This window comes from Pelagimonas sp. KU-00592-HH (assembly GCF_040369695.1).
GTDB lineage: Bacteria > Pseudomonadota > Alphaproteobacteria > Rhodobacterales > Rhodobacteraceae > Shimia.
In genome coordinates this window covers 1-55397 of the sequence record NZ_BAABWM010000001.1, presented here as the reverse complement: position 1 = coordinate 55397, position 55397 = coordinate 1, and the positions used below count along the sequence as shown (strand labels likewise).

Genomic DNA, 55397 nt, shown 5'->3' with positions numbered 1-55397 from the left:
GGCAATTCTGGGGGCGTGAGTTCAAGGTGACGCCGGATGTTCTTGACCCGCGTCCCGAGACGGAAACCCTGATCGTGGCGGCGCTGGAGCATCGTTTTGAACGGCTATTGGATCTGGGGACGGGGACAGGGTGTATCCCGATCACCCTTCTTGCAGAGCGCCCTCTCGCGCAGGGCCTTGCCGTAGATGTTTCCCAAGCCGCGCTTCAGGTCGCACAAGAAAACGCGAAGGTCCATCAAGTAGACGAGAGATTGGCCTTTGGCGTTTCCGACTGGTTTTCGGCTGTTGAGGGGCGTTTCGATCTGATCGTTTCCAATCCGCCCTATATCACGGACGACGAGATGGAAGAGCTTTCCAGAGAAGTGCGTGAACACGACCCTCACCTTGCTCTGACACCGGGCGGCGATGGCCTCGATCCCTATCGGACTATCGCGCGGGATGTGTCCGCGTTTCTGGAACCCAGAGGACGCCTTCTGGTTGAGATTGGCTGGAAGCAAGGCCCGGATGTGAAAGCCATTTTCGAAGCGGCGGGCCTTTGTGATTGTGCGGTTTTGCCCGATCTTGATGGGCGCGATCGTGTCGTGAGTGCACGAAGCCCCGTGTGAAGTGCCCAATAGACACGGTTTTTCAAGGTTTTTTCATAGAACCCCTTGTATACGAAGCGTGACCGGATTACTCAGGAGGTGTCCTTGCAGAGACCGAACGCGAATTCTGTCACGAAGGACATCAAGCCCAAATGTCGGAACCCGGGTTCTTTTGAGCGCAAGAGGCGCGAAACGGGTTCATCGACCGACAACGGTTCAAGGCTGGATTACTGAAGATATGAGATCGTCCAAATCCCGTTCGCGGAACAAGAATAATAGAAATCGTCCTTCCGGGAACGTCGTCAACCGCGTGTTCGACAGCTCCGGTCCCGAGGGCAAGGTGCGTGGCACGCCGCAGCAGATCATCGACAAGTACAACCAGCTGGCGCGGGACGCACAGTTGGCTAATGATCGTGTTGCGACCGAGAATTTCCAACAGCATGCAGAACATTATCAGCGCATGCTTTCCGAGGCACAGCGCGAGATGGACGCCCGCCGCGAAGAGCAGGAGCGTCAGAACCGCGAACGCCAAGCAGAGCGTGACCGCGAGCGTCAGGAACGTATGGACCGTCAGGAGCGCGAGGCCAACGCGTCGGCACCCGCAGCCGATCCCGGCAGCGCGGCGCAGCCTGATGTGATTGACGTGAACGAAAGCGGCGACACCGGTCTGGTTGAGACCCCCGAGGCCAAGGCCGAGGAAAAACCAAAATCGGCACGCAAGCCGCGTCGTTCCTCTCCGCGCAAAAAGCCCGAGCCGAAAAAGGCCGAGGACGCGCCCGAGAGCAGCGCCAAGCCCGCAGAAGGCGACAAGCCCGAAGCCGCAGAATAAGAACAAAGCCCGGGCATTGACCCGGGCTTTTCTTTAGATCGCGTCCACCTGTCGGGCGAGGGCGCAGAACTCTTCGAGAGATACCTGCTCTGCACGTTCCGTTGGCTTGATGCCCGCGGCCAAGAGGCGATCTTCGATATCTGGCGCCACGCCCTTGAGCGAGGCGCGCAGCATTTTGCGACGCTGGTTGAAGGCGGCGGCAACAACGCGGCTCAGCGTGGCTGCCTCGGCCTCGAAGCGGGGCTTTTCAAGGGATTTGAGATGCACGACGGCGCTGTTGACCTTTGGCGGCGGCGTGAAGGCGCCGGGCGGAAGGCTCAGCACGATCTTGGCCTCGGCCCGCCATTGTGCGAGGATTGCCAAGCGACCATATGCCTTTGATCCCGGCTGCGCGACGATACGCTCGGCGACTTCGCGTTGGAACATCAGCGTCAGGCTTTGCCAGAAGGGCGGCCATTCCTTGGGTGTCAGCCAGCGCACGAGAAGCTCGGTCCCGACGTTGTAGGGAAGGTTGGCAGCGATACGGATCGGCGGGGTGAGATGCGAGAGCGGGTCGATTTCAAGCGCATCTCCGTTGATGACCTCAAGGCGTCCGGGATAGGCCACGGCGATTTCGGACAGTGCCGGAATGCAGCGGGTGTCCTTCTCGATGGCAAGCACCTTGCGTGCGCCTTCGGACAAGAGTCCGCGTGTCAAACCGCCGGGGCCCGGACCGATTTCAAGAACGTCACATTCGCTCAGATCGCCCGCCTGCCGCGCGATCTTGGCTGTCAGGTTGAGGTCGAGAAGAAAGTTCTGCCCAAGGGACTTGCGTGCAGAGAGGCCGTGATCGGCGATGACTTGCCGCAATGGTGGAAGATCGTCAATTGCGCTCATCAGGCAGTGTTTCCTTGGTTCATTGAACGTTCAGTGGCCATTTCAAATGCCATCCGCAAGGCTTCGATCATGCTTGAGGGATTGGCGATACCTTGTCCCGCGATGTCAAAGGCGGTGCCGTGATCGGGCGACGTGCGGATAAAGGGAAGGCCCAAGGTCACGTTTACCCCCTTGTCGAAGTCCAGAGTCTTGATCGGGATGAGCGCCTGATCGTGATACATGCAAATCGCTGTGTCATACTTGCTGCGGGCAGCGGCGTGAAACATGGTGTCAGCCGGCAGTGGGCCAAGCAGATTGTAGCCTTCGGCACGCAGTTCATCGACCAAGGGCGCAATCATGGTGATCTCTTCGTCTCCCATCGCGCCGCCTTCGCCAGCGTGCGGGTTCAGACCTGCAATGGCGATGCGCGGTTTCGGGATGCCGAACTGATCCTGTAGGGCGCTGTGGGTGATTTCGATCGTTTCCCGAAGGAGTTCCGGCGTCAGGGCATCGGGAACGTCAGAAACGGCAATGTGAATGGTCGTGGGGACCACGCGGAGTTGAGTACTGGCCAGCATCATCACAACCCGATCGACTCCGGCTAGATCGGCAAGATACTCGGTATGGCCGGGGAAGGGGAAATCAGCGCCATCCTTCAGCGCCTTCTTGTGGATCGGTGCCGTGCAAAGTGCCGAGGCTTCACCGTCCATGGCCATTTGCGCCCCCATCGCGATGGCATCCATGACGCCGGAGGCATTGTCGGGGTCCGCGGTGCCTGGCGTCGCGACACCGTCAAAGGCCAACGGCATAACGGGAAGGGCCGTCGCCATTGTTTGGGCGGCTTCGGAGGGATCAGTGATGACCTGTGCAGGAACCGAACCGGGAAGGTGAGAAGGATCGCAGATCACGAAAAAGGCAAGCTCGTCTTTCAGAGCTTGCCAGGATTTCTCCACCAGTTCCAATCCGATCCCGGCGGGTTCGCCACAGCTTAGGGCAATTGGGGCAGGGTTCATTTCACGACGATCGTGTTTTCTGCGCGCAGTTGCTCGAGGTAGCTTTCTGCATAAGACTGCAAGCGCTGGTTTCGCAAGCGGGCCGCAATGTCTTCACGCTCGATTTCTTCCCGCAGTTCCGCAGAACGCCCACACAGCATGAGAACTGCCAGCGCAGGTTGCCCATCCGACATCGTTGTCGTGAGGGTTGTCGAGATCTCGTTGTCGTCCAGCTTGGCCAACTCAAGAGCGATGTCGCGTGGTACCGCTGCGGGTTCAACGGCCTGGCGAAGCAGACGGTCTTCTGGCAGGTCAACTGCTTCGCCATAAAGGTCATCGCAGGTATCGACACGTGCCTTCAGCTCTTCCGCATCTTCCAGTGCTTCCGGTGTACGTCCGCCCGGAATCTTGAACATGGCGTAGTCGATGGCCGAGTAGCGCGGCGCCGGAACATCGGTCTCGCGCTTGCCGCGCATCATGAAAATGGCCACTGCATTGGGAAGGGCGACGGGTTCGCTGACATCCCCGGGGCCAAGGGCCAAAACAAGGGGGCGAATTTGAACAGGGAGCCGCGTGATCGACAGCCAGTTCAGTCGGCCACCTTTGTCTTTCGTTGCCGATTGCGAATAGCGGCGCGCGGCCTCTTCGAAGTCTGCTTGAGTCTGGACTTGGGCAATCTGGTCGGCGATCGTCTGGACCTGCTCCGCAGTTTGAGGTGTTACCGGAATGACAATCTCGGACAAAAGGACGTTGATGCCGCTGCTTCCAACATTTGATGCGATTGCGCGGTCGATTTCAGCTTCAGAGACTTGCACAGCGCCGCCGTATAAGGCCTGAACAACGGCACCCCACTCAATTCCAGCGCGAACGAACGCCTGAAGTGTTTCCTTGTGAACGCCGGCTTGTGCCAGAACCTTGTACAGTTGCTCGGGATCTTCGATGTTCCCACGTTTGCCAAAGTCGATGACGCCCCTTTCAATCCCCTCTTGATTGGCTTCGATGCCAATAGTGTCGGCTGCCTGTTTTTGCAGGCGCTCGTTGATCAACTGCTCTTGGGCGAGTTTGTAGGTGTCTCCGGGCGCATTCATCAGAGCAAGCAGCAAAGCGCGTTGTTCAACCTCGTAGTAAGTCACCACTTTGTCACCCACGACAACCGCCGGAGAAAACGCACTTTGGGCGCTTAGCTGGGTGGTTGTCAGACCTAGACAAAGTGCTGCTGCGGCTGCCAGATGGGTAAGAACACGATGCGGTTTCATTTGTTGTTTATCCTGCGCTCTGTTTGCACGTGCGGCTGTAACTCTTATCACCAGAGTTGACGCTGAAGCCCAAGAGGGCGACCGTCAATCCGATTGATGTACTGGGCTGAACTGTATTGGAGGTTGTGAAGTTTCGCGAGAGAGAAAGGCCAACTTTCACACATTCGTTTCGGTACTCAAGACCGACGCCCGCTTCGGCAGTTTGGTTCGAGCCGGTATCATACCGCCAGTCAGCCAGTGCGGTCCAATGGCGATCTAGCCGGTAGCGGCCATCGATGTTCCATTCCGAAAGCGTGCCTGACCGGTTTTCAGCAGTATCAGACCCCAACCAGATATAGCTTGCGTCCAACCAAACCTTGTCATTGCTCCATGCGATCCGGGTTGCTGCCTTGTCAACGCCAGTGTTCCAATCGAACAACCCACGGGCCATGAAAGAAAATCCGTTTTGCATCGCGATCTGGCCAGCCACCAAAAGATCCGAGCGCTTGCCCGAGAGGCCGGAGCTCTGCGTGAAATCCGGTTGCGTTTCCCAATGGTAGACCTGCCCCAGAGAAAAATGTGCGTTCCAACTGTCTTCGGCAAACCGGGACCAGTTGAGGCCTACGGCCGCTGTTGCACCGCGTTCGCGCCGATCACTTGATGGAAACCGAGACAGTGCCAGAAGGTTGCCCTCATCGAATTCTACAAAAGTGCTTTCTTCGTTCTCAACGTTGAGCGTGTTTCCACCAACCCAACCAATCTGGGCAAGGGGTTCAAGAACGTAGGCTTCACCGTTCGGGCCAACTTTGCTCATCGGATACCGAAGGTGCGCCGAAATTGCAGGTGTAACCTGCGTTTCAGTTCCGACAAAGTTGGCATCCTGATGGGTGTCGATAGCATCAAACGCCAACGATGAACTCAGGCCCGGACGCAGACCGTTTGCCAGGGTCCAGTTGCGTTGCCAGGACAGCGACGCGGTCGCCCGTGCGATATCGCGGCCGATCACGTCAGCATCAGCTTCTCGGTAGTGCCCGTGAAGTTGCAGGCCGAGGCGGGCTTCGCCGCCAATAACGGTGGGGAAGAAGCGCTTTTCGGTCTCCGCGACACTGACAAATGAGGGAATCGTATTGTTGTTCTCGTTTGCGCGCAGTGATTCAAAGTGAATGAGCGCAAAACGGGTGTTTTCATCCCGTTCGATGCGGCGCGCAGTTATATCGCTCTTCAAACGATCGAGGTCTGAATAGTCGTAGTCAAGAAGATAGGCGTCATCTGATACAGCGCGGAGATTATACGTGAGCGTATAGTTGCGTGGGAGCAGCTGCCAGCCGTGGATGAAGCCATAGAACCTTGGCTGGTTGGAAAATATCGAATCGTCGGAAATCGCACCATTGATTTCGACACCGCCACTCCTGAATGCTTGGCGATACCGGAATTCGAGTGTGTTGGTATGTTCGGCCAGATAGGGGGTTAGCGTCAGGTCCCGGTGATCTCCAAGAGTGGTGAAATACGGAACCTTGAAGCCGAAACCGAGGTCACTGTTCTGATTGATCTCCGGGATAAGGAAACCCGTTGCACGTTTCAGAGTAGGGTCGGGCAGTCGCAATTGCGGGAAGTACGCCACTGGCATGTCCATAATACGGAACTGCGCGTGATCGAAGTAGATCTGCTGCTCTTCTTGATCGTGTACAACGCGTTGTGCGCGAATCTGCCAGATTGGCGGGCGGCCATCGTCACAAACTTTGCACGAGCTGACAGTTGTTTTGTGCAAAATGTTGTAACGACCATCGACGCGGTTCATCTGTGCGGATGCCATTTGAAGCTGCTGATTGAGAACGACACGCGCGCTTTTCAAGAGGGCTGTGCGGAACCCGTCGCTTAGTTCCGCGTAGGAAGCAAGCACGTGAACGGTGTCGCCTTGCTCCAGTCGGATTGGGCCCGTAACCCGAACAATGTCTGACTGGCCGTTATATTCGATCCGATTGGCGCGGATGCGAACATCGCCTTGTAGGGCTTCAACATGCCCTTCGGCAACGAGAAGGTTTGACCGGGTCATGTAAACCCGATCCGCAATCAAGACCATGTTCCCACCATTTGGCAGGGATTGGGCAGTTGCTGGTGTGGTGCCGGCGACGAGCAGAGCCAACGACACCGATGTAATGGCAGCTTTCATCCATCCTCCATATGCAACAACAAGCCCAGTGCCAACATGACACTTGCGATGGGGGGTGCCCATGCGGCGAGATATACCGGAATTTCGCCATTTTCCCCCAGGATCTGTGCGAAATTCCGAACGTAATACAATGCAAAACCCGTCATCACAGCCGTCAATACGGCCAAGCCAGTGCGTCCAAATCGGGTATGACGCATGGTGAAGGCCGCTGCAATCAATACCATCGCTGCAAGGAAAATTGGTTGTGCAAGTTCCATCTGTAACCAGACGCTGTGACGGCGCGCAGAAAAGCCGGCCTCTTCAAGTTCGCGAATGAACTGAGGAAGATCCCAGACGGAGACGACCGACGGCGTGCCAAACCGGTCTCGAATTCGATCTCGTGTCAGGCTTGTTTCAATTAACAGAGTTTCGTGGTCCTTTTTTCCGGCTTCCGGGTTGATACCCGGTATCAGCGGCCAGACCCGCGCATTCTTTAATTCCCAGCCTCCGTCGACAAGTGTTGCCGAGTCGGCGACGATGCGGTGAGACGGGGCGCCTCCCGTGGCATAGGAAAGGATCGTCACATCAAAGAATGTGCTGGCATCAGGGTTTGTTGACTCCGCGTGAATGACGGCTTGGCCGCCCACGCCCCCCTGACGCAACCAAAGACCCTCGCTGCTGATGGACAATGTGCTGCCGCCTCCGGAACGGAAGCGATCTGCGAGCGCGTGATACTGATCGGACGTTGCCGCAACGATAGGGTTGAACGTTGAAACCGCGAGCAGCCCCAGGATAAGCGCCACCGAAACCGGCGACAGAAGGGATACCAGAGCGGACCTTCCTGTCGCGCGGACAACAACAAGCTCGCTGCTGCGTGCAAGGCCGATGAAAAGGGTGACCGTGGACAGGATGACCAGGAGTGGCAGGATTTGGTAGAGGCCCTCTGGTGCGCGCAACAAAGTCAGACGCAGGATTTGAGCAAAGCCGATCTCATCCACGTTAAAGCGCCTCAACTGCTCCATAAGGTCGATGAGGGCCAGCAGTGCAAAGAACACGGCAGTCATCCCGAGAAGGATCAAAAGAAACCGCCGCGCGAAATAGAGATGAATGGTCATGCCGCGGCCCTCCGACGGAGTGCGTTCGGGTGGGACGCCAGCCACAACAACACGAAGCTGAGGGTGAAACCAAGCATCGCCGGTACGTACATAAGCGCCCACAGGGAGGCATCGGATCGCACGGGGTCAATTGTGGCGCTGCGGACGATTTCCATGAAGATCAACAGCACGAAAGCCACGATGATCTGTCTCCAGACGCCGAAGCGGCTGTAGCTGCCAAGCAGCAGGGTTGCGAAACCGATGATGGCGGCGGAAATAACCATGAGCGGGCGATTGATGCGCCCATGCGCTTCTTCGGCGATCCAGCCAAGAGGGATATTCAAACGCTGGGAAATGGCACCGGCGTCGCTGAGAAGAGCTGCCGTGCCTATGAATTTGATGTCTTCACGCTGCTTCGTGCTGGCGTCGATCAAACCGCTGATGTCATAGGTAAAGTCCGAGAAGTTGGTCGTGAAGAGGCGTTCGTCGCCGGACACTTCAATTTGCGAAAGTCCGTCAACCATAACCAGCTTGGGGCCGGTCTCGGTTCGCAGAAGGTATGCTTCGGACGCTGTATAGGTCCAGACTTCGCTATCGCGGCGTCGATCCGACAAATAAACATCCCTCAAAATCCCCTCGGGTGAAATTTCACGGATGTAGAACGTAACCCCTTCGGTTGGATGGAGGAATGTGCCTTCGGTCAAAAGACGCGCTGTGATGTTCTCGGTGATCTCACGCTGCCGCTGGTCCAGCTGTGCCGAACTGCTTGGGACAAGTACGTGCGTGAGCATGCTCATCATAAAGGCGACAAGCACGCCAAAGAACATGACAGGCCGCGCCAGTCGCCACGGGCTGAACCCGGTGGCTTGCATCACGGTCAATTCGCTTTCGCTGCTCAACCTGTTGGTCACGTAGACTGTGGCCGCGAAAACGGACATTGGCAGCACGAGCCGGATCACGTTGGGCAGGCTGAGCAGGGTGAACTCGAGGAACACCACGGCGGATTGGCCGTTTGCGAGAATTTGGTCGAACAGCGCAACCGCCCGGTTGATCCAGTAGACTGAGACCAACACGAGGGCAAAAAAGCTGAACAGAACCAAAAGCTGCGACAGCAGGTATCTGTCGAATCTGCTCACGTTTCCAGAATCCCCCACGGTTTCTTTTCTTTTGCCGGACCTTAGAGGAAATGCCCGACCTGGAAAACTGCTATCTGGTCATCCAGCGGACAGCGCGGTAGGACTCGTTGTAACAAACAGGGGAGTAGTCCATTGCTTAAGCCGGCATCCATTCAGTTCAAGGAAACAGATATTGATCTCTTGGCAGAGGTGGAGGGGCGCGTGGCATTACTTGTCGCACCAGACGGATCGCTGGACAAAGCCGCGCGACGCGTGAACCGGTTAACGAAAGGGGCCGTTGCCCGCCTGGTCGAGGTAAAAGCAGAAGCGGCGTCGACAGGTCAGACCTTTTCACTGGCCTTTCCGGTCGGGATGAAAGCCGAGAGTGTTGACGTGGTTTTCCTGCCCCGCCGTTGCACGGACGTCGAAGCGCGCAAGGCGGGTGCCGCCTTGGGAAAAATCCGTTCGGGGGCCGCCCTTACAATCTGCGCTGGTAGCCAAAAACGTGCTTCACAACTGGCTTTGGGGGTCGCTCTTAGGGATTATTCCTTCAATGCACACAAGGCAGGCGAGCAGGAAGAAACGCGCGCGGACGTCACGCTTTTGGTCTCCAAGCCGGAAGAGTTCAACCACGCTGCCGTCACGACCCAAGCCATTGCCGAAGGTGTTTTCTTCACCCGCGACCTGGTGAATGAGCCGGCGAACGTGCTGACCACGACCGAGTTTGCCAAGCGCATCCAAGACATGTCGTCCCTCGGCTTAGAGGTAGAGGTGCTCGAGGAGGCGGACCTCAAGAAGCTCGGGATGGGCGCTCTTCTGTCAGTTGGCGAAGGATCTGAAAGCCCCTCCAAGGTGGCGATCATGCAATGGAATGGCGGCGAAAAGGGAGAGGCGCCTTTGGCGTTGGTGGGCAAAGGCGTTGTCTTTGATACCGGCGGCATTTCGCTCAAACCGGCGGCCGGCATGGAAGACATGACCATGGACATGGGCGGTGCCGGGGTTGTGGCGGGCGTGATGCGCACGCTTGCCATGCGCAAGGCCAAAGCCAATGTCGTGGGTCTTGTCGGGCTGGTTGAAAACATGCCATCGGGTCGGGCGACACGTCCGGGGGACGTTGTTACCTCGATGAAGGGCGACACCATCGAAGTTATCAACACGGACGCCGAGGGCCGTTTGGTGCTTTGTGATGTGATGCACTATGCGCAGGAGCGGTTCAAACCGCAGGGGATGATTGATCTGGCGACTTTGACAGGTGCGATCATTATTGGTCTTGGTCATGAAAAGGCGGGTGTGTTCTCGAATAACGACAAACTCTGCGCCCAGTTTCTGAAGGCGGCCGAAGCAGAAGGCGAAGGGGCATGGCGCATGCCGCTCGGCAAGGCCTATGCCGACCAGCTCAAATCGCGGATTGCCGATCTGAAGAACACCGGCGGTCGTCCGGCCGGTTCCGTTACCGCTGCCGAATTCCTCCATCGTTTCGTTCAGGAAGACACGCCCTGGATTCACCTCGATATTGCAGGTGTGGCCAGCGTGAAGGCCGACACCGACTATGCGCCCAAGGGTGCAACGGGTTGGGGTGTCATGGCTTTGAACCGTCTTGTTCAGGATATGTGTGAAAAGGCCGAGTGATCGTGGGGGCGGTCTATTTCTATCACCTGACGCGACAGCCCGTGGACGTGACGCTTGCCACCCTTATCGGCAAGGCGCGCGGGCAGGGCTGGCGCATTCTGGTGCGCGGGACCGCCACGGATCGACTGGAGTGGCTGGATCAGAAGCTGTGGCTGGGCGGTGATGAGAGTTTTCTGCCGCATGGCGTGTCTGGTGGCCCCTATGACAAGGACCAGCCGGTGTTACTCACGACCTCTGCGGAAAACGCGAACGAGGCCAATTGCGTCATGAGCATTGACGGTGCCGAACTTACCGCGGAAGAGATCAATGCCGCAGACCGGTGCTGCATTCTGTTTGACGGGTTTGACGAGGGTGCGGTGCAGCACGCACGCGTCCAATGGAAAACTCTGACGGATGCCGGCTGTGCGGCGCAATACTGGTCGGAAGAAAGCGGTAATTGGCAGAAGAAGGCCGAAAAGGCGGCCAGCTAACCTATTGCACGAGAATGAGTTTCCCGCTTGTAATGGTGATCTGGCTGTACCGTCCTAGGTAACTCATCCCCAAAAGAGATTCATCCAATTCGCCTCCGTTCACCGCGGCGACAACATTCCTTTCTGTTACCCCCTGCAGGCTGAGCGTGTCGATCGTGATGGGGGCCGTGCGAACTTCGCCATTTGCGGTTCGTGCGCGGCCAAAGAAGGGGAGGGTGTCCGGATCAAATCCTGCGCGTTCGGCATCTCGTTTGCTCAACACGACATTGCTTGCGCCGGTGTCGACAATGAAATTCACTGGCGTGCCATTCACATCCAGCGAGAGGCGGTAGTGACCGTCAGGACTTTGCGGGATTTCGATCCGGCCTTCCGCAGAATGCACCGTTGCAGTTGGGATGACCGTTGAACGTATATCTCCCCACATGCCGTAGGCGGCAATGATCCCGACAAAAATCAGGACCCAGACGAGAATTTGCTGAACCGTCTTCGAGAGGCTTTGGCGGTTGCTGGCCACGAACCAGAACACGATAGCAGCCCCGAGGACCGCAAAATAACTTAGTTGTGCAATCTGGTCGCCGCTCATGACACCCTCAATCGTTTCCCTTGATATAGTGTCGGGCAGGGGAGCACAGAAGGGCCTAGCCCATAAATCCGAAGTCGCGAAGACCTTCGAGAACGAATTGAACAGCGAGTGCCGCCAGCAGCATCCCCAGCAATCGTGTGGCGACATTGATGCCGGTCTTGCCCAGAGCACGTGCCAGAAGCCCACTTGCCATGAAGAGAATGAACACGACCGCCAGCACCGCAAGCGCAACCGCAAGAACAAGCACCGTGTTCTCGATACCCGAGTGCTGACCAGACAAGAGAATGACGGTAGCGATTGAACCGGGCCCGGCAATCAGCGGAATCGCCAGTGGGAAAACCGACGGGTCAGGGCGCTCGTCCGCCTGATCCTCACGACGTTTCGTGCGCCGCTCGAACAACATGTCTAAAGCTGTAAGGAACAACAGGATCCCGCCAGCGATCCGGAATGCCGGCATTGAAATACCGATGAAGCCGAGAACCGCTTCGCCAAAGAACGCGAAGACCGACAGGATGATGAACGCGATGACACAGGCGCGAATGGCAATACCACGACGATGGGCCGCGTCCATGTCGTGCGTCATGGTCACATAGAGCGGGGCAAGCCCAAGGGGGTCGATGATCACGAAGAGCGTGACAAAGGCCGTGATGAGCGCGGGTGTATCCATGAGACTAGGCTACCGTTCAAGCTTCGGCGGTTTCAAGCTTTTCGAGGGCGTCCATCCAAAGCGCTTCGGCGCGTTCGAGACCGTCCAGAACTTCGGCATGTTTCTTCTGCCACTTGGCAATGTCATCGGTCTTGCCCGCCTCGTAGAGAGTCGGATCGGCGAGTTTCTCATCCAGCTTCTCGCGCATCTCGGTCAGTTTTTCGACCCGCGCTTCGCACTTGCGCACATCTGAGCGCAGGGCAAGGATCGTGTCACGCGACGCTTTCTTGGGGGCTTGTACTTCGGCCTTGGGCTTTTGCGCAGGTTTGTCCGAAGCAAGCAGTTCGGTGCGGTAGGTTTCGAGATCGCCCTCGTAGGGTTTTACAGTTCCGTCTGACACCAGCCAAAGACGATCGGCGGTCATGCTCAGCAGGTGCATGTCGTGGCTGACGAGGATCACCGCGCCCGAGTAATCGGTCAGCGCCTCGACAAGCGCCTCGCGGCTTTCGATGTCGAGGTGGTTGGTGGGTTCGTCGAGGATCAGAAGGTGTGGCGCATCCAGTGTTGCAAGCAGCAGCGATAGCCGCGCCTTTTGTCCGCCGGAGAGCTGAGCCACCACGGTTTCCGCCTGATCCGCGCCCAGGCCAAAACCCGCGAGGATGGCGCGGAGTTTCGCCGGAAGATGATCGGGACGTTCCCGGCGCAAGTGATCAAGAGGCGTTTCGTCGAGATGCAACTCGTCCACCTGATGCTGCGCAAAGTACCCGATGCGCAACTTGTTCGAGCGCACCATCTGTCCGTCCATCAGCACAAGGCGGTCGGACAGGAGTTTTGATAGGGTGGATTTGCCTTGCCCGTTCTTACCGAGAAGCGCGATGCGGTCGTCCTGATCGATCCGCAGGTTCAGACGTTTGAGGACAGGAGTATCGGTGTACCCAACGGCACCACTCTCGACACGGATGATCGGCGGAGAAAGCTCTTCCGGCTTGGGAAAGGCAAAACTGCGCAGGGCGGCTTCTTGCGGAGAAGAAATCGGTTCCATTCGGGCAAGCGCCTTCAGGCGGGATTGCGCCTGTTTCGCCTTGTCCGCCTTGTAGCGGAAGCGGTCGACGTAAGACTGAAGGTGCGCGCGTCTGGCTTCCTGTTTCTTCGACATCGCCTCGGCCTGCGCCAGTTTCTCTGCGCGTTGCTTGGCGAACTGGTCGTAAGGCCCCTGATAGAAGGTGAGCTTCTTGTCTTCGAGGTGCAGGATCGAGCCCACGGCGCGGTTCAACAGGCCACGGTCGTGGCTGATGATGATGACGGTATGCGGATACTTGGCGAGATAGCTCTCAAGCCAAAGCGCGCCTTCAAGGTCGAGATAGTTGGTCGGTTCGTCGAGTAAAAGCAGGTCGGGCTGTGAAAACAGAACCGCGGCCAGTGCAACGCGCATACGCCAACCTCCCGAGAAATCGGAACAGGGACGAGACTGATCCTCGAATTCGAAACCGAGCCCCTTGAGGATCGAGGACGCCCGCGCCTCGGCGCTCCAGGCGTCGATATCGGCAAGTCGGGTCTGGATTTCCGCAATACGGGCAGGGTCTTGGGCGGTGTCCGCCTCGGCCATTAGGGCAGAGCGTTCGGTATCAGCGGCCAGGACCGTATTCAGCAGTGACACATTGGACGACGGAACCTCTTGGGCGACGCCACCAATACGGGCGCGTTGCGGTATCGACAGCGATCCGGTTTCAAGGGCCAGCTCGCCCCGGATCAAACGGAAGAGGGTGGTTTTACCCGTGCCATTGCGCCCAACGAGGCCAACCTTGTGACCTGTCGGAATGGTCGCCGAAGCGTTCACGATGAGCGGCCTGCCGGCCACCGAATAGGAGATATCTTCAATCCGCAACATGGCTGAGACAAGTCTATCAGGGGATAGGGCTTGTCAATGACGGATCGGCCTTGTCACAGCGGCAAATCAAGTTGATTTCGGCGCTTGGCCTCTTCGGCTTTGCGAAGGTCCTCTTCGCCCCAGGCTTTCATGGCCTTGACCAGCGGCATGATGCTGCGGCCGCGTTTGGTAAGCGAATACTCAACACGTGGCGGAATTTCCGCAAAAACCTTGCGGTTCAGGATGCCGTCAGCCTCCAACTCGCGCAGTTGCTGCGTCAGCATCTGTTTGGTGATGCCGGGGATTGCGCGGTGCAGGGCACCGAAACGGTTCAATTTACCCGAAATCCTGAACAGGATGATCAGCTTCCATTTGCCCCCGACAAGGCGAGAGCAATGTGTGACGGCGCATAGTGCATCCTGTGTTTCTTCTATTTGTTCCAAAATTAGACCAAGTTAGGTTTTCAGTATTAGCTTGTTTTTTTTAGTTAGAGAGAAATTTCGAATTAAGTCAATTATCTGCATTTTCACATTCGAAGGCTGTTGCTGTGCTTTGGGTGGCGCCTGGTCGTAAGAGGGCTGTCGGGAAGTTGGGGAACACTTTGGTTGCAAGGGTCTTCCCAAAGCAGCGCCTGCATGTTAATGCCCGCGCAATTTCAACTTTCAAGCCGAGGGAAAATCATGGCTCTGGAACGCACCTTCTCGATCATCAAACCCGATGCAACCCGCCGCAACCTGACCGGTAAAATCAACGCCAAGTTCGAAGAAGCGGGCCTGCGCATCGTTGCTCAGAAACGTATTCACCTGACCAAAGCGCAAGCGGGCGAGTTCTACGCTGTTCACAAAGAGCGCCCCTTCTACGACGAACTGTGCGAGTTCATGGCTTCGGCTCCGATCGTTGCACAGGTTCTGGAGGGCGAAGGTGCCATCGCGAAGAACCGCGAAGTCATGGGCGCAACGAACCCGGCCGATGCCGCCGAAGGTACCATCCGCGCAGAGTTCGCTGAATCGGTTGGCGAAAACTCGGTTCACGGTTCCGACGCTCCGGAAACCGCAGCTGTCGAGATCGCCTACTTCTTCTCGGGCCTCGAGCTGGTTGGCTAAGACAGAATAAACTAGAGTTTCCGGGGGATTACCCCGATCTCATCAAGGATCGCTTCGAGTTCGGGGCGATCCTTTTTCTTTTTGGCGGTGTGTTCGGATTTGAGGGCATCAAAGCGAATGCGCAAATCGTCTTTTTCCTTGCCCTGACAATCATTCCAGGGCCGTCCTTGAAGTGCCATCACAAGGACGTAGTAGCCAATGAAATGCGGCTTGGTGCCGTTTGCGAGCAAACGCCGATATGTCTCATCCGCACCAAGGGCAATGAGATCTTCGGCAGAGTGGATGCCGGCCCTTGCGCAGGCGGCCTCTACGGCGGGGCCGAGATTGCGGAGTGACGAAACGGGACGGGACATTCGCGGACAATACGAAGCCCAAACGACCGTGTCACCGATTCAGATAGAGGCCCAATCCGAAAATGTCGGCTTGCGCGGCTCATCCTTGGGCGCCTGCGGTTTTTGCTGCGCCGGTTGCTTGGGCGGGGTTTCCTGGCCTGTGAATGGCATGAGACTGCTCCTGTTTTGTGCAGGCCAGCCGGTATGCGCCGACTGGCGCGCGAGGGATTGTTGTCCCTAAAGTAAAGCAGATCAATGTGGCCCAAATTTGCCGGGAATCGGGAATTCGAGTTCTTGGTCACACGAGACCTCGGATGACCGATACAGTCTGGAATTATGCGAGGAGAGGGAGAAGATTGGCTCCGGCGGTAGGGATCGAACCTACGACCAATTGATTAACAGTCAACTGCTCTACCGCTGAGCTACGCCGGAACATCAATCTTGTAGCACCTTCCGAGGAAGGTCTGGCTCCGGCGGTAGGGATCGAACCTACGACCAATTGATTAACAGTCAACTGCTCTACCGCTGAGCTACGCCGGAACACGAGGCACCGTATAGCCAACGATATTTGCGGCGTCCAGAGGGGGCGTCATATTTTTTTCGTTTTCGTTTCAAAAAGTCAGGTGAGTTCGAAAATGGCTTCTGATTCAAGGGTTTGCTGTGGTCTAACAATGCCTCTTCCTGTCAGGTCAACGAGGTGCGCAAAGACATTTCGCGTCGCGGCCCCCATCAGCGCCGTCGGGGTTTCCGTGTAAATCTGGCAGGCGAGGTCATAGGCTCTGGCCGCGCCTGTCTTGCCAAGGGTCTCCAAAATTTCGCGTTCACGCCCCTCGCGGTGGGCAATCAGCCAGTCCAACCGGTCGTTCGGCGCTTCGATCGGTGCGCCGTGTCCGGCGTGAAAGACGCGCCACTTTCTTTGGTTGAGGCGTCGACAAGAGGTCATGAAGTCGGTCAAATCCCCGTCGGGGGGCGAAACAAGCGAGCTTGCCCATCCCATGACAAGATCCCCTGTGAAACAGGCATCGCCCCAGGCAAATGCGAGGTGATTACCAAAGTGGCCCGGTGTGTGGATGGCCTCGACTTCCCAGCCGTCGGCCGAGATGATCTCGCCTTCGCGGACAATCTGGTCGGGAACGAACTCTGCATCAACGCCTTCGCCGCCCCCTGCAAGGCCACGCGCCGCGAGATCGGCCATGACAGGGCTACGGCCGGCGAAAACGTCACCAAAGGCCAGCACCGGCGCGCCGGTTGCTTTTGCGAGTTTTCGCGACAGGGGGGAGTGATCCACATGTGCGTGGGTGACAAGGATATGTGAAATCCGCTGATCGCCCGTGATGGACGCGAGGATGGCGTCGAGATGGTCATCAAGGTCAGGGCCGGGATCGATGACGGCGATCTCCTTGGTGCCAAGAAGATAGGTATTGGTACCACGGAAGGTCATCGGCGATGGATTTGGTGCAAGAAGGCGGCGCAGACCGAGTTCCAGATCTTGTGCTACGCCCGCAGGGGGATCGAATTTCAGGATTTCCGCGTCCATAGTCTTTCCTTCCAGTACTGCTCACGGCATGGTTTAGCTCATGAACTTCAGGTGGCTCAAACTTTATTTACCCAGAGGGCTTTATGGTCGCGCGGCGATGATTCTCATCCTGCCGGTCGTGACGCTGCAATTGGTGGTGTCCTTCGTATTCATCCAGCGACATTTCGAGGACGTGACGGAACAGATGACGCGTACTGTTTCGCGTGAACTGGTTCTGCTTATCGATACCCTTGCGCAGTCCGACAAGGGGGGCGACATGGCGGGGTTTATGCGTCTTGCCGATTCTCTAGAGTACACGGTGGTGCTTGGGGAGCGGCCGCCCCAGGAGGACTTTCGGCGTTGGTACGATTTCTCGGGCCTCGTTGTCATAAGAACCTTGGAACAACTGGTGCCGTCGGTACGTGGGGTCGAGCTTCCGGACAACAGGAAAATTCTCGTTTATGCCGCGACCGCTCAAGGTTTGGCGACGTTCGAGTTTGACCGCCTGCGCGTTTCTGCGACCAATCCTCACCAGCTTTTGGTGAACATGGTGTTTTTTGGCGGATTGATGACCTTGATTGCATATGTCTACCTGCGCAATCAGTTGCGCCCGATCACCCGTCTCGCCGCTGCGGCCGAGGCCTTCGGACGCGGGCGGCATGTTGCCTATACACCTGGCGGTGCGATTGAGGTCAGGTCTGCGGGCAATGCCTTTCTTGATATGCGTGCGCGGATTGAGCGGCAGATTGAACAGCGCACCCTGATGCTTTCCGGAGTGAGCCACGACCTGCGCACCCCCCTGACGCGCCTGAAACTAGGCCTTAGCCTTTTGGATCACGACGATGCCGAACCCCTTGAGCGGGATGTAGAAGACATGCAGCGTTTGCTGGACGAGTTCCTGAGCTTTGCCCGCGGCGCGCACGAAGGGGAGCCGGAACTTACGGATCCGATCCAGTTCGTCAAAAGTGCCGTAGAAGATGCCGCGCGAGGCGGCACGAATGTGACCTTGGGATCGGTCGAAGGCGAGGGCACGATTCCGCTTCGTGTGGTCGGTATCAAGCGGGCGCTGGAAAATCTGATTGGCAACGGCGTACGCTATGGGAATGCCGTGCGTGTTTCGGTGCGTCTTTCAGATAAGTCACTTCGTATTCGTGTGGAAGATGACGGCCCGGGCATCCCGGCGGAAGCCCGCAGCGAGGCGATCAAGCCCTTTGCCCGCCTTGATCCCGCGCGGAACCAGAACAAGGGAACGGGTGTCGGTCTTGGGCTGTCCATCGCGGCCGATGTCGCGCGTGCCCATGGCGGTGTTCTGCGCCTTGGTGAAAGCGAGGAAATGGGCGGGCTTTGCGCCGACATCGTCATTGCACGGTAATTTCGATTCGGGAAATTTTGGTAGGCCCGGCAGGACTTGAACCCGCAACCAAAGCGTTATGAGCGCTCTGCTCTAACCAATTGAGCTACAGGCCCTACCTTGAGGCCCTTTTGCTACCAGAAGCCGCGCCCGCGTCAAGGCTTACCGTTGCCTCTGGTGCAGCTATGGTCTAGTGCCTGCGCAAGCGAAATACGGAGTGGACCATGAGCGACGGCAAGAACGGCATCACCTATGCAGACGCGGGCGTGGATATTGACGCGGGCAACGCCCTTGTGGATCGGATCAAACCGGCAGCGAAGCGCACCATGCGTTCGGGTGTCATGGCGGGCCTTGGCGGGTTCGGGGCATTGTTTGACCTGAAAGATGCGGGCTATGTCGATCCGATCCTCGTTGGTGCGACAGACGGCGTTGGTACCAAGCTGCGCATTGCCATCGATACGGGCAACGTCGATGGCGTGGGTATCGATCTGGTCGCCATGTGTGTCAACGATCTGGTCTGTCAGGGCGCCGAGCCGCTGTTCTTCCTCGACTACTTTGCCACTGGCAAGCTGGAGACCGAAAAGGCCGCGCGCATTATCGAAGGCATTGCCGAGGGCTGTTATCAGTCGGGCTGCGCGCTGATCGGTGGTGAAACCGCGGAAATGCCCGGCATGTATGAAGCGGGCGATTTTGACCTCGCGGGGTTTGCCGTTGGCGCAATGGAGCGTGGCGCGGATCTGCCGGCTGGCGTCAAGGCGGGCGATGTCCTGCTGGGCCTGGGGTCGAATGGTGTTCACTCGAACGGCTATAGCTTGGTGCGTAAGCTGGTTGAAATCTCCGGACTGGGCTGGGATGCCGACTGTCCTTGGGGCGAAGGTACCCTGGGCGAAGCGCTGCTGGCACCGACGCGTCTCTATGTGAAGCAGTCGCTAAATGCCGTGCGGGCAGGGGGCGTGCATGCTCTGGCCCACATCACCGGCGGTGGCCTGACCGAGAACCTGCCGCGCGTGCTGCCTGATGATCTGGGGGCAGATATCGATCTTGGCGCTTGGGATCTGCCGGCGGTTTTCCAATGGCTGGCGAAGACCGGTGGCATGGAAGAAGCAGAAATGCTCAAGACCTTCAACTGTGGCATCGGCATGATCCTTGTCGTGGACGCCGAGCAGGCAGATGCGCTTGCGGCTGGCCTCGAAGAGCAGGGCGAAAGTGTGTTCCGTCTCGGGACCGTCACCGAAGGCGCGGGCATGCGCTACTCGGGCAAGCTCCTGTGAAGAAACGCGTAGCGATCTTCATCTCCGGGGGCGGTTCCAACATGGTCCGCCTCGTCGAAGATATGCAAAGCGGCGACCATCCGGCAGAGCCCGTTCTTGTGCTTGCCAATGATGCAGAGGCAGGCGGTCTGAAAAAAGCGGCGGACATGGGTGTTGCAACCGCGGTTGTCGACCACCGCCCCTTCAAGGGAGACCGGGAAGCCTTTCAGAAGGCGCTGCAGGCAGAGTTGGACAGGGTTCAGCCCGATATCCTCTGCCTTGCCGGTTTCATGCGTGTCCTGACCGAGAGCTTTGTGGCGCCCTGGGAAGGTCGGATGCTCAATATCCATCCTTCTTTGCTGCCCAAGTACAAGGGGCTTCACACACATGCGCGTGCACTTGAGGCAGGGGATGCCGAGCATGGCTGCACGGTGCACCTGGTGACGCCCGCGCTTGACGATGGACCGATGCTTGGTCAGGCCCGTGTGCCGGTTCTCGACGGGGATACCCCTGACGCCTTGGCCGCGCGGGTTTTGACGCAGGAGCACAAGCTTTATCCTGCAGTGTTGCGAAGATTCGCGGCAGGCGACACGAGCTTTCTCGAGCTTTGATGCGACCTTCCGGGGGCGCATTTGCAATTCACCTGTTTTCCCCGTAAGGCTTGCTTCAGGGAATACAGAACAACAAATGAAGACGCCCCGAGTATGAAAACTCTGACCACGACCGAGGAACTGGCCCAGTTTTGTGAACTGGCGCGGACCAAGCCTTATGTAACGATCGACACCGAGTTCCTGCGAGAGCGGACATACTATTCGAAGTTGTGTCTGATCCAGCTTGCGGTGCCCGATCACGACGGCGATGATGCCGTTCTGGTTGACCCTCTGGTGGGCGACCTGTCGCTGGAGCCCCTCTACGAACTGTTTCGGGATACATCTGTCGTCAAGGTGTTCCACGCCGCGCGGCAGGACCTGGAAATATTCTTTGTTGAGGCCAAGGTTTTCCCTGAGCCGCTGTTTGACACGCAGGTCGCTGCGATGGTCTGCGGCTTTGGTGAGCAGGTTGGCTATGAAACCCTTGTTCGCAAGATCGCCAAGCAGGGTCTTGATAAATCCAGCAGATTTACGGATTGGTCGCGCCGTCCCCTTACCGAAGCACAGCAGAAGTACGCGATTGCCGACGTGACACACCTGCGCAAGATCTATGAGTTCCTTGCTGCCAAGATTGCTGAAAATGGCCGTACGCATTGGGTGGCCGAGGAAATCCAGATCCTCACCAATCCCGAAACCTACACAATCCGTCCGTCGGAAGCGTGGAAGCGGGTAAAGACACGTACGACGACACCAAAGTTTCTTGCGGTCGTCAGAGAGCTTGCGCGCTTCCGTGAAGGCTATGCGCAAAGCCGGAATATTCCCCGCAATCGCGTGTTCAAGGATGATGCGCTCATCGAGCTTGCGTCGACGAAGCCTCGCAGCATGCAAGACCTGGGGCGCTCGCGCCTTCTGCTGCGTGAAGCCCGAAAGGGCGAAATCGCAGACGGTATTCTGGCGGCGATCAAGGTTGGCACCGAATGCAAGCCGGAAGAGATGCCTCGTGTAGATACCTCGCGTGAAAAGCTTCAGGTTAATCAGGCCTTGGCTGATCTTCTTCGCGTTTTGCTTAAGGCGAAAACCGAGAGTTCCGGTGTGGCGTCCAAGTTGATTGCAACAGCGTCGGACCTGGATCTTATTGCCGCTGGCGAGAGAGATGTGCCGGCACTCAGCGGTTGGCGTCACGAAGTGTTTGGTGAGGAAGCCCTTCGCCTGTGCGAAGGGAAAATTGCCCTCGCGGCCAAGGGCAATTCGGTAAAGACCATTCGCTTGAACTGATCAACGGCGGCGCGTTTGGCGCGCGTTGCTTTCTCCAACCACCTGAATTGTACGAACGCCCTCAAGCTGCTGATCGGTCATCTGGATAGCACCGGTGAGCAAGCGCGTGGCTTCTGGCCCGCCCTGTGGGGATCTTGGGTTCTGAACTGCGAGGAAATCGAAAGTCAGAACACCTTTTTGAGGTACGCCATCGTTGCGCGCCTGCAAGGCAACATCATAGGCACCCTGTACGTTGGCCAAACCCACCGCGCGGATGATGGCTCCTCCGGGGACGCGTTCAACGGCAAGTTCCTTGATCTGAGATACTGGTGTGCCCGCGTAGGCTGCTTCTGGTCTACTGAACAATCCGCCTTCACGTTTTGCAGGGATTAGAGGGTTTACTTCTTTTGTCTCGGTGGTAGACGCTGCAACCTCTTCGCTACGGCCAAACCAGTTGAACGGGTTCAGCCGCGTCGAGCAGGCGCTGAGACCTGTCGTTGCAATCAAAATGGCAAAGAGCAGTTTCTTGTTCATCGGCTCGACCTCGTCAACTTTTGCAGGAACAATTATCGTATCCCGAGCCAGTTGAAAAGCATCCATCGGGGGCTGGACCTTTTCCTTTTTGCGGCCTAGTTGAAAAGAAAGCCAAGAGGGAGCAGAACATGGCCACTGCCGCATTCGAAGAGATCGTCGAGGACTTCGAGTTCATCGAGGATTGGGAAGACCGATATCGCCATGTCATCGAGTTGGGCAAGGCGATGGATCCGTTGGATGATGCGCTGAAAGTTCCGGCGACCAAGGTGGATGGCTGTGCCTCCCAGGTCTGGCTGCATCCCAAGATCGAAGGGGGGGTGTTTTCCTTTGATGGTGATAGCGACGCGATGATCGTAAGAGGTTTGATCGCGGTCCTTCGTGCTCTCTATAACGAGTTGCCCGTTACAGAGGTGGGCAAGGTTGATGCGCGTGCCGAGATGGAACGGCTTGGCATGAATGAACACCTGTCATCGCAACGGTCAAATGGCCTGCGTGCGATGATCGAACGCATCCGGCTTGTGGCGAGCGAGGCCGCCTGAGACTTCAGCTTTCAGATTTGCGTTTGTAGTGATCGAGAACGAAGAGCCGGATGGCAGTGGCTAGTCCGGTTTCCAGTTCGCGTTCGGCATCAATATCAGCCGCCAAGGCGTTGATTGGTTGTTTCTTTTCTTCAGCGATATCTTTGAAGGCATTCCAGAAGGCATCTTCAAGCGAAACGCTGGTGCGGTGGCCGCGAAGAGTAAGCGAGCGTTTGACAGGGCGCGCGCTCATGGCTCTTCACGCTTGTGATCGTCAATGTGCCGGATGGATTTTTCGCGCTCTGCCGTTTCGCGTTGTTTCTCTGCCTTCGTCCGGCCGAATTTCACCGCGTTTTCGTCAGCACGGGCCTTTTTCTCGGCCCGCGCTTTTTGTTTTCTGAACCGGTTCAGATTGACCGGCTCTGACATCAGTCTTTCGGCCCGATCATCTGCTCGGGGCGCACAACTGCGTCGAAGGTGGCTTCGTCAACAAAGCCAAGCGCGATGGCTTCTTCCTTGAGCGTGGTGCCGTTCTTGTGGGCGGTCTTCGCAACGGTGGTTGCGTTGTCATAGCCGATGGTCGGTGCCAGGGCGGTAACCAGCATCAGCGACTCTTTCATCAGCTTGTCGATGCGCGGCTCGTTGGCCTTGATGCCCAGCAGCATGCGTTCGGTAAAGCTATCTGCGACGTCGCCCAGCAACTGCATGGATTGCAGCAGGTTGTAGGACATCATCGGGTTGTAGACGTTCAGCTCGAAGTGGCCCTGCGAACCGGCGAAGGTCATCGCGGCGTTGTTGCCCATGACGTGCGCGGCAACCTGCGTCATCGCTTCGGCCTGGGTCGGGTTGACCTTGCCCGGCATGATCGACGAGCCGGGTTCGTTCTCAGGCAGGATCAGTTCGCCAAGGCCCGAACGGGGGCCCGAGCCGAGGAAGCGGATGTCGTTGGCGATCTTGTACATCGCACCGGCAACGGTTACCAGAGCGCCGGACATGAAGACCATCGCATCATGTGCTGCCAGAGCTTCGAACTTGTTGGGGGCCGTCACGAAGGGAAGGCCGGTGATTTCTGCCATGTTGGCCGCCACGGCTTCGCCCCAGCCTTTCTGGGTGTTCAGGCCGGTGCCAACCGCGGTGCCGCCTTGTGCGAGCTCATAGATGCCGGGCAGGGCGGCTTCGACGCGGGCAATGCCCTGACGGATCTGGTGGGCGTAGCCGCCGAATTCCTGGCCCAGGGTCAGCGGGGTTGCATCCTGGGTGTGGGTGCGGCCGATCTTGATGATGTCCTTGAATTCTTCGGACTTCTGCTCAAGGCCTGCAGCCAGCTTGTTCAGGCCGGGAAGCAGAACGTCATGCACGGTCATCGCGGCGGCGATATGCATCGCGGTCGGGAAGGTGTCGTTCGAGGACTGGCCCATGTTGCAGTGATCGTTGGGGTGAACCGGATCCTTGGACCCAATCACGCCGCCGAGGATTTCGATGGCACGGTTGGCGATCACCTCGTTCGAGTTCATGTTCGACTGGGTGCCAGACCCCGTCTGCCAGACGACGAGCGGGAAGTTGTCGTCAAACTTGCCCGCAACCACTTCGCTTGCCGCTTGAATGACGGCGTCTGCGATCTTGGCGTCCATCTTGCCGGTGGCCTTGTTCTGCATTGCGCAGGCCTGTTTGATCACGCCCAGCGCACGGACGATGGCAACAGGCTGTTTTTCCCAGCCGATCGGGAAGTTCATGATCGAGCGTTGGGTCTGTGCGCCCCAATACTTGTCGGAGGGCACCTCGAGAGGGCCAAAGCTGTCGGTTTCGGTGCGGGTGTTGGTCATCGGTCAGGCTCCGTAACAGTGTCAGCCCGTTTCATAGAGAAACCGGCGAGAATTTCAATGCGGTATACAGTGGAATACAATGGGCGCGCGGCGGCAAATTGGCCCAGTCGCAGGATTTATCCCTTGCGGAAGCTGTCAAGGCTGACAACGTCGGCTTCTTTGCGTTCGGGTTCGTCCTCTGCTTCGATCTCGTCTTCTTCGACAATGTCTTCCAGATCTTCGAGATCATCGTCATCGTCCTGCGTTTCAAAGCGCAGACCGAACTCGACCGAGGGATCAACGAAGGTCTTGATGGCATCGTAGGGAATGTAGAGCGGCTCCGGAGAGTCGCCGAAGTTCAGCGTGACCGAGAACCCTTCGTCGGTGACATGCAGGTTTTCATACCAGTGCTGCATGACGACGGTCATTTCGCCGGGGTAACGATCCACCAGCCAATCCGCGATCTGAACGTCGGGGTGGTGGGTGTCAAAGGTGATGAAAAAGTGATGCTCACCCGGAAGACCGTTCTTTTCAACGTCGCATAACACATCCTGAATCAGGCTGCGCATGGCACGGTGCATAAGGTTTCCGTAGTCGATAGTTCGGGGCATCGGTTCACCATTGGAAGATCTGTCTCCCACCATAGAAGATTCGGAGGGAAACAAAAGAGAGGCAGGCAAATTTTACGTGGCCTGTACGGGATTAATTTACGTAAGGGAAATTCCGGTTGCGAGCACAGCCATGGCGGCGAGAGTTGCCAGAAGGGGCAGCCTTAAAGCGAGCAGAAGAAGCGCGGCAACGCCTGCAAGGAAAGCTGGCATCATCGCGAAACTGTCAAGTTTTGGAACCGCGCCAAAGACTGTTTGGGACACTTCGTCGAACAGGAAGTGCATTGCAAACCAAAGGCTTAGGTTTACGATGACGCCAAGAACGGCGGCAGAAATCATTTGCAAAGCGCCTGTGAGCCTGGGTTGGGAAAGCAGGTTTTCCACGTAGGGAGCAGCCGCGAAAATCCAGAGAAAACACGGTATGAAGGTGCACCATAGCGTAAGAAGGCCCGCCAGGATCGCCAGCGAAAGGCCGCCTTGGGCGTGGCCTGCAAGGATGCCGGTGAACTGGGTGACGAGGATGAGCGGACCGGGAGTCGTTTCGGCGAGGCCAAGAGCGTCCATCATTTGGGCAGTTTCCAGCCACTGATAGTCGTTCACCACGGCCTGAACCATATAGGCAAGCACTGCGTAGGCACCTCCGAAGGTAACCACGGCCAGTTTCGAGAAAAACAGGGCGAGAGTCAGCAGGAACTGGTGGTCCAGCATCCATACCAACAGGATGGGGGCGGCCCAGAGACCGGCCCAGGTCAACACGGTCGAAAGGGGCCGATTGTGCATCGGTGACGCGGGCGCGTCAGTACTTGCCTCGGGTTGTGCAAGCAGGGCACCCAATATGCCCGCAAGCAGGATCACCGCTGGGAAAGGCAGGAGGCCCGTGTAAAGGCAGAGGAAACTGAGTGCCGCAACGATCAGGTTTAGCGCTCCGTTCAACACCTTGAAAGACAGGCGAAACATCGCCTGAACTATGATCGCGATCACCGTTGCCTGAATGCCCAGAAAGGCCGCCTCAACAGCGGGCACCGATCCGAAGGCAATATAGAGGTAGGCCAGTAAAGAAATGGTAAGCGCGCCGGGCAGAACGAACAGCAGGCCACCGATTAGCCCGCCGGGGACACCGCGTAGCTTCCAGCCGGCGTAGGTGGCAAGTTGCATCGCTTCGGGGCCGGGAAGGAACATGCAGAAGGAAAGGGCACCCAGAAACTGCTCTTCCTTGATCCAGCCGGTGCGATCGACCAATTCGCGGTGCATCAGGCTGATCTGGGCCGCGGGCCCGCCAAAAGACAGGATGCCGATGCGGCCAAAGACGCGGAAGAGGTCGGGCAGTGTCGGTGTGGTGCTCATGTAGGGCAAGCAACACGGTGTCACGATTCTCGCAAGCAAAATCCGCGGCGGGTTTAGCCGATGGCCTGTCCCGTGAGGCAGAGGGCCATGGATTGCTCGGGCAGGAGATCGAGTTGTTCAAAGAAGCCCATGAAATCAAAGCAATTGTAGGTTTCGACCATTGTATCCCCCTCGAAGCGAGCAAAAAGCTGACCAGTGGCGAAGACGGGTTTTCCGGTGGCGGAAACGGTGGCATTGACGGACAAGAGCGCCGCGGCCCAATCGCCGTCTTCCATGACCTTGTCGAGTGTGAATTCCGGGCTGTCGACCAGTTCGAGGAACATCGGGACAAGTTCGCGAAACTCGGTTGGCCCCATGCGCATTTCGGGGATTAGTCCGGCTGCCCGCGTGTCTGGGGTGAATAGCTCATCTATTGCTTCAAGTTCGCCCTCGCGCCAGACGCGACGATACCATTCTTCCAGAATTTCTTTTTTTCCCATTGGGTTAAATGCTCCTGTGCAGGTCGCGCAAGAAGCAGGCTAAGCCAGAGGTCTGAGGATTTGGTTAAGGGAAGTGAGTGCAGGTTTCTGTTGCCAGGTACCTGCGAACCCCGCCTGACGCGGCTAGGCATCAGGGCTTAAAGTCGGTTCGACTCGAACTGCTTACGCAGCCAGAGCAACCGGAGCACGATTGTCGTTTGCAATTGTACTAGTTTCGCCGATAACGGTGGCAGACAGCCGAGACAAAGCTAACCCCTTTAGACGTTCGTCGATCCTATTTCGGCCCCTTGATCCCCAAACGAAGGATGTTGGTGGAGCCGCCGGGTACCGCCCCCGGGTCCGATCCGCTTATTATGAGCGCGTTTATGTCCATAGTTCCCGAGGGAACAGGGCTTAGATAGGCGGCAATCGGGGCGGTTGCAAGGGGTTTGAGGGCTGGCAGGTTAACGGTGAAACCCACGTCGGTATTACGTCGGTATCATGTCAGTATTACGGAGGTGCGCGGTCGGGAAATCGCTAAACCCTAAAGGAAAGTGCGGTGATTTCCGACAGTTACCAATTCAATAACCGGATGGGCCTTCGGCGTTCGGGTCGTGGGATTCCGTGCCCGTCAGGGGCGGGTTGAAGACGCTCACCAGAACAAGATCGCCCGCATCATCGGCGGTGAGGACATGTTCATCGTGTTGGTCGAGCGCATAGAGGGTGCCCGGTTCAATGCGATGTGTTTTGCCGCCGCTGCTGACCCAGCCTGCGCCCTGAATGCAGTAGCAGGCCTCGAGATGGTTTTCGTATTTCAACTCGGTAGAGGTGCCCGCGAAAACGATCGTGTGGCACAGGGTGAAACCCATGCCGTCGGAATCCACCAAAAAGCGGTGGCTGGTGCCGTTGCCCCAGTGGACAAACCTGTCGGTCTGTTCGATGTCGGCGCGCTTGCGGATGATCATCGGGGCGCTCGTTTCATTTGGCCGTGCGCGCTTCGCGCGCTTTCATGGCCTCTTCACCCAGTTGCAGGGTGTAGGCCGTGAGTTCCGCAAGGGCTGTGTCTGCGTCTTCGGCATTCCGGGCTTCGAGGGCGTCGGCGATGCGGGTGTGCAGGCCGACGATCATCTCGCGGTTGCGTTCGGTGAAGGTGATCATGTTCATCAGCGGCTGCATGGCCTCGACCGCGCCGGCAAGTTGATAGGAGAGTACGGGGTTGTCGGCGCCATCGACCAGTGCGCGGTGAAAGGCGACGTCACTGTCGCAGAAACTCTCGTCGGTCAGGCCGGGTTGGGACTGGCGGTGAATCTCGGCGCGCATGGTGGCGAGGTGGTCGGGTGAGCGGCGCTTGGCGGACATCGGGGCGCAAGCCCGTTCAAGGGCATAGCGGGCTTCGCAGGCGGTTTCGAAATCCACCGCGTTCATCGACAGAAGAAGTGTCGAGGTGGTGATGTGGTTGGCGTAGGCGTCTTCATAGGACAGACGGCGCACGAAGGCGCCGCCGGACGCGCCGCGTTGGGTGCGGATCAGGTTCTGGGCTGCAAGGCGTTTCAAGGCTTCGCGCACGGTGGGGCGGGAGACGTCGAACTGTTCGGACAGTTCCGCCTCGGACGGCAGGCGTTCGTCGACGTCCATCTCACCGTTTATGATGGAGTCGCGGATCGCCTTGGCAATCTGGGCAGAGAGGTCGGCGCGGCTTTTGGGGTCTATTTTCATTTGTCTGACATTTATTGTTTGATCTGAGTTTAATTGTCTGACAATTTAAATACAAGGATTGAGTCGTCGGAGAGACTGCCGTGGTAGCAGCGCGCATCAGAGCTATGACCGGTTGGCACTGGCTTGCCCTGTTCGGGGGCATTCTGGCCGCCTGGGCGATGCTGTTCGCGATGGCCCTGCCTGCCGAAATGCGCGAGGCGGGCATGATCTATGGGGCGGAGTTCTGGGAGAGCCTGTGCACGGTGACGCCGGATGCGGCCGGGTTCCTGCGCGTGTTCCTGATGTGGGTCCTGATGTCGGCGGCGATGATGGCACCAACCGCATTGCCCGCTTTTGCCACCTATGAAGAGCTGAGCAAAACCACCTCCAGCGGGCGGTTTGCGCATCTGGTCTGGGGCTATCTCGTGGTCTGGATCGGGTTTTCGGTGATTGCCGCGTCGGTGCAGATGGCGCTTTTCGCAGCTGATCTGGTCACGACCTTTGGTGACAGCCGTTCGGCGCTTTTGTCGGCCTTCCTGCTGTTGGTCGCGGGGGGATACCAGTTTTCGACCGTCAAGGAGGCCTGCCTGAGCAAGTGCCGCGCGCCGATGATGTTTTTCATGCAGCACTGGGACGAGGGGGCGCTGCGCAACGGGGTGCGGCTTGGGCTGGTTTGTCTTGGATGTTGCTGGGCGCTGATGCTCCTGGCGTTCGTCGGCGGGGTTATGAACATCGCTTTCATGGGGCTGGCGACAGTGATCATGGTTTTGGAGAAACTGCCCGATATCGGGCGTTGGGTGACACGGCCGCTTGGGTTCGCGCTTATTGGAGGCGCGGTCTTTGTCGGGGTGGGCGCCTTTTGAATTGTGAGATGAGGAGGAAAGCCAATGGCATCTGATCGTATCGAGGCGCCTGTCAAGATTGACAACCGCCACCCGGAGTCCGCGAAGTCGGGTCTCGGCACCATTCCGTGGGGTATCAAGGGCGAATTGATCCTGAACTGTAACTGTACGGTGTTCTGCCCCTGCGTTGTGTCGCTGGGTCTGCATCCGCCGACAGAGGGCCACTGCCAGACCTGGGGTGGTGTGCGGATCGACGAAGGCCATTATGGCGACGTGGACCTGTCGGGGCTGAACATCGGTCTGCTGATCGAGATCCCGGGCATGATGAGCCGCGGCAACTGGAAAGTCGCGCTGTTCATCGACGAACGCGCCAGCACCGAAGCCTATTACGCGCTGATTGATATCTTCTCGGGCAAGGCCAAGGGCACGACTGGTCTGTTCAGCGTTCTGGTCGGCGAGATCATCGGCGTTGAGCGTCAGCCGGTCAGCTATGAGACCGATGGCAAGACCCGCCACATCACCGTGGGCCGCAAGATCGACGGCGTTGTCTTCCCGGTGGAAGGCAAGGACAAGGACGAAGAGATCGTCATCAAGAACACCAAGTACTGGATGGGTCCGGACATCACCGTGGCCACCGCGTCGAAAGGCCGTGTGCGCGCCTATGGCCGAGTCTGGGACTTTGATGGACGGTCGGCCGAGATCTGCCAGATCGACTGGCACGGTCCGCGCTGATCCACAGTTAAGGACGGCGGAGCGGGAAGACATTCCCGGTCTGCCGGAAACGCAAGCGAACAACGAGCGGCCGCTTTGGGAGCGGGACCGCTGGAGATTGACAGATGGCCATGATCTTTCCATCGCGCCGGGTGCGGCGTACGCCATTCAGTGAGGGTGTCAAAGCGGCGGGCATGACCGTGTGCACGGTTTACAACCGCATGATCCTGCCCTCGGTCTTTGCCTCGCAGGAGGAAGACTATCGTCACCTCAAGACCCATGTGCAGGTCTGGGACGTGTCCTGTGAACGCCAGGTGGCGGTGCAGGGGCCGGACGCGCGCAAGCTTCTGGATATGCTGAGCCCGCGTGATCTCGACAAGATGGCGGCGGACCAGTGCTATTACATGCCGGCGATTGATCGCAACGGCGGTATGCTCAACGATCCGGTGCTGGTGAAACTAGCCGAGGATCATTTCTGGATCTCCATCGCGGACAGCGATTACCTGCAATATGTGGCGGGGGTGGCGGATGCCCTTGGGTTGGACGTGCGTGTTTGGGAGCCTGACGTCAGCCCATTGGCGGTGCAGGGGCCGAAGACGGATGAGCTGATGGCGCGGGTCTTTGGCGATGCCGTGCGGGATATCCGCTTTTTCCGATACAAGAAGCTGGCTTTCGAAGGTCGCGAGATGGTTGTCGCGCGCTCGGGTTATTCCAAGCAGGGTGGTTTCGAAATCTACCTCGACGGTTCGGACTATGGCATGCCGCTGTGGGACGCGCTGTTCAAGGCAGGCGAAGATCTTGAGGTGCGGGCCGGGTGCCCGTCGACGATGGAGCGCACCGAGGGCGGGTTGCTGAGCTATGGCAACGACATGAACCAGAGCAACACGCCTTTCGAGATCGGGTTGGGCAAGTTCGTGAATTCGCCCAAGGACTATATCGGCAAGGCGGGCCTGATGGCGCGGTCCGAGCCGGAACGTCAGATCCGGGCGGTCGAGATTGGTGGAGAGATCCCGCTGATCGACAAGGAATGGCCGCTTCTAGCGGATGGCAAATGGGTTGGGCAGGTCACGACGGCGGCATGGTCGCCGGATTTCCAGACCAACGTGTCGATTGCCATGGTCGAAAAGTCCCATTGGGACGCTGGCACCAAGCTGGAAGTGGAAACGCCGGACGGGATGCGGACGGCAGAAGTGAAGGCGCAGTTCTGGGCCTGAGACATGCGTCTGCGGGGTTTGGCTCGCGGCGTGGAATTTGGATGAGATGAAGCCGGGGCGCAGGCCGCGGTCAAGAGTGGGAGATAGACATGTTCAACGCATTGATCATGGAACAGAACGAAGAGGGCCTGGCGTCGGCGTCGATCAAGGAGATCGGTGAAGACCAGTTGCCCGAGGGCAATGTCACCGTGGCCGTCGAGTATTCGACGGTGAACTACAAGGACGGGCTGTGCCTTTCGGCGAAGGGGGGCGGCCTTGTGCGCAACTATCCCCACGTGCCGGGCATCGACTTTGCCGGAACCGTCGAGTCGTCGGACGATGATCGCTACAAGCCGGGTGACAAGGTTGTTCTGACCGGCTGGCGTGTTGGTGAGGTGCACTGGGGTGGCTATGCCCAGAAGGCGCGTGTGAACGCCGACTGGCTGGTGCCGCTGCCCGAGGGTCTGAGCCCGCAGCAGGCGATGGCCGTGGGGACCGCTGGTTTCACCTCGATGCTGGCTGTGATGGCGCTGGAAGATCACGGGCTGAAGCCGGGCAATGGTCCGGTTCTGGTGACCGGCGCGGCAGGTGGTGTGGGGTCGGTTGCGACCGCGATCCTCGCCAACCTTGGTTATGAAGTTGCCGGCGTCACCGGCCGTCCGGACACCGAGGACTATCTGAAATCGCTGGGTGCGACGCAGATCGTCCCGCGTGAAGATCTGAACGAGACCACCAAGCGTCCGCTTGAGAAAGAGACATGGGCGGGTTGTGTGGATGCCGTGGGCGGCGACATGCTGGCGCGTGTTCTGGGTCAGATGCAGTATGGCGCGAGCGTTTCGGCCGTGGGTCTTGCCGGTGGTGCCGGTCTGCCTGCCACGGTGATTCCGTTCCTGCTGCGCGGTGTGAACCTGTTGGGCATCGACTCGGTGATGCAGCCTTACGACAACCGCCTGCGCGCGTGGGAGCGGATTGCCAAGGACCTGCCGATGGACAAGCTTGAGGCGATGATCCGTCCGGCGGTTCTTTCGGACCTGCCGCAGCTTGGCGCCGATATCCTCAAGGGTCAGGTGCAGGGCCGCGTTGTTGTTGACGTGAACGCATAAGGGCGAACCGGGCGGCGGGGTTGACCGCCGCCCGGTTCCCGACTTAGGGTGCCTCGCATGATGTACCTGAACCGAACCCCTTTCTTTTTTGCCACCTCGACATAGGGTTGGCGGGAACAGGTATGTGTGATGAGACCGCCGCGAGGCGGTCTTTTTGTTTCTGGTCTCGCGGCACAGGAGACTGGAGACACGAGATGACACAGAACATGGCTATTCGCGGCGCAAAGGTGGCGGACATGGAGCCGCTTTTGGCGCTGATCCGGGCGGATGCGAAGGAAAGCGGGCAGGAGGCCGAGGTGGATGCCAACGGGCTTTGGCGCGAGGTGTTCGGCGCACAGGGAATGGCGACGCTGTTGGTGGCGGAAACCCGTGGGGAACTGACCGGATATGCGGTGACCGAACCACGCCTAGACCTGTTCAGCGGGCAGAGAGGTGTGGAACTGCGCTATCTGTACGTGGTGCCGGGGCGACGGACCAAGGGGGTTGCACGCTCTCTGGTGGCGGCGGCTCGGGCGCAGGCCTGCCAGAACGGCGAAGGCTGGCTGTCGCTTGCCAAGGCGGCGGGCTAATCTTGGGGCAAGCAAGTGATTCTGGAGAGGCTGATGAGCTACGACACCGACAACATTTTTGCCAAGATCCTGCGGGGCGAGATCCCCAGCGAGAAGCTGTATGAGGACGAGGACACCTATGTGTTCATGGACATCATGCCGCGTGCGGACGGGCATTGCCTGATCATTCCGAAAACGCCCTGCCGCAACATGCTGGATGCGTCGGACGAACAACTCGCGGCCTGCCTGAAGACCGTGCGTCGGATGGGCCACGCGGTGATGAAGGCCTTTGGCGCCGAAGGGGTGACCGTGCAGCAGTTCAACGAGGCCGCGGGCGGGCAGGAGGTGTTCCACCTGCATTACCACGTGCTGCCGCGTCACGAGGGCGTCAAGCTGCGTCCGCCGGGACAGATGGCGGATTTCGGGGTTCTGAAGGAGCATGCAGACAAGATCCGGGCGGCCCTGGGCTGACGCGCGCAAGAAATATTCCAAATTCAGCATTTATTTGATCTGGATCATGTTGCCGACTCGCAAGGGTCGGCAATTGTCGTTTTGTAAGGTGTGTTCGGGATGTATGTTTCCTCCGCAATCCTGACAGAGTTTCGGGCGCGCCTTACGTGCTTCTTAGTGGTGAAACGGGCCTTGATCCCCAGAAAGGCCTGTCTTCGGTGAGCGGCGCTTCCTCCGTGGAAGCGCCGTCTTTTTTCTGTCCGGTTTCCGTTAAACTTTGTCGCTTTTGTCTAGATGACGTCCATTTTGTCAGGCGCGTTTCCGCCGATCTGGCCGATCACTGCCCCACTACAGAGGAGTAGAGTCATGTCTGACAAGAAAGAGGCCGACTATGAAGTCGGCCAGGACAATATCCAGATCATGGGACTGGATATTCACAACCCCGTTTTCGGGGTTTCGGGCCTGACCATCATTGCATTCGTGTTCTTTTCGCTGGTTTTCCAGGAAGAGGCAGGCGAATTCTTTGGCTGGTTGCGCCCCGCTTTGACAAGCAATTTCGACTGGGTGTTCATGATCGCATGTAACATCTTTGTCCTGTTCTGCCTGTTCCTGATTGTGACGCCCTATGGCGGTATCCGTCTGGGCGGTAAGGATGCCAAGCCGGACTACAGCTATGCGGGGTGGTTCTCGATGCTGTTCGCGGCCGGTATGGGCATTGGCCTCGTGTTCTGGGGTGTTGCAGAACCGATTTCGCATTACGGTTCGTCGATTGGCGGAACGGCCGCAGAAAACGGTGTTCGGACCGACTGGGCACCGCTTGGGGCCGCTGCCGGTGACGCGGCGGCATCGCGTGATCTGGCAATGGCCGCGACGATCTTCCACTGGGGGCTGCACCCCTGGGCGATCTACGCCGTTGTGGCGCTGGCGCTGGCCTTCTTCAGCTTCAACCGTGGTCTGCCGCTGACCATGCGCTCGGTGTTTTACCCGATCTTCGGCAAGTACACCTGGGGTTTCCTGGGCCATGTCATTGACGTTCTGGCCGTGTTCGCGACCATCTTCGGTCTTGCAACCTCGCTGGGTCTGGGGGCGAGCCAGGCGCTGGCCGGTCTGAACTATCTTTTCGGTGTGCCGGTAAGCGACGGTATGAAGGTTCTTCTGATCATCGTGATCACTGTCTTTGCGCTGGTGTCCGTGGTGGCCGGTCTGGACAAGGGTGTGAAGCGCCTGTCCGAGGCCAACATGATCCTTGCCGCCGTGCTGCTGCTTCTGGTGCTTGTTCTGGGGCCGACCGTCGCGATCCTGACCGGGTTCTTCGACAACATGGTGGCCTATGTGAAGGAACTGCCTGCGCTGTCGAACTGGGTTGGTCGTGAAGACACCAACTTCATGCAGGGCTGGACCACCTTCTACTGGGCATGGTGGATCAGCTGGTCCCCGTTCGTCGGCATGTTCATCGCGCGTATTTCGCGTGGTCGTACCGTGCGCGAATTCATCATCTGTGTTCTCGTGATCCCGACCATCGTCGGCGCACTGTGGATGACCGTTTTCGGCGGAGCCGCGCTGGAGCAGATCATGGGTGACGGCGGAGCCGCGCTCAAGGATGCGGCGCTTGAGCTGAAGATGTTCAAGATGTTCGAGGCCTTTCCGCTGACCGGCATCCTGTCGTTCATCGGCATCATCCTCGTGGTTGTGTTCTTCGTGACCTCGTCGGACTCAGGCTCGCTGGTGATCGACACCATCACCGCAGGCGGCAAGACCAACGCACCGACCGCACAGCGCGTGTTCTGGTGTGTTCTGGAAGGTGCGATTGCGATCGTGCTGTTGCTGGGGGGCGGTCTTGGCGCATTGCAGGCCGCAGCGATTGCAACGGGTTTCCCCTTTGCCATCGTCCTGGTGCTGATGTGCCTGTCGATCTTTATCGGTCTGACCCGCGAACGCCGCAAGTAAGACACGCGTTTTTCACGCATGGAGAAGGGGCCGTTCGCGGCCCCTTTTTTCGTTTTCGACAGGTCCGCGACTTGACCGGTTCCGCAAGCCCCGATAGCAATTTGCCATTGTCGCGTGATGCGCGGCTGCCCACGGAGAGACATCCCGTGCGGCTGGCTGGAAGACCTGCCGGATTGGGTAAATTTGCGCGCCCGTCTGGTCACCTGTCGGACCGGTGCGCTTCTGAGGACACAGGAGCGAAGATGACCTCACTCGATATCAACTGGGTCCGGGATCAGTTCCCGGCTTTTGCGGAACCTGCTTTGCAGGGGCAGGCGTTTTTCGAAAATGCGGGCGGGTCCTATACCTGCCAGCCGGTGATTGACCGCCTGATGCGGTTTTACCACCAGCGCAAGGTGCAGCCCTATGCGCCTTACGAGGCCTCGCGCCTTGGGGGTGAGGAAATGGACGAGGCCCGTCGCCGTCTTGCCGCGCTGATGGGGGTGGAGACAGATGAGCTGTCCTTCGGCCCGTCGACCACGCAGAACACCTATGTACTGGCGCAGGCCTTTCGGCAGTGGATGACACCGGGCGATGCGATCATCGTAACCAACCAGGATCACGAGGCCAATACCGGCCCGTGGCGGCGGCTGGCGGATGCGGGCATCGAGGTGCGCGAATGGCAGATTGATCCGGAGACCGGGCATCTTGACGTGGCAAAACTTGATGACTTGCTGGATGAGAAGGTGCGGCTGGTGTGTTTCCCGCATTGTTCCAACGTGGTGGGCGAGATCAATCCGGTGGCAGATATTGCCGCGCGGGCCCATGCGGCGGGGGCGTTTGTCTGCGTCGATGGTGTGAGCTATGCGCCGCACGGCCTGCCGGATGTGGGGGCGCTTGGGGCGGATATCTACCTGTTTTCAAGCTATAAAACCTATGGGCCGCATCAGGGCTGCATGGTGATCCGGCGCAACCTTGGCATGATGCTTCCCAATCAGGCGCATTATTTCAATGCCGACGTACTCTACAAGCGGTTCACGCCGGCAGGACCGGATCATGCGCAGGTGGCGGCCTGTGCGGGGATGGCCGATTATATCGACGCGATGGCGGCCCATCACGGGGTTTCAGCCGAGACCGATGCGGGGCGTGGCGAGGCGGTGCATGATCTGATGCGTGCGCAGGAGGTGACGCTGTTGCAGCCGGTGCTGGATTTCGCCAAGGCACGCAATTCGGTGCGACTGTTGGGACCGGATCATGCCGAGAAGCGGGCACCGACCGTGGCGCTGGCCTGTGAAAGATCGGCAGAGGATCTGGCCGCCGAGCTGGCCGGTCACGGCATCATGGCCGGAGGCGGCGATTTCTATGCGGTACGCGCGCTTGAAGCGCAGGGTGTCGATATGGAGAAGGGGGTGCTGCGCGTGAGTTTTGTACATTACACGTCGCAGGCCGAGGTCGACCAGTTGCTGAACGCGCTGGAAGCGGTGCTGTAAGTCCGCAGTCGCATCAGTAGAGGCGCCCTTGGGATGCCTCCGGCGGGAGTATTTACGGTGCATTTAAGCAAGGGCGTCCGGTTTCGGGCGCCCTTTTCCGTTTCAAGGCGCTGGAAACACAGTGTTTTCCCGGATTGGTATGAAAATCTTGCCGAATTGCGACAATCCGTCCTAGCATCGGGGCATAACCGCGAGGGGAGGAAGCGGATGATCCTGACGACGACCGAGGGGCAGGAGGGCCTGCCGAGGTATTTTTCCAACGTCTTTGATGTTGCCACCAAGATCAACCGGGGGCGGATCGATTTCGTGATGCCCGATGGGCGTGTGTTCCGGGCCGAGGGGCCGGAGGCGGGGCCTGTTGCGGAACTCAGGGTGCATGACGAGGATACCTTTGCCCGGTTGGTGCGCGAGGGGGATCTGGGGTTTTGCGATGCCTATATCGAAGGCGGGTGGAGCACACCGGACCTTCAGGCGTTTTTGGATTTCCTGCAAAGTGACAATGACGTGCTGTATGACGGGTTTCCCGGCATGTTTTTTGTCCGGATTTACGAACGTATGCGCCATTGGATGAACCGCAACACCAAGGAGCAGGCGAAGAAGAACATCTCGTATCACTATGATCTCGGGAATGAATTCTATGCCCTGTGGCTGGATGAGACGATGACCTATTCCTCGGCGCTGTTCCAGACGGGACAGGAGAGCATGGAGGCGGCGCAGACGGCGAAATATGCCTCGATGGTGGACGAGATGGGGGCACAACCCGGCGATCACGTGCTGGAGATCGGCTGTGGCTGGGGCGGGTTTGCCGAATATGCTGCTAGGGAGCGCGGGCTGCGGGTGACCGGGCTGACGATCAGCGAGGAGCAGCTGAAGTTTGCCGAGGAACGCATTGAAAAGGCGGGTCTTTCGCACCTTGTTGATTTCAAGCTTCAGGACTACCGCGATGAGCAGGGCCAATATGACGGGATTGCCAGTATCGAGATGTTCGAGGCGGTCGGAGAGAAGTATTGGCCGGCCTATTTCGAGACCGTGCGCGAGCGCCTGCGGCCCGGAAAACAGGCGACGTTGCAGATCATTACGCTGACCGAAGAGCGGTTTGAGACTTACAGGAAAGGTGTTGATTTTATACAGAAATACATATTTCCTGGTGGTATGCTGCCAAGCCGGGCAGCCCTGAAGGACGAGGTCGCCAGGGCCGGATTGCATTTCGTGAAATCGGTTGAATTCGGCGAGAGCTACAGCCAGACGTTGCGGCGCTGGCACGAGACATTCAATGCGCAGTGGGACCGGGTGCAGGAACTTGGGTTTGATGACCGGTTCCGGCGGATGTGGAATTTCTATCTCACCTCTTGCGCGGCGGCGTTTCACAGCGGAAACTGTGACGTGACACAAGTGACTATCAGCAGGCCGGAATAGCATATGCCCACAGGTTCGAAATTGGTTGCCGCCCTTTGTCTCGGGATCCTTGGTGCCGTGGTGGCAGAACTGGTGAAGGCGGTGATCCTGCGCGAAATCTCGATGAACTTTGGCTATTTCACACCGGTTTCGGCGGGTCTCGGCCTCTTTGTCGGTTGGAAAATGCTGGGGGCAAAGGCCGGGGGATCGGTGACCGATGCGATCAACAATGGCATCACATCGGTGATTGCCCTGCTGTTCCTGGGTCTGTTTGTGTTTGGCACTTACGAGATGCTGGACCAGGCGCTGCGCAATGCCTATTCGGAGCCGATGGAGGCGCTGCGCGGGATCATCCAGATCGCCATTGACTATGCGCGGTACCTGTTGGATGTGAAGGTGATTGCAGCCTTGGTGATCGGGGCGCTCCTGTCGGGGCTGCTTGCCGAGCTCGCCCATCGTCACTGGAGATAACCACGTGAAATCCCTGTTTTTCTACGGCACATTGCGACATGTGCCGCTGCTGTCGATCGTGCTTGGCCGGCCGGCGGACTTGATCGAGATGCGGGCGGCCAGCCTTGCGGATCATGCCGTGCACTGGGCCGACGGGCAGGCGTTTCCGATGATCGTGGAAGGTGGTGACGGGGCCGAAGGCGTGGTCGTGTCGGGCCTGCGCGATGAGGATGTGGCGCGTCTGAATTTCTACGAGGGCGGCTTTGACTATGCCCTGAAGCCGGTGACGGTGGACACTTCGGTGGGCGCCATTGCGACCGAAGTCTATTTCCCGGAGCCGGGAAGCTGGCCGCAGGGGGACCTCTGGAGCCTTGAAGCCTGGAGCGAGCGTTGGGGCGAGATGAGTTGCTATGCGGCGCAGGAAGTCATGGGGTATTTCGGCCAGAAGTCTGCGGGCGAGGTGGCCGATTTGTTCCCGATGATCCGTGCCCGGGCGACGGCAAAGGTGAATGCGAAGGCGCGCAACCTTGCGCACAGCCCGAGCGGGTTTGGCGCGCAGGACGCGCGGGTGCACAATGTGAACCGGCCTTATGTGAAATACTTCGCGCTGGATGAATACGACCTGACATTCCGCCGCTACGATGGCGGTCAGAGCGAGATGGTGAACCGGGCCGTATTCCTTGCGACGGACGCGATGATCGTGCTGCCCTATGATCCGGTGCGGGATCGGGTGCTGTTGGTCGAGCAGTTTCGCCCTGGCCCTCTGGCGCGGGGGGATGAGCGTCCGTGGCAGCTTGAGCCGATTGCGGGGCGGGTCGATGCAGGCGAGACGCCGGAGAAGACCGCCCATCGCGAGGCGCAGGAAGAGGCGGGGATCGAACTGCGGGAATTGCATGACGTGGCGCATTGCTATGCCTCGCCGGGGTGTTCGACCGAGTATTACGACATCTATATCGGGATTGCCGATCTGCCGGATGGCAGTGATGGCGTGTCGGGGCTTGAAAGCGAGGCGGAAGACATCAGATCCTACCTGTTCGGCTTTGAGGACCTGATGGAGATGGTGGACACCATGCAGGCGGTCAATGCGCCGCTGGTTCTGGCGGCCCTGTGGCTTGCACGGCATCGTGATCGGTTGCGCAACGCTGCTTGAGTTCGGGATGCGGGCGTCCTACACAGGATGCCAAGAGATTTAGAAGGAACGCGCTGATGCGAATTGCTGCCGACCTGGCTGCTGCCGTTGGAAACACTCCCCTGATCCGCTTGAACAAGGCCAGCGAGGCCACGGGCTGCGAGATCTATGGCAAGGCCGAGTTCATGAACCCCGGCCAGTCGGTCAAGGACCGGGCCGCGCTGTTTATCATCAAGGATGCCATTGCGCGCGGCGATCTGCGCCCGGGCGGGACCATTGTCGAGGGCACCGCGGGCAACACCGGGATTGGTCTTGCTCTGGTGGGCGCGTCCATGGGGTTCAAGACGGTCATCGTGATCCCGGAAACCCAGAGCCAGGAAAAGAAGGACATGATCCGTCTGGCGGGGGCCGAGCTGGTTCAGGTGCCGGCGGCGCCCTATTCGAACCCGAACAACTATGTGCGCTATTCCGGGCGTCTGGCCGAGGAACTGGCCAAGACCGAGCCGAACGGCGCGATCTGGGCGAACCAGTTTGACAATGTGGCCAACCGTCAGGCGCATATCGAGACCACGGGGCCGGAAATCTGGCAGCAGACCGAAGGCAAGGTTGACGGCTTTGTCTGTGCCGTTGGTTCGGGCGGGACGCTGGCCGGTGTGGGTGCCGCGCTTCAGCCGAAGGGCGTGAAGGTTGCGCTGGCCGATCCGGGCGGATCGGGCATGTTCAAGCTTTATACCGGTGAGGATCACGGTGGCGACTCGATCACCGAGGGCATCGGCCAGGGCCGGATTACCGCGAACCTGGAAGGGTTTACGCCGGATATGTGCTATAAGATTCCCGACGAGGAATCCCTGCCGGTGGTCTTTGGCCTCTTGCAGGAAGAGGGCCTGTGTCTTGGGGGGTCTTCCGGTGTCAACGTGGCCGGTGCGATCCGCATGGCCAAGGAAATGGGGCCGGGCCACACCATTGTGACGGTGCTGTGCGACTATGGTACGCGCTACCAGTCGAAGCTGTTCAACCCCGACTTCCTGCGTGAAAAGGGCCTGCCAACGCCGGAATGGCTGACGTCCGGTCCGGCGAGCATTCCGGGTGTTTTCGAGGACGTTTGAGGCCTGACATGACATTTCTGCGCCGTGCGCTTGCCGTTCTTCTTCTCGTTGTTCTACCGGGATTGAGCGGCCTTGCGGCGCAGACAGACCCGCCCGATTTCGAACGTTGGGGGCGGGTATCTGCGCGGGCCGCCGAAGCGATTGATGCGGGGCGGGCCTCGCAGGTGGCGATGGAAACCCTGCGCGGGCAGTTGGTGGACTGGCGGTCCACATTTGCCAATGCGCAATCGGCCTATTCGGTCAATATCCAGACCCTGAAAGCGCAGCTTGATCGCTTGGGGCCGGTGCCGGAAGGCGGTGACACCGAAGCCGTGGCCGCAGAGCGTGCGCGTCTGGAAACTGCGCTGGCGCAGGCACGCGAGCCGATCCTTCAGGCGGAACTTGCGGAAACCGAGGCCGATGAACTCATTGCCGGGGTCGACAAGGTCTTGCAGGAGCGCCGAACGGCCGAGCTCTTGCAACGGGGTCCGACACCGTTGAACCCCGCGAACTGGACATCAGGCTGGGATGCGCTTGCGCAGTCGATGGTGCATGTCATCGGCGAAGTCCGCACGGCCTGGGCCTATGAGTGGACCAACAAGGAATTCCAGCGCAATCTTCCGCGTATCCTGTTTCTCTTCCTGCTGGGCGCGCTCTTGGTGGTGCGTGGTCGCAACTGGACCGACCGGGCGCAGGCTTCATTGTATCAAGAGGGCATGTCGAGCGGCCGCTGGCTGGGGGGCTTCCTGATTTCGCTGGGGCACGTGATCCTGCCGCTGGTGGGCGTTTTCCTTGTGACCGAGGCGCTCTATGTCACCGATCTTGCGGGTATTCGCGGGGGCATCCTGTTGCAGGCGTTGCCGGTGGCGGCCTTCATGTCGTTGATGCCGGTCTGGATCGGTCGCCGGCTGTTTCCGATCCGCGAGGGAGAGCAGGGCGTTTTGGTTCTAAGCGAACAGCATCGTCGGGAAGGACGCTATGACTGTTTGCTGATCGGTGTGGTTCTTGGTGTCGAAACCATGATCCGGGACGTGTCGCGCTATGACAACTGGAGTGAGACCGCCTCTGCGGTCGTATATTTCCCGCTGATCCTTGTCTCCGGTCTTCTGATGTTGCGGTTCGCGCGCATCTTGCGGGCGCATGTCGATACCGTTCGGGCCGATGCAAAGGCCGACGGCGCGATTTCGGCGCAGGTGATCTCGTTGCTGGCCAAGGCGCTGCGGGCGGTCGCCATCGTTGGCATGGTGCTGGTGGCCGTGGGCTATGCCCGTGGCGCGGCGGCGCTGGTGTTTCCTGCGATCTACACGGTCTTCCTTGGCGGGTTGATCGGTATCCTGCACCGTGGGCTGATCCGGTTCCTGTCGCTCTTGTCCGGGGATCAGGAACGCGTTGAAAGTTCGTTGTGGTCGGTGCTTCTGGCCTTCCTTCTCTTGATCGCCGCCGTGCCGTTGGTGCTTTTGTTCTGGGGGGCGGGGCCGCAGTATATCTCTGAATTGATCCAGAAAATCGGCGCTGGCCTGCGGGTGGGCGATGTCACGATTTCGCCGCGCGAGGTGCTGATCTTCATCGCGGTCTTCGGGGTTGGCTATGGGCTGACGCGCCTTCTCCAGAGCACGCTGCGCAACTCGGTTCTACCGCGCACCAAGCTGGATGCGGGCGGGCAGAATGCGGTTGTGGCGGGTGTGGGCTATGTCGGCCTGACCGTGGCCGCAATCATCGCGATCCAGAACACCGGGATTGATCTTGGCTCGATCGCGCTGGTGGCCTCGGCGCTGTCTGTCGGGATCGGTTTCGGCCTGCAGACCGTGGTGTCGAACTTTGTCAGCGGTATCATCTTGCTGATTGAGCGTCCGATCGCCGAGGGCGACTGGATCGAGGTGAATGGCCAGATGGGCTATGTGCGCGATATTTCCGTGCGCTCGACGCGGATCGAGACCTTTGACCGGACCGATGTCATCATTCCCAACAGCGATCTCGTGGCGGGGACGGTGACGAACTATACCCGTGGCAACACGGTGGGGCGGGTGATCGTGCCCGTGGGCGTGGCCTATGGCACCGATCCGCGTTTGGTCGAGAAAATCCTGCTGGACGTGGCCAATGCCCATCCGATGGTGCTGGCGTCGCCTGCGCCCTATGTCGTGTTCCAGGGGTTTGGCGCCAGTTCGCTGGACTTTGAAATCCGCGCCATCCTGCGGGATGTGAACTGGGTTCTGAGCGTGCGGTCGGACATGAACTATGACATTGCACAGCGCTTCATGGAGGCGGGCATCGAAATCCCGTTCCCGCAACAGGATATCTGGCTGCGCAACCCCGAAAAACTGAACACATCCCATCCGGTGCAGGTCGAGCCCGTGAGCGTGCCGCAGAACGCGGCCATGCCGCCGGACCTGTCGGATGTGGACGCGCCGGATGGCGATGGAGGAGACCGATGAGCGAGTTGTTGTTCCGCGAGGATGCCTATCTGCGCGAGGCCGAGGCGGTTGTCGTAGCGCATACGCCGGAGGGCGGTATCGTTCTTGACCGCACGCTGTTCTATCCCACGGGCGGGGGGCAGCCGGGCGACAGCGGGATGCTGCGCTGGAGCGGGGGCGAGATGAAGATCGCCACCACCGTCAAGGCCGAGGGCGATCAGGTGGCGCTGGTGGCGGCCGAGCCGGCGGGGCTTCCTGCGGTGGGCACGACCGTGACGCAGGAACTCGACTGGGAGCGCCGCTATCGTCACATGCGCATCCACACCGCGCTGCATATCCTGTCGGTGGTGATTCCGCTGCCGGTGACGGGCGGGTCGATCAGCGCCGAGAAGGGGCGTCTTGACTTCGACATGCCAGATGCGCCGGAAGAGAAAGAGGCGCTGGACGAGGCGTTGAACGCGCTGATCGAGCTGGACCTGACCGTGGGGCAGGACTGGATCACCGATGATGAGTTGAAGGCCAATCCGGGGCTGGTGAAAACCATGTCGGTCAAACCGCCAATGGGGCAGGGGCGTGTGCGCCTTGTCTATATCGGCGAAGGGGCGAACCGGATCGACCTGCAACCCTGTGGCGGCACCCATGTGGCGAGGACCTCCGAGATCGGGCGGGTGCGGATTGGCAAGATCGAGAAAAAAGGCCGTCAGAACAGGCGCGTGAACCTGCATCTGGACAGCTGATTTCGACAAAACGCGCGAAGGGTGGTTTTGCCTCTTGCGCATCCCTTCCCTGAAACGCTAAAGAGCGTCGCACGGAGCGGTGGCCGAGTGGTCGAAGGCGCACGCCTGGAAAGTGTGTAGGCGGGAAACCGTCTCCAGGGTTCGAATCCCTGTCGCTCCGCCATTTCCCTTCTTTTTCTGTTTGTCCTGCGAGATGTGCGCCAAATACCGCAGTTGACACTGTGGCGTCAATTGGCGTCAGGTATAGGGGCGTGCCCTTCTGGGGCCATGAACGCTTTGCGCTGATCTACTCACTTTATTGCACCCTAAATTGAGAGACTAATATGATTGGGATTTCGAGGCACTTCGCAGTTTTGGTTTTCATAGTCGCGGTGCTCACAGGATGTGAAGCCTCCGCACTTGAGGTCACAAACAAGCTTGGGTTTGTCACTGTACGTGAGCAATGCTTGGCGGATTTCCCTCCGGAGAGTAGCCGAAACCTACAGCGCGTCGATTATCATCCCTATTTTCTAACGGATGTGAAAAACAGCGATCTCGAGATTTACACACTGGAAGATCGCGCCTTGTTTGTTGCACATGGCGACGATTCATGTGGTGCCCTGATCGTTTCCAAGAAACCAATCGAGGCGTTGCTCGAACCGGATGGGTGGTTGTTGGAGGTACATCTGGATGCGTTTTCGATGGAAATCGAACGCTTTTTGGATGTTGAGTGGGACAATTGCCTTGATGAACTCGAGGCCAACAAGATGCTTGCCGAAAAATACGCCAAAAAGACGGGCGCTCTAGCGAGCGACGTTGTCTACGTGTGCACTACGAAAATGGCTGTGAACACCTTCCAGGGGATCCTTCAAACGGGTTCGGGAGATATCAAGGTCTTTGTTTATGACAAGAATGTTTTTGTCTGGTGAAGACTGACCTTTGGTGATCCCACGGACCTGCACGTCGGTGTGACTGTGACAGGGACGCAGGGTTTTTGCTTCTGAATTTACTGACTCTTCCTCCCCGAAAATTGCGAAGGTTCATGCAGGCGGCGTGGGCGTTGGTGCAGCCTTCCTTTTGATTTCAAAGGAGATTGTGAAATCGAATATCCTTTCGTTGACATGAATGGTGATTCATGTTTCATTTTTGGTGCGACAAGGATGGGAGGAGTCTTTCTTGAAACGCTTTTTGAAACTCGGTGTAGCCACTGCCGTGCTGGCGCTTGCCACGGCGGCTTCGGCTGAAATTCGTATTGCTCATGTCTATGGCAAAACCGGCCCGTTCGAGGCCTATGCCAAGCAATCTCATGACGGCCTGATGATGGGCCTGGAATATGCAACCGGCGGGACCATGGAAATCAATGGTGAGCCGCTGGTAGTGATCGAAAAGGACACCCAGCTTGATCCGGCCAAGGGCCGCAGCCTGCTGGCGGAAGCCTATGGTGACGACGACGCGCATATCGCGGTTGGTCCGGTCAGCTCGGGCGTGGCGCTGGCGATGCTGCCGGTGGCCGAAGAATACGAGCGCGTGCTGATCGTCGAGCCTGCGGTGGCGGACTCGATCACCGGCAAGGCGTGGAACCGCTACATTTTCCGCACTGGCCGCAACTCGTCGCAGGACGCGATTGCCAACGCGGTTGCGCTTGGCGGCGAAGGGGTGACCATCGCGACGCTCGCGCAGGACTATGCCTTTGGCCGTGACGGCGTGGCCGCCTTCAAGGAGGCGCTTGAGGCGACCGGTGCCAAGATCGCGCACGAGGAATATGTGCCGACGGACACCACGGACTTTACCGCGGCGGCAGAGCGTATCTTTACCGCGATGGAAGGGGAAAGCGGCGCGAAGAAGCTGTTCCTGATCTGGGCCGGTGGCGGCAACCCGATGAGCAAGATCAACGCGATGGACCCCTCGCGGTTCGGCATCGAGATCGCGACCGGTGGCAACATCCTCGCGGCGCTGAAGGCCTACAAGGAAATGCCGGGTCTCGAAGGGGCGACCTATTACTACTATGAAATCCCCAGCAACCCGGTGAACGATTGGCTGGTTGAAGAGCACTTCAAGCGTCATGACAGCCCGCCGGATTTCTTCACCGCAGGTGGCATGGCAGCCGGTATCGCGGTTGTCGAGGCGATCAAGAAGGCCGGTGGCGCCGAGGATACCGACGCGCTGATCGGGGCGATGGAAGGCATGGAGTGGGAGACCCCGAAGGGCACCATGAAGTTCCGCGCCGAAGACCACCAGGCGATGCAGTCGATGTATCACTTCCGCACCGAAGTGCAGGACGGCAAGGATTACGGCGTACCGGTGCTGGTACGTGAGCTGGGCATGGACGAGATGAACATTCCGGTCCGCAATCAGTAACAAACCACGGGCGGGGCGCCTTTGCGCCCTGCCACTTTCGATTTTCCAACCAAGAGCGAAACCATGACCCAGACGCTTCTGGAAACCCACGGGCTCACCGTGCGGTTTGGTGGGCATGTGGCAGTGGATGCTGTCAGCAGCGCCTTTCATGCCGGTGAGTTGACCGCGATTGTCGGGCCGAACGGTGCGGGCAAGACCACATATTTCAACCTGATCTCCGGCCAGATTCCGGCCAGCGAAGGCCGTGTTGAACTGATGGGCGAGGACATCACCCGCCTGTCGGTGTCGGAGCGGTGCCATCGCGGTTTGGGACGGGCCTTTCAGCTGACCAACCTGTTTCCGGGGCTGAGCGTTCTTGAAAACGTGCGTCTGGCCGTGCAGGCGCACCGCGGGGCCGGGATGTCGCTCTTGACGATGGCGGACAGCCATACGGCGCTGACCACCGAGGCGATGTCGGTGCTTGAGCGGGTGCGGCTGGATACGCTGAAGGATCAGCTTGTTTCGGAACTGAGCCACGGCAACCAGCGCAAGCTGGAGGTTGCGATGCTGATTGCGATCGACCCCAAGGTTTACATGTTCGATGAGCCGACGGCTGGCATGAGCGTGGATGAGGCACCGGTGGTGCTTGATCTGATTGCAGAACTGAAGGCGGACCGGGATCGCACGATCCTGTTGGTGGAACACAAGATGGACGTGATCCGCGCGCTGGCGGACCGGATCATCGTGTTGCACAACGGCGCGCTTGTGGCGGACGGGGAACCGGGTGAGGTGATGGCGTCGGACGTTGTCCAGAACGCCTATATGGGCAAGGAGCTGGAAGATGTCTGAGGCGATCCTGACCCTTGAGGGCGTCTATACCGACATTGCCCAGTATCACATCCTGCATGGTGTCGATCTCGCGGTGCCGCGTGGTGCGGTGACCATGTTGTTGGGTCGCAACGGTGTTGGCAAGACCACGACATTGCGCACCATCATGGGGCTTTGGGTAGCCAAGCAGGGCCGTATCACCTTTGACGGGGAGGATATCACCCAGGCCGCCACACCGGCGCGGGCGCGGGCGGGTATCGGGTTTGTGCCCGAAGACATGGGCATTTTCACCGACCTGACTGTGGAGGAAAACATGATGCTTGCGGCGTCGTCCGGACCTTTGGATGCAAAGCGGTGCGAGTGGATTTTCGCGGCCTTCCCGCCGCTCAAGACCTTCTGGACATCGGAAGCCGGCAACCTTTCGGGCGGACAGAAGCAGATGCTGTCGATTGCCCGTGCGATGGCCGAAGACCGGTCCTTGTACCTGATCGACGAGCCGACCAAGGGCCTTGCGCCGGCGATTGTTTCGACGATGGCCTCGGCCCTGAAAGAGCTGAAGGCGCAGGGGGCGTCGATCCTGATGGTCGAGCAGAACTTTGGCGTCGCCAAGGCGATTGGCGACTATGCCGCGGTGATGGATGACGGGCGGATTGTCTGGACTGGCGAGATGCGTGAACTGGCAGAAAGCGCCCAACTGCAAGAGCAGTTGATGGGCCTGAGCATGGAGGCGGGATGATGACAGCAGCCCCCGATCATAAACCTACTTTTGCGGATGTTCCGCTATCCGCGCGGATCGCGCAAGCGATGCCGTTCCTGCTGATCCCGATCCTTGTGGTGTTCGGCTTTGTGGCCATTGGCAGCCCGTCCAGCTGGCTGACGCTGACCGTTTCGGGGCTGGCGATGGGGATGATGATCTTCATCATCGCCTCCGGCCTGACGCTGGTGTTTGGCTTGATGGACGTGATCAACTTTGGCCACGGCGCCTTTATTTCGGTTGGAGCCTTTGTCGGGGTCAGCGTGTTGTTTGCCTTTGGGCAATGGGCGGCGGCGCCCTCGCTTGTTCTGAACCTGACGGCGATCCTGCTTGCGGTTCTGGCGGCGATGGCAGTTACCGGCCTGCTTGGGTGGGCCTTCGAGAAGGTGATCGTAAAGCCGGTTTACGGTGCGCACCTCAAACAGATTCTTGTCACTGTGGGCGGCCTGATCGTGATCGAGCAGATGATCCACGTGATCTGGGGGCCGGAAGAGATTTTCCTGACGCGCCCGGAGATGTTCAAGGGGGCGGTGACCTTCTGGGGCGCGGCGCTTGAGAAATACCGCCTGCTGGCCGTGGCCGTCGGGTTGGTTCTGTTCGTGGCGATGCGCCTTGTGTTTCGCCGCACCAAGATCGGCCTGATCGTGCGGGCCGGTGTCGAGAACGGCGAGATGGTCGAGGCGCTTGGTTATCGGCTGCGGGTTGTCTTTGTCGGCGTGTTCATCGCGGGATCGGCGCTGGCCGGTCTGGGCGGTGTAATGTGGGGCCTTTACGAAGAGGTGATCACCGCAGGAATGGGCGAGGAGATGATGATCCTTGTCTTCATCGTGGTGATTATCGGCGGCCTTGGGTCGGTGGAAGGGGCCTTTATCGGCGCGCTTCTGGTGGGCTTGATGCAGAACTATATCGCCTTCCTCGAACCCAAGCTCGCGCTGATTTCAAACATCGGCCTGATGACCGTGATCCTGTTGTGGCGACCCCAGGGCATGATGCCCGTGGTCAAGGCGAAGTGAGGACCAAGAGATGATCATGTCCCTGATTTCCGGCGATGCGCCGCGTTCCAAGATCCTCACGCTGGTGTTGATCGCGATCTTCCTCGGGTTGGCGCTTGCGCCGTTCCTGTTCCCCGGTGTCCGGTCTCTGGACACTGCCGCGCGCATCGCGATTTTCATTGTGCTTGCCGCGAGTTATGACCTGTTGCTGGGCTATACCGGCGTCGTGAGTTTTGCCCACACGATGTTCTTCGGCATTGGCGCCTATGGGGTTGGCCTTGCCTCGCAGCACATGGGGCGCGGCTTTGGCGCGCTGATTGTCGGCTCTCTCTCCGGTGCCTTGCTTGCGGCGGCGCTGGCCTTTGTGATCGCGCTGTTTTCGCTGCGTGTACGGGCGATTTTCTTTGCGATGATCACCCTTGCGGTGGCATCCGCCGTGGCGGTGCTGGTCAGCCAGCTGTCCTGGCTGACGGGTGGCGAAGACGGGTTTACCTTCAAGATCCCCCGCGCGCTTGGTCCGGCCAACCGGATGGGAGAATTTGCCGGTGTGAAGATCAATGGCAAGCTGCTGAACTACTATGTGGTGTTCTTCTGCTCGCTCATGTTGTTCCTGCTGATGCTACGGGTGGTGAATTCCTCCTTTGGGCGGGTGTTGCAGGCGATCCGTGAAAACGATTTCCGCGCCGAGGCGATTGGCTATCGCGTGGTGGCTTACCGGACGATTGCGACCTGTCTGTCGGCGGCGATTGCGGCGCTGGCGGGGAGCCTCTTTGCCCTGTGGCTGCGCTATGTCGGGCCGGACACGACGCTGAGCTTTGCGATCATGCTGGATATCCTCTTGATGGTGGTGATTGGCGGCATGGGCACGATCTGGGGCGCGGCCATCGGGGCGACGCTTCTGGTGCTGGCGCAGACCTATTTGCAGGACCTGATGGGAAGTGCGGCGGCGGCGACCGAGGCGATCCCGCTGTTGTCGCGCCTGCTTGATCCCGATAGGTGGCTTTTGTGGCTGGGCGTTCTGTTCATCCTGAGTGTGTATTTCTTCCCGACGGGGATCGTGGGGCGCTTGCGGTCCGGTAAATGATGACGACCAAATCTAACGACCGGCCAGTCCTGTTCCTGCATGGGTGGACGATGCGGGGATCGGTGTTCGATCCGCTTGTTGACGCCCTTGGACCACGGGCCATGGCCCCGGATTTTCCCGGCCATGGCGACAATACGGACCATCCGACCGGCCTTGATTCTTGTGTTGCGCAGGTTGATGCGTTGATCCGTGCCACGGGGCGTGAGGACGTTCTGTTGGTGGGATGGTCGATGGGGGCGGCGGTGGCGTGGTCCTACATCCGCGATCACGGGACTGCGCGTCTGTCTGGCCTCGTGACCCTCGACATGAGCCCGCGTCCGGCAAATGGATCGGATTGGGATTTGGGCCTGCTTGGCTCAACGCCGGAACGCCTTGCAGCCTCGACCCGCGAAATCCACGAAGACTGGGCCAGTGCTGCGGAAAAGATCGCCACGACCATGTTCGCAACCCGCGAGGGCGCGCCGGCGTTTTCGCGTGATGCCGCGCTTTTGCAGGTGCTGTCGAATGATCCCGCGATCATGGCGGCCTATTGGGATGACCTGATGGCGCTGAATCTGTGGGACGTGGTTGCCAGGGTCGATGTTCCCTGGCTGGTTGGCTACGGCGAAAGGAGCCGTGTCTACCCGGAGGCGACGGCGCTCTGGATGGCGAACACCGCGCAGCAAGCGCATGCTGTCGGGTTTGCGCAGTCGGGGCATTCGGCGAACCTCGAGGAGCCGGAGGCATTTCTGGCCGCGCTTCAGGCGTTTGAAGACGGTCTTTGATCGCCCGTCCCCTGTTTTTCGATCTACCCAACGGCAGAGGGCTGTGCCTGCTTTTCAGCGGACACAGCCCTTTGTTTGTCGTCTCACGATGTGATTATACGTGACCGGTGTCGGCGTATTTCACCAGAGACCGGCCTTCGGCGACAACGGTGCCGTCGGGCAGGGTGGCCTTGGCCCAGAGATCCACGATCTGTTTTTCGGGCCGCAGGCGGGTGACTTCGACCGAAGCGGTCAGAGCCATGTCCAGCGGGGCCTTTTCGGGGAAGGCGATCTCTTGTTTCAGGTAGTTGGTGCCAGGGCCGGGCAGTTTGACGCCTAGGAGATAGGAAAACAGCGCCGCGATCAGGGGTTCGGGCACCTGGCCCTCAGTTCGGCCCGATGCGAGCGCGTCATATCCCGCGATGTCCTCGGGGGTGAAGGTGCGGGTCAGTTCCGCCTTTTGTCCAACCTCCATTATGCGACCTCCGCTTCGCCAAGAAAGACCTCTGCGCCATCGGCAACCCGAACCGCGCGCATCTCGACATGGCCGGGAATGGCGCCGGTGACCATGAGGCGGATGTCTTCGCCGGTATAGGTGGGGTTCGGGAACATCATCTTCTGTTCCACCGACCGCGCGCCGGGGTGATGGGCGCAGACCATGCCCCAGAGTTTCGAATAGATCAGCATGCCGTGGCTGACCGTGCGTCCGAAGGCCGAGTTGCGCGAAAACTCTTCGTCGACGTGGATCGGATTGTCGTCGCCGGAGACTTTGGCGAAGAGGTTGAAATCATCCTGAGTGGGGCGCCAGATGGCGCTGAGCTCGGTCATGCTGAGAATTCCTTGCGAAGATCGGGTTTGCGGATTTTGCCGGCGGCTGTGCGGGGGAAATCGTCAACCTGTGCGACGTGCGCCGGCACCTTGTAGGCGGCGAGGCGTTCGCGGCACCACAGGCGCAGGGCTTCGCCATCAATTGCGTGGCCGGGGCGGGGCATCAGGTAGGCTGCGCCAACCTCGCCCCACTTGTTGTCGGGCACGCCGATCACGGCCGCCTCGAGGACATCGGGATGTTGCACGAGGATGCGCTCAACCTCGGCCGGATAGACGTTTTCGCCGCCCGAGATGTACATGTCCTTGATGCGGTCGACGATGAAATAGAACCCGTCCGCGTCGCGATGGCCGACATCGCCGGTCTTGAGCCAGCCATCCTTGGTAAATGCGCCTCTGGTGGCCTCGTCATTCTGGTAGTAGCCGGGGGTGATGTTGGGGCCGCGAAACTGTATTTCGCCCTCGCCGGTCTCGCCGTCCACCACGCCGTCGAGGCGGCATTCGGTGAGCATTTGCGGCCGCCCGACCGAACCGATCTTAGCCTCGGCGTTTGCCTCGTCCATCAGGAACACCGTGGGGCCGGTTTCCGTCATGCCGAAACCGTTTAGAACGCGGGCGCCCCGGTCGGCGAAAAAGCGGATCAGGGGTTCTGGCAGGGGCGCACCACCACAGCCGCAGCGGATGGTGGCCCATTCGACGCGATCAATGTCGGGTGACAGGCTGAGGGCCTGGTAGATGGCGGGAACGCCGAAGAACTGGCTGATGTCGCCCGCCTGAAGCATGGTCAGAACGGTGGCATCATCGAATTTGGACAGAACCGTGGAGCACCCGCCGCTAAGGAACACAGGCAGGGTGTAGAGGTTGATGCCAGCGGTGTGGAACAGGGGCAGGAAGTTGACCGCACGGTCCTGGCTGGTGAGGTCGATGGCTTGCCCGATGTTGACGGCATTGGCCCAGCTCATGCGGGCGGTCTGGATCACCGCTTTGGGGCGGCCTGTGGTGCCGGAGGTGAACAGCAGGTACCAGAGCCTGTCGGCGGGGATGACGCCTGCAGAGCCATCGGTGCCGGCGTCGATCCATTCGCTGACCTGCCCCTCGAACGCGACGGCCGGGACCGAGAAGGCCTCGGCCACGTCATAGGCCGGTCCGGCGAAGGTGGTGTCATGCAGGATGACACGTGGCGGAAACGGGGCCAGCGTGTCGATCAGTTCGGGGGCGGGTTGACGCCAGTTCAGCGGGCACAGGACCAGACCGGATTTCTGGCAGGCAAAGAGCGCAATGAAGAAGGTTGTCGTATTGGGGCAGAGGATCGCGACACGGTCGCCTTCGGTCAGGCCCATGTCCGTCAGGCCCGCCGCCATGCCATTGGCGGCGCGGTTGACCTCGGCAAAGCTCCAGTTCCGGCCGTTGGCCTGTTCCACAAAGGCGATGCGGTCAGGCGTGATCTCGGCACGCTTGGCGGCCATGTCGGTGACGATGTCGAACATGTGTTTCAGGCCTCTTGTGGCGTCAGGAATGCGGTCATGCCCTGAAGGGTGTCGGGCTGGTCAATGCGTTGGAAAAAGGCTTCGGTCTCGGCCTTGAGACGGCGATCGAGACGGGCAAGGCGTTCGGCATCCCAGACGAGGGTTTTGGCGGTTGCAAGCGTTGCCAGATTGACGTCGTCCAGAAGCGAAAACGCCTTTGCCTCGGGGGTGTCGGAGACGTGGCTCGCGAGGCCAAGGGCGCGCAGGTCGGCGCAGGATTTGCGCGCGTCTTCCTGAAGCCATGCCAGGGCAGGTCCGGCACCGATCCGTTCCGGCAGAAGGGCTGTCCAGCCGCCGTCAGGGGCAAAGCCGACGCGGGCGTAATAGGGCTGTACAAAGGTGGTTGGGTGGATGACGGCCAGATCGGAGGCAAAGAGAAACCCGCATCCGCCGCCCGTGTTGGCACCACGTGCGGCGATGACGACGGGGGCGGGCAGGGCGGTGAGACGCAGGACGATCTCTTGCAGGACAGGCACGACGCTTTGGGTATAAGCCTTGCCTTGGCCGGCCTTGACCGCTTCGAAGAAGCGCGCCACGTCACCGCCGGAACAGAAGTTGCGCCCGGCCGTCATGACAAGGGCGCGCGGCGCGGTGGCTTCGATCCGGTCCATTGCCGCACGGATGATATCCAGAAACACCGGCTCAAGCGCATTGGCGCGGGGTGCCGAGAGCTTCAGGTGCCAGATACCGTCGCGGTGCTCGGCCAGGGACAGGAGATCGCTTCCTTGCGTCACGGGGCCAATCCGTTCTTGATCATGTCGAAGGCTTCGTCGGTGACGGCGTCAAGATCGGCGCTCTGGTCAAGCAGGACGTAGCGGTCGCCAAGGTTCTTGGCGATGCCCATGAGAACCCAGGCGCGGACTTCGGCGTTGCCGGGGCTGATCTCGCCGGACGCGGCGGCTTTTTCAAGCTGGTCGCGGTAGCCCTGTTCGAATTGCGAGAAGTAGTCTCGATAGGCCTCGGGATCGACAAAACGGGCCTCTTCAACAATGCGATAGAGGTGAGGGCGTTCGGACACAAAGCCGAGAAAGGCGCGCAGCCCTAGGCGTTCGGCTTCGAGACGATTTGGGGCGCTTGAGGTGGCCTCGCTCATTACTTTCCGGATGAGAGCACCCATTTCCAGAACAAGTTCTCTGAAAACATCGGCCTTTGACGCGAAATAGAGGTAGAATGTGCCTTGGGCTGTACTGGAATCGCGGGTGATGTCGGCGATGGATGCGGCGGCATAGCCCTTTTCGCCGATGACTTTCTCGGCAGAGCGGAGCAGGATTTCGCGGCGAGCGGTGCCGCGTTTTGTTTTAGGTGCTTGCATGGTCATGAAATATGAATACTGATTCATGTTTCACTTTGCAAGAATTTCAGGCAACCATGAAAAAGGCCCGGACAAAATGTGGCCGGGCCTGTCTCGCTTTCGATGATTTTGCTTAGTTGCCTGCGATCTGCTTGGCTTTCTCCACTAGCACTTCGGCCTGACGGATCGACGCATAGTCAATCAGGCGACCGTCGAGAGAGACTGCGCCTTTTCCGGCGGCTTCCGCTTCGGCCATGGCTTCGAGGATGCGCTTGGCCTTGGTGACCTCTGCCTCGGAAGGCGACATGACTTCGTTGGCCAGCGCGATCTGCGAGGGGTGGATGGCCCATTTGCCTTCACACCCAAGAACGGCGGCGCGTTTGGCGGCGGCGCGGTAGCCATCGGCATCCTGGAAGTCGCCGAAGGGGCCGTCGATCGGGCGCAGGCCATTGGCACGGGCCGCCACGACCATACGGGCCAGCGCATAGTGCCACATGTCGCCCCAGTGGGTTTCACGCGCGCCGTCGGCGGCCGGATCGGTCAGGACCGAATAGTCGGGGTTCACGCCGCCAATGATGGTGGTGCGGGCGCGGGTCGAGGCCGCATAGTCGGCGACGCCGAAGTGCAGGCTTTCGTTCCGCTTGGAGGCGGCGGCGATCTCGTGCACGTTCTGCATGCCAAGCGCGGTTTCGATGATGTGTTCGAAACCGATGCGCTTTTTCAGGCCCTTGGCGTCTTCGATCTGGGTGACCATCATGTCGACGGCGTAGACGTCGGCGGCGGTGCCGACCTTGGGGATCATGATCAGGTCGAGGCGTTCACCGGCCTGTTCGACCACGTCGACCACGTCGCGGTACATGTAGTGGGTGTCGAGACCGTTGATGCGCACCGACATGGTCTTGTTGCCCCAGTCGATGTCGTTCAGGGCTTCGATGATGTTCTTGCGGGCCTGTTCCTTTTCGTCCGGCGCAACCGCGTCTTCGAGATCAAGGAAGATCACGTCGACGTCCGATTGGGCGGCTTTTTCGAACATGCCGGGCTGGCTGCCGGGAACGGCCAGTTCGGAACGGTTGAGACGGCCGGGGGCCTGCTCGATGGGGAAGAAACTCATGTGTTGGACTCCTGGAATGCGTTAATGCGCGTGGTTTTTCAGTGGTTCGGATAG

At 59.2% G+C, this 55397-nt stretch carries 58 protein-coding genes, 4 tRNA genes and 1 other RNA gene (1 of these 63 running past the window's edge); 32 read left to right on the top strand and 31 right to left on the bottom strand.

Annotation, left to right across the window (positions count from 1 at the left end; genetic code table 11):
• On the top strand, window positions 1-605 hold the 3' portion of the coding sequence (gene prmC, locus ABWV42_RS00315) for a peptide chain release factor N(5)-glutamine methyltransferase (RefSeq protein WP_353338396.1). 229 nt of this gene lie to the left of the window's left edge; the window shows 605 of its 834 coding nt (coding positions 230-834); its start codon lies beyond the left edge, outside the window; its stop codon occupies window positions 603-605.
• Between the two features lie 217 nt (window positions 606-822).
• Window positions 823-1413, top strand: coding sequence for a DUF4167 domain-containing protein (locus tag ABWV42_RS00310; RefSeq protein ID WP_353338395.1), 591 nt, complete (start codon window positions 823-825; stop codon window positions 1411-1413).
• Between the two features lie 33 nt (window positions 1414-1446).
• Here the strand turns inward: ABWV42_RS00310 and rsmA are convergent, their stop codons facing one another.
• From rsmA to lptF, 6 genes are read right to left on the bottom strand one after another with little or no spacing between them, the layout of a single operon-like run.
• Complete coding sequence (rsmA, locus tag ABWV42_RS00305; protein ID WP_353338394.1) at window positions 1447-2289, bottom strand: 16S rRNA (adenine(1518)-N(6)/adenine(1519)-N(6))-dimethyltransferase RsmA; 843 nt, start codon at window positions 2287-2289, stop codon at window positions 1447-1449.
• Entirely contained in the window at window positions 2289-3281 is a 993-nt protein-coding gene (gene pdxA / locus ABWV42_RS00300; RefSeq protein ID WP_353338393.1) for a 4-hydroxythreonine-4-phosphate dehydrogenase PdxA, read from the bottom strand. The genes rsmA and pdxA overlap by 1 nt, the downstream gene beginning before the upstream one ends.
• Window positions 3278-4516 (bottom strand): peptidylprolyl isomerase, encoded by a 1239-nt coding sequence (locus ABWV42_RS00295; RefSeq protein ID WP_353338392.1) that lies wholly within the window; start codon window positions 4514-4516, stop codon window positions 3278-3280. The genes pdxA and ABWV42_RS00295 overlap by 4 nt, the downstream gene beginning before the upstream one ends.
• Window positions 4517-4523: 7 nt before the next feature.
• Window positions 4524-6665 (bottom strand): LPS-assembly protein LptD, encoded by a 2142-nt coding sequence (locus ABWV42_RS00290; RefSeq protein ID WP_353338391.1) that lies wholly within the window; start codon window positions 6663-6665, stop codon window positions 4524-4526.
• The gene (lptG, locus tag ABWV42_RS00285; RefSeq protein ID WP_353338390.1) at window positions 6662-7759 is read right to left on the bottom strand and encodes an LPS export ABC transporter permease LptG; all 1098 of its coding nucleotides are present in this window, start codon (window positions 7757-7759) and stop codon (window positions 6662-6664) included. The genes ABWV42_RS00290 and lptG overlap by 4 nt, the downstream gene beginning before the upstream one ends.
• Window positions 7756-8874: an LPS export ABC transporter permease LptF gene (lptF, locus tag ABWV42_RS00280; protein ID WP_353338389.1), complete on the bottom strand. Its 1119-nt coding sequence runs from the start codon at window positions 8872-8874 to the stop codon at window positions 7756-7758. The genes lptG and lptF overlap by 4 nt, the downstream gene beginning before the upstream one ends.
• A 132-nt stretch (window positions 8875-9006) precedes the next feature.
• Between lptF and ABWV42_RS00275 the strand changes: the two genes are divergently transcribed.
• Together ABWV42_RS00275 and ABWV42_RS00270 are read left to right on the top strand one after the other, a co-directional pair.
• A complete protein-coding gene (locus ABWV42_RS00275) occupies window positions 9007-10482 on the top strand; it encodes a leucyl aminopeptidase (protein WP_353338388.1) in 1476 nt (491 codons plus the stop codon).
• 2 nt (window positions 10483-10484) lie between these two features.
• Complete coding sequence (locus ABWV42_RS00270; RefSeq protein WP_353338387.1) at window positions 10485-10952, top strand: DNA polymerase III subunit chi; 468 nt, start codon at window positions 10485-10487, stop codon at window positions 10950-10952.
• Window position 10953: 1 nt separating this feature from the next.
• On the opposite strand, the gene ABWV42_RS00265 is transcribed toward ABWV42_RS00270, so the two are convergent.
• The 4 genes from ABWV42_RS00265 to ABWV42_RS00250 are packed head-to-tail and all read right to left on the bottom strand — an operon-like array spanning window position 10954 to window position 14491.
• Window positions 10954-11535: a retropepsin-like aspartic protease family protein gene (locus ABWV42_RS00265; RefSeq protein ID WP_353338386.1), complete on the bottom strand. Its 582-nt coding sequence runs from the start codon at window positions 11533-11535 to the stop codon at window positions 10954-10956.
• Between the two features lie 55 nt (window positions 11536-11590).
• Window positions 11591-12202 (bottom strand): MarC family protein, encoded by a 612-nt coding sequence (locus ABWV42_RS00260; RefSeq protein ID WP_353338385.1) that lies wholly within the window; start codon window positions 12200-12202, stop codon window positions 11591-11593.
• Between the two features lie 16 nt (window positions 12203-12218).
• Window positions 12219-14069, bottom strand: coding sequence for an ABC-F family ATP-binding cassette domain-containing protein (locus ABWV42_RS00255; protein WP_353338384.1), 1851 nt, complete (start codon window positions 14067-14069; stop codon window positions 12219-12221).
• Window positions 14070-14122: 53 nt separating this feature from the next.
• Window positions 14123-14491, bottom strand: a complete 369-nt coding sequence (locus tag ABWV42_RS00250) for a winged helix-turn-helix transcriptional regulator (RefSeq protein WP_353338383.1) — start codon at window positions 14489-14491, stop codon at window positions 14123-14125.
• A gap of 237 nt (window positions 14492-14728) precedes the next feature.
• Here ABWV42_RS00250 and ndk point away from each other — a divergent pair, with 237 nt between their 5' ends.
• Window positions 14729-15151, top strand: coding sequence for a nucleoside-diphosphate kinase (gene ndk / locus ABWV42_RS00245; RefSeq protein WP_255107945.1), 423 nt, complete (start codon window positions 14729-14731; stop codon window positions 15149-15151).
• Window positions 15152-15162: 11 nt separating this feature from the next.
• Here the strand turns inward: ndk and ABWV42_RS00240 are convergent, their stop codons facing one another.
• From ABWV42_RS00240 to ABWV42_RS00225, 4 genes are all read right to left on the bottom strand, one after another.
• Entirely contained in the window at window positions 15163-15504 is a 342-nt protein-coding gene (locus ABWV42_RS00240) for a TfoX/Sxy family DNA transformation protein (protein WP_353338382.1), read from the bottom strand.
• A 336-nt stretch (window positions 15505-15840) separates the two neighbouring features.
• Window positions 15841-15915 (bottom strand) — tRNA-Asn (locus tag ABWV42_RS00235).
• 33 nt (window positions 15916-15948) lie between these two features.
• Window positions 15949-16023, bottom strand: a tRNA-Asn gene (locus tag ABWV42_RS00230).
• Window positions 16024-16102: 79 nt separating this feature from the next.
• Window positions 16103-17020 (bottom strand): MBL fold metallo-hydrolase, encoded by a 918-nt coding sequence (locus tag ABWV42_RS00225; protein WP_353338381.1) that lies wholly within the window; start codon window positions 17018-17020, stop codon window positions 16103-16105.
• Between the two features lie 40 nt (window positions 17021-17060).
• On the opposite strand from ABWV42_RS00225, the gene ABWV42_RS00220 reads away from it, so the two are divergent.
• Window positions 17061-18371, top strand: a complete 1311-nt coding sequence (locus tag ABWV42_RS00220) for an ATP-binding protein (RefSeq protein ID WP_353338380.1) — start codon at window positions 17061-17063, stop codon at window positions 18369-18371.
• An 18-nt stretch (window positions 18372-18389) separates the two neighbouring features.
• Here ABWV42_RS00220 and ABWV42_RS00215 read toward each other — a convergent pair.
• Window positions 18390-18466, bottom strand: a tRNA-Ile gene (locus ABWV42_RS00215).
• A gap of 108 nt (window positions 18467-18574) precedes the next feature.
• On the opposite strand from ABWV42_RS00215, the gene purM reads away from it, so the two are divergent.
• From purM to rnd, 3 genes are all read left to right on the top strand, one after another.
• On the top strand, window positions 18575-19621 hold the full coding sequence (gene purM / locus ABWV42_RS00210) for a phosphoribosylformylglycinamidine cyclo-ligase (protein WP_353338379.1): 1047 nt from the start codon (window positions 18575-18577) through the stop codon (window positions 19619-19621).
• Window positions 19618-20211: a phosphoribosylglycinamide formyltransferase gene (gene purN / locus ABWV42_RS00205; protein WP_353338378.1), complete on the top strand. Its 594-nt coding sequence runs from the start codon at window positions 19618-19620 to the stop codon at window positions 20209-20211. Before purM ends, purN begins: the two co-directional genes overlap by 4 nt.
• Window positions 20212-20304: 93 nt before the next feature.
• Window positions 20305-21465, top strand: a complete 1161-nt coding sequence (gene rnd / locus ABWV42_RS00200; RefSeq protein WP_353339498.1) for a ribonuclease D — start codon at window positions 20305-20307, stop codon at window positions 21463-21465.
• Here rnd and ABWV42_RS00195 read toward each other — a convergent pair whose 3' ends face one another.
• Complete coding sequence (locus ABWV42_RS00195; protein ID WP_353338377.1) at window positions 21466-22044, bottom strand: hypothetical protein; 579 nt, start codon at window positions 22042-22044, stop codon at window positions 21466-21468.
• 62 nt (window positions 22045-22106) lie between these two features.
• Here ABWV42_RS00195 and ABWV42_RS00190 point away from each other — a divergent pair, with 62 nt between their 5' ends.
• Window positions 22107-22517: a SufE family protein gene (locus ABWV42_RS00190; RefSeq protein ID WP_353338376.1), complete on the top strand. Its 411-nt coding sequence runs from the start codon at window positions 22107-22109 to the stop codon at window positions 22515-22517.
• Between the two features lie 4 nt (window positions 22518-22521).
• Here the strand turns inward: ABWV42_RS00190 and ABWV42_RS00185 are convergent, their stop codons facing one another.
• The 9 genes from ABWV42_RS00185 to ABWV42_RS00145 form a co-directional block, all read right to left on the bottom strand.
• On the bottom strand, window positions 22522-22749 hold the full coding sequence (locus ABWV42_RS00185; RefSeq protein ID WP_353338375.1) for a ribbon-helix-helix domain-containing protein: 228 nt from the start codon (window positions 22747-22749) through the stop codon (window positions 22522-22524).
• A complete protein-coding gene (locus ABWV42_RS00180; RefSeq protein WP_353338374.1) occupies window positions 22746-22925 on the bottom strand; it encodes a DUF4169 family protein in 180 nt (59 codons plus the stop codon). The genes ABWV42_RS00185 and ABWV42_RS00180 overlap by 4 nt, the downstream gene beginning before the upstream one ends.
• Window positions 22925-24319: a class II fumarate hydratase gene (gene fumC, locus ABWV42_RS00175; RefSeq protein ID WP_353338373.1), complete on the bottom strand. Its 1395-nt coding sequence runs from the start codon at window positions 24317-24319 to the stop codon at window positions 22925-22927. The genes ABWV42_RS00180 and fumC overlap by 1 nt, the downstream gene beginning before the upstream one ends.
• A 116-nt stretch (window positions 24320-24435) precedes the next feature.
• Window positions 24436-24909 carry an SspB family protein gene (locus tag ABWV42_RS00170; RefSeq protein ID WP_255107925.1) on the bottom strand — a complete coding sequence of 158 codons (474 nt, stop codon included), beginning with the start codon at window positions 24907-24909 and terminating at the stop codon, window positions 24436-24438.
• A 96-nt stretch (window positions 24910-25005) separates the two neighbouring features.
• A complete protein-coding gene (chrA, locus tag ABWV42_RS00165) occupies window positions 25006-26250 on the bottom strand; it encodes a chromate efflux transporter (RefSeq protein WP_353338372.1) in 1245 nt (414 codons plus the stop codon).
• 53 nt (window positions 26251-26303) lie between these two features.
• Window positions 26304-26729, bottom strand: coding sequence for an ester cyclase (locus ABWV42_RS00160; protein WP_353338371.1), 426 nt, complete (start codon window positions 26727-26729; stop codon window positions 26304-26306).
• Window positions 26730-26805: 76 nt separating this feature from the next.
• Window positions 26806-27156: a transfer-messenger RNA gene (gene ssrA, locus ABWV42_RS00155) on the bottom strand.
• A gap of 133 nt (window positions 27157-27289) precedes the next feature.
• The gene (locus tag ABWV42_RS00150) at window positions 27290-27673 is read right to left on the bottom strand and encodes an ectoine synthase (RefSeq protein ID WP_353338370.1); all 384 of its coding nucleotides are present in this window, start codon (window positions 27671-27673) and stop codon (window positions 27290-27292) included.
• Between the two features lie 13 nt (window positions 27674-27686).
• Entirely contained in the window at window positions 27687-28424 is a 738-nt protein-coding gene (locus ABWV42_RS00145; RefSeq protein WP_255107921.1) for a FadR/GntR family transcriptional regulator, read from the bottom strand.
• Between the two features lie 104 nt (window positions 28425-28528).
• On the opposite strand from ABWV42_RS00145, the gene ABWV42_RS00140 reads away from it, so the two are divergent.
• The 22 genes from ABWV42_RS00140 (at window position 28529) to ABWV42_RS00035 (ending at window position 50611) form a co-directional block, all read left to right on the top strand.
• Window positions 28529-29266, top strand: a complete 738-nt coding sequence (locus ABWV42_RS00140) for a DUF2182 domain-containing protein (protein WP_353338369.1) — start codon at window positions 28529-28531, stop codon at window positions 29264-29266.
• 24 nt (window positions 29267-29290) lie between these two features.
• Window positions 29291-29977: a DUF1326 domain-containing protein gene (locus ABWV42_RS00135; protein ID WP_353338368.1), complete on the top strand. Its 687-nt coding sequence runs from the start codon at window positions 29291-29293 to the stop codon at window positions 29975-29977.
• Window positions 29978-30081: 104 nt separating this feature from the next.
• The gene (locus ABWV42_RS00130; protein WP_353338367.1) at window positions 30082-31170 is read left to right on the top strand and encodes a dimethylsulfoniopropionate demethylase; all 1089 of its coding nucleotides are present in this window, start codon (window positions 30082-30084) and stop codon (window positions 31168-31170) included.
• An 89-nt stretch (window positions 31171-31259) separates the two neighbouring features.
• Complete coding sequence (acuI, locus tag ABWV42_RS00125) at window positions 31260-32252, top strand: acryloyl-CoA reductase (RefSeq protein ID WP_353338366.1); 993 nt, start codon at window positions 31260-31262, stop codon at window positions 32250-32252.
• Between the two features lie 194 nt (window positions 32253-32446).
• Entirely contained in the window at window positions 32447-32821 is a 375-nt protein-coding gene (locus tag ABWV42_RS00120) for a GNAT family N-acetyltransferase (protein WP_353338365.1), read from the top strand.
• A gap of 30 nt (window positions 32822-32851) precedes the next feature.
• The gene (locus tag ABWV42_RS00115) at window positions 32852-33271 is read left to right on the top strand and encodes an HIT family protein (protein ID WP_353339497.1); all 420 of its coding nucleotides are present in this window, start codon (window positions 32852-32854) and stop codon (window positions 33269-33271) included.
• Window positions 33272-33616: 345 nt separating this feature from the next.
• A complete protein-coding gene (locus tag ABWV42_RS00110; protein ID WP_353338364.1) occupies window positions 33617-35197 on the top strand; it encodes a BCCT family transporter in 1581 nt (526 codons plus the stop codon).
• 242 nt (window positions 35198-35439) lie between these two features.
• Window positions 35440-36666: an aminotransferase class V-fold PLP-dependent enzyme gene (locus tag ABWV42_RS00105; RefSeq protein WP_353338362.1), complete on the top strand. Its 1227-nt coding sequence runs from the start codon at window positions 35440-35442 to the stop codon at window positions 36664-36666.
• A gap of 207 nt (window positions 36667-36873) precedes the next feature.
• Entirely contained in the window at window positions 36874-38082 is a 1209-nt protein-coding gene (locus ABWV42_RS00100) for a class I SAM-dependent methyltransferase (RefSeq protein WP_353338361.1), read from the top strand.
• Between the two features lie 3 nt (window positions 38083-38085).
• Window positions 38086-38532 carry a TrgA family protein gene (locus ABWV42_RS00095; RefSeq protein WP_255107900.1) on the top strand — a complete coding sequence of 149 codons (447 nt, stop codon included), beginning with the start codon at window positions 38086-38088 and terminating at the stop codon, window positions 38530-38532.
• Between the two features lie 4 nt (window positions 38533-38536).
• The gene (locus ABWV42_RS00090) at window positions 38537-39661 is read left to right on the top strand and encodes an NUDIX domain-containing protein (RefSeq protein ID WP_353338360.1); all 1125 of its coding nucleotides are present in this window, start codon (window positions 38537-38539) and stop codon (window positions 39659-39661) included.
• Between the two features lie 56 nt (window positions 39662-39717).
• Window positions 39718-40746: a cysteine synthase A gene (locus ABWV42_RS00085; protein WP_353338359.1), complete on the top strand. Its 1029-nt coding sequence runs from the start codon at window positions 39718-39720 to the stop codon at window positions 40744-40746.
• An 8-nt stretch (window positions 40747-40754) separates the two neighbouring features.
• Complete coding sequence (locus tag ABWV42_RS00080; RefSeq protein ID WP_353338358.1) at window positions 40755-43157, top strand: DUF3772 domain-containing protein; 2403 nt, start codon at window positions 40755-40757, stop codon at window positions 43155-43157.
• Window positions 43154-43873, top strand: a complete 720-nt coding sequence (locus ABWV42_RS00075) for an alanyl-tRNA editing protein (RefSeq protein WP_255107893.1) — start codon at window positions 43154-43156, stop codon at window positions 43871-43873. The genes ABWV42_RS00080 and ABWV42_RS00075 overlap by 4 nt, the downstream gene beginning before the upstream one ends.
• A gap of 73 nt (window positions 43874-43946) precedes the next feature.
• Window positions 43947-44036: transfer RNA gene (locus tag ABWV42_RS00070), tRNA-Ser, on the top strand.
• A 160-nt stretch (window positions 44037-44196) separates the two neighbouring features.
• Window positions 44197-44781 carry a hypothetical protein gene (locus tag ABWV42_RS00065; protein ID WP_353338357.1) on the top strand — a complete coding sequence of 195 codons (585 nt, stop codon included), beginning with the start codon at window positions 44197-44199 and terminating at the stop codon, window positions 44779-44781.
• 247 nt (window positions 44782-45028) lie between these two features.
• Window positions 45029-46210 (top strand): substrate-binding domain-containing protein, encoded by a 1182-nt coding sequence (locus ABWV42_RS00060; RefSeq protein ID WP_353338356.1) that lies wholly within the window; start codon window positions 45029-45031, stop codon window positions 46208-46210.
• A gap of 63 nt (window positions 46211-46273) precedes the next feature.
• Window positions 46274-47038: an ABC transporter ATP-binding protein gene (locus ABWV42_RS00055; RefSeq protein ID WP_255107889.1), complete on the top strand. Its 765-nt coding sequence runs from the start codon at window positions 46274-46276 to the stop codon at window positions 47036-47038.
• Window positions 47031-47753, top strand: a complete 723-nt coding sequence (locus ABWV42_RS00050; RefSeq protein ID WP_353338355.1) for an ABC transporter ATP-binding protein — start codon at window positions 47031-47033, stop codon at window positions 47751-47753. Before ABWV42_RS00055 ends, ABWV42_RS00050 begins: the two co-directional genes overlap by 8 nt.
• Window positions 47753-48784: a branched-chain amino acid ABC transporter permease gene (locus ABWV42_RS00045; protein ID WP_353338354.1), complete on the top strand. Its 1032-nt coding sequence runs from the start codon at window positions 47753-47755 to the stop codon at window positions 48782-48784. Before ABWV42_RS00050 ends, ABWV42_RS00045 begins: the two co-directional genes overlap by 1 nt.
• A gap of 10 nt (window positions 48785-48794) precedes the next feature.
• Window positions 48795-49847 carry a branched-chain amino acid ABC transporter permease gene (locus ABWV42_RS00040; RefSeq protein ID WP_353338353.1) on the top strand — a complete coding sequence of 351 codons (1053 nt, stop codon included), beginning with the start codon at window positions 48795-48797 and terminating at the stop codon, window positions 49845-49847.
• On the top strand, window positions 49847-50611 hold the full coding sequence (locus ABWV42_RS00035; protein ID WP_353338351.1) for an alpha/beta fold hydrolase: 765 nt from the start codon (window positions 49847-49849) through the stop codon (window positions 50609-50611). The genes ABWV42_RS00040 and ABWV42_RS00035 overlap by 1 nt, the downstream gene beginning before the upstream one ends.
• A gap of 94 nt (window positions 50612-50705) precedes the next feature.
• On the opposite strand, the gene ABWV42_RS00030 is transcribed toward ABWV42_RS00035, so the two are convergent.
• The 6 genes from ABWV42_RS00030 to ABWV42_RS00005 all read right to left on the bottom strand — a co-directional run bounded on the left by ABWV42_RS00030 (window position 50706) and on the right by ABWV42_RS00005 (window position 55343).
• Entirely contained in the window at window positions 50706-51065 is a 360-nt protein-coding gene (locus ABWV42_RS00030; protein ID WP_255107881.1) for a hotdog family protein, read from the bottom strand.
• The gene (locus ABWV42_RS00025; protein WP_353338350.1) at window positions 51065-51418 is read right to left on the bottom strand and encodes a MaoC/PaaZ C-terminal domain-containing protein; all 354 of its coding nucleotides are present in this window, start codon (window positions 51416-51418) and stop codon (window positions 51065-51067) included. The genes ABWV42_RS00030 and ABWV42_RS00025 overlap by 1 nt, the downstream gene beginning before the upstream one ends.
• A complete protein-coding gene (locus ABWV42_RS00020) occupies window positions 51415-52902 on the bottom strand; it encodes an AMP-binding protein (protein ID WP_353338349.1) in 1488 nt (495 codons plus the stop codon). The genes ABWV42_RS00025 and ABWV42_RS00020 overlap by 4 nt, the downstream gene beginning before the upstream one ends.
• Window positions 52903-52907: 5 nt before the next feature.
• Entirely contained in the window at window positions 52908-53675 is a 768-nt protein-coding gene (locus ABWV42_RS00015) for an enoyl-CoA hydratase/isomerase family protein (RefSeq protein WP_353338348.1), read from the bottom strand.
• Window positions 53672-54259 (bottom strand): TetR/AcrR family transcriptional regulator, encoded by a 588-nt coding sequence (locus ABWV42_RS00010; protein ID WP_353338347.1) that lies wholly within the window; start codon window positions 54257-54259, stop codon window positions 53672-53674. Before ABWV42_RS00010 ends, ABWV42_RS00015 begins: the two co-directional genes overlap by 4 nt.
• A gap of 106 nt (window positions 54260-54365) precedes the next feature.
• On the bottom strand, window positions 54366-55343 hold the full coding sequence (locus ABWV42_RS00005; protein ID WP_353338346.1) for an HpcH/HpaI aldolase/citrate lyase family protein: 978 nt from the start codon (window positions 55341-55343) through the stop codon (window positions 54366-54368).
• Window positions 55344-55397: the final 54 nt, after the last annotated feature.

Bases quoted from the DNA above. Each gene is read 5' to 3' on its own strand.
- ABWV42_RS00150 (WP_353338370.1), bottom strand. From the start codon at position 27,673: ATGATCATCCGCAAGCGCGCCGACATCGAACAGACCGACAGGTTTGTC.
- ABWV42_RS00310 (WP_353338395.1), top strand. From the start codon at position 823: ATGAGATCGTCCAAATCCCGTTCGCGGAACAAGAATAATAGAAATCGT.
- ABWV42_RS00290 (WP_353338391.1), bottom strand. From the start codon at position 6,665: ATGAAAGCTGCCATTACATCGGTGTCGTTGGCTCTGCTCGTCGCCGGC.
- ABWV42_RS00145 (WP_255107921.1), bottom strand. From the start codon at position 28,424: ATGAAAATAGACCCCAAAAGCCGCGCCGACCTCTCTGCCCAGATTGCC.
- ABWV42_RS00130 (WP_353338367.1), top strand. From the start codon at position 30,082: ATGGCCATGATCTTTCCATCGCGCCGGGTGCGGCGTACGCCATTCAGT.
- ABWV42_RS00135 (WP_353338368.1), top strand. From the start codon at position 29,291: ATGGCATCTGATCGTATCGAGGCGCCTGTCAAGATTGACAACCGCCAC.
- ABWV42_RS00005 (WP_353338346.1), bottom strand. From the start codon at position 55,343: ATGAGTTTCTTCCCCATCGAGCAGGCCCCCGGCCGTCTCAACCGTTCC.
- ABWV42_RS00030 (WP_255107881.1), bottom strand. From the start codon at position 51,065: ATGGAGGTTGGACAAAAGGCGGAACTGACCCGCACCTTCACCCCCGAG.
- ABWV42_RS00020 (WP_353338349.1), bottom strand. From the start codon at position 52,902: ATGTTCGACATCGTCACCGACATGGCCGCCAAGCGTGCCGAGATCACG.
- acuI (WP_353338366.1), top strand. From the start codon at position 31,260: ATGTTCAACGCATTGATCATGGAACAGAACGAAGAGGGCCTGGCGTCG.
- ABWV42_RS00240 (WP_353338382.1), bottom strand. From the start codon at position 15,504: ATGTCCCGTCCCGTTTCGTCACTCCGCAATCTCGGCCCCGCCGTAGAG.
- rsmA (WP_353338394.1), bottom strand. From the start codon at position 2,289: ATGAGCGCAATTGACGATCTTCCACCATTGCGGCAAGTCATCGCCGAT.
- ABWV42_RS00160 (WP_353338371.1), bottom strand. From the start codon at position 26,729: ATGGGAAAAAAAGAAATTCTGGAAGAATGGTATCGTCGCGTCTGGCGC.
- rnd (WP_353339498.1), top strand. From the start codon at position 20,305: ATGAAAACTCTGACCACGACCGAGGAACTGGCCCAGTTTTGTGAACTG.
- lptG (WP_353338390.1), bottom strand. From the start codon at position 7,759: ATGACCATTCATCTCTATTTCGCGCGGCGGTTTCTTTTGATCCTTCTC.
- ABWV42_RS00010 (WP_353338347.1), bottom strand. From the start codon at position 54,259: ATGACCATGCAAGCACCTAAAACAAAACGCGGCACCGCTCGCCGCGAA.
- ABWV42_RS00185 (WP_353338375.1), bottom strand. From the start codon at position 22,749: ATGAGCGCGCGCCCTGTCAAACGCTCGCTTACTCTTCGCGGCCACCGC.
- ABWV42_RS00295 (WP_353338392.1), bottom strand. From the start codon at position 4,516: ATGAAACCGCATCGTGTTCTTACCCATCTGGCAGCCGCAGCAGCACTT.
- ABWV42_RS00110 (WP_353338364.1), top strand. From the start codon at position 33,617: ATGTCTGACAAGAAAGAGGCCGACTATGAAGTCGGCCAGGACAATATC.
- ABWV42_RS00220 (WP_353338380.1), top strand. From the start codon at position 17,061: ATGAACTTCAGGTGGCTCAAACTTTATTTACCCAGAGGGCTTTATGGT.
- ABWV42_RS00190 (WP_353338376.1), top strand. From the start codon at position 22,107: ATGGCCACTGCCGCATTCGAAGAGATCGTCGAGGACTTCGAGTTCATC.
- purM (WP_353338379.1), top strand. From the start codon at position 18,575: ATGAGCGACGGCAAGAACGGCATCACCTATGCAGACGCGGGCGTGGAT.
- ABWV42_RS00260 (WP_353338385.1), bottom strand. From the start codon at position 12,202: ATGGATACACCCGCGCTCATCACGGCCTTTGTCACGCTCTTCGTGATC.
- ABWV42_RS00140 (WP_353338369.1), top strand. From the start codon at position 28,529: ATGACCGGTTGGCACTGGCTTGCCCTGTTCGGGGGCATTCTGGCCGCC.
- ABWV42_RS00100 (WP_353338361.1), top strand. From the start codon at position 36,874: ATGATCCTGACGACGACCGAGGGGCAGGAGGGCCTGCCGAGGTATTTT.
- ABWV42_RS00095 (WP_255107900.1), top strand. From the start codon at position 38,086: ATGCCCACAGGTTCGAAATTGGTTGCCGCCCTTTGTCTCGGGATCCTT.
- ABWV42_RS00065 (WP_353338357.1), top strand. From the start codon at position 44,197: ATGATTGGGATTTCGAGGCACTTCGCAGTTTTGGTTTTCATAGTCGCG.
- pdxA (WP_353338393.1), bottom strand. From the start codon at position 3,281: ATGAACCCTGCCCCAATTGCCCTAAGCTGTGGCGAACCCGCCGGGATC.
- ABWV42_RS00080 (WP_353338358.1), top strand. From the start codon at position 40,755: ATGACATTTCTGCGCCGTGCGCTTGCCGTTCTTCTTCTCGTTGTTCTA.
- ABWV42_RS00255 (WP_353338384.1), bottom strand. From the start codon at position 14,069: ATGTTGCGGATTGAAGATATCTCCTATTCGGTGGCCGGCAGGCCGCTC.
- ABWV42_RS00195 (WP_353338377.1), bottom strand. From the start codon at position 22,044: ATGGATGCTTTTCAACTGGCTCGGGATACGATAATTGTTCCTGCAAAA.
- ABWV42_RS00225 (WP_353338381.1), bottom strand. From the start codon at position 17,020: ATGGACGCGGAAATCCTGAAATTCGATCCCCCTGCGGGCGTAGCACAA.
- ABWV42_RS00055 (WP_255107889.1), top strand. From the start codon at position 46,274: ATGACCCAGACGCTTCTGGAAACCCACGGGCTCACCGTGCGGTTTGGT.
- ABWV42_RS00025 (WP_353338350.1), bottom strand. From the start codon at position 51,418: ATGACCGAGCTCAGCGCCATCTGGCGCCCCACTCAGGATGATTTCAAC.
- ABWV42_RS00045 (WP_353338354.1), top strand. From the start codon at position 47,753: ATGACAGCAGCCCCCGATCATAAACCTACTTTTGCGGATGTTCCGCTA.
- ABWV42_RS00040 (WP_353338353.1), top strand. From the start codon at position 48,795: ATGATCATGTCCCTGATTTCCGGCGATGCGCCGCGTTCCAAGATCCTC.
- ABWV42_RS00170 (WP_255107925.1), bottom strand. From the start codon at position 24,909: ATGCCCCGAACTATCGACTACGGAAACCTTATGCACCGTGCCATGCGC.
- fumC (WP_353338373.1), bottom strand. From the start codon at position 24,319: ATGACCAACACCCGCACCGAAACCGACAGCTTTGGCCCTCTCGAGGTG.
- ndk (WP_255107945.1), top strand. From the start codon at position 14,729: ATGGCTCTGGAACGCACCTTCTCGATCATCAAACCCGATGCAACCCGC.
- ABWV42_RS00265 (WP_353338386.1), bottom strand. From the start codon at position 11,535: ATGAGCGGCGACCAGATTGCACAACTAAGTTATTTTGCGGTCCTCGGG.
- chrA (WP_353338372.1), bottom strand. From the start codon at position 26,250: ATGAGCACCACACCGACACTGCCCGACCTCTTCCGCGTCTTTGGCCGC.
- ABWV42_RS00085 (WP_353338359.1), top strand. From the start codon at position 39,718: ATGCGAATTGCTGCCGACCTGGCTGCTGCCGTTGGAAACACTCCCCTG.
- ABWV42_RS00035 (WP_353338351.1), top strand. From the start codon at position 49,847: ATGACGACCAAATCTAACGACCGGCCAGTCCTGTTCCTGCATGGGTGG.
- ABWV42_RS00120 (WP_353338365.1), top strand. From the start codon at position 32,447: ATGACACAGAACATGGCTATTCGCGGCGCAAAGGTGGCGGACATGGAG.
- ABWV42_RS00180 (WP_353338374.1), bottom strand. From the start codon at position 22,925: ATGTCAGAGCCGGTCAATCTGAACCGGTTCAGAAAACAAAAAGCGCGG.
- ABWV42_RS00050 (WP_353338355.1), top strand. From the start codon at position 47,031: ATGTCTGAGGCGATCCTGACCCTTGAGGGCGTCTATACCGACATTGCC.
- ABWV42_RS00075 (WP_255107893.1), top strand. From the start codon at position 43,154: ATGAGCGAGTTGTTGTTCCGCGAGGATGCCTATCTGCGCGAGGCCGAG.
- ABWV42_RS00105 (WP_353338362.1), top strand. From the start codon at position 35,440: ATGACCTCACTCGATATCAACTGGGTCCGGGATCAGTTCCCGGCTTTT.